We start from the raw sequence: 56,614 nt of genomic DNA, 5'->3' as shown, positions 1-56,614 counted from the left end.
GCCCGGTCCCCGGATGCACGCCGAGGTCCTCAAGTGGTTGGACGACGTCCCGGGACACCGCGCGCGCCTGCGGGACCTGCCTTCGCCGTACGGGGACGGTTCGGCCGGGCCGCGGATCGCGGCGGCCATCGAGCGGCTGCTCTCCCGCGCGCCCCGCTGAGGCGCGCGGGAGGTGGCTCACGAGACGTGTTCGGGGATTTCCTTGCTGCGCAGGGTTTCCGCGATCCGGTCGGTGACCGTGCCCGCCAGCTTGACGCTGGAGTTCCAGCTCGTCACGTCGGGATAGACGTGGGCCGTCGTGGCCAGCAGGAGTGACGTGCCGCCGACCACCATCGGTGGGCGGTCCTCGAGGAAGCCGAGTGGGTAGACCGGTTCCACGAACGGCGCCTTGAACACCCGGACCTCGTCGATGTCCTGTTCGGTGAGATCGCCGAACAGGTCGAGCAGCTGGCGGGTCCACCGCGTCGCGATGTCCCCGGTTTCCCCGCGGTAGAGCTCGGATTCCCGGTCGGTGTAGCGCATGACGTAGACGAGGTGGCGGCCGTCATAGGCCTCCGTGCCCGCCAGCGCGGACATCTCGACGACCCCGTCGAACTCCGTGCCCGACCGCAGGACCGGCGTCCAGTAGTGCCCGGTGAGCGGCCTGCGCAGGAAGAACAGGGCGGTGACCACGCCCTGGTACCGCAGGTTCAGCGCCGGGAGGTGCGGGGTGAGGTCCGCGTCGGCCAGCTGCCGCAGCAGGGGCAGCGAAACCGTGGACACGACCTGGTCGGCCTCGATCACCTCGTCGCCGGGCAGCGTCACGAACGAGCGCTCGCTCGTGCTTCGCAGCCGCTGCACCGGGGCCGAGGTCCGCACCGTGCCGCCGGCCGCTTCGATCGACGCCCTCAGCGCGTCGATGACGGTCTTGTAGCCGCCCCGGGGATAACCACGCGTGGCCACGTTGCTTTCGCGGCCCAGGCGCTGCCACAGGTACAGCGCGGGCACGTCGCCGAAGGCCGCGCCGAACTTGGCGCCGAACATCGGGCCGAGCAGCTGTTCCCAGATGACGTCGCCGTAGAGCCCGCGCAGCCAGTCCTCCGTGCGCAGCGAGTCGAGGTCGGTGCTGCTGCCCCGGCCCAGCCGCCGCAGCAGCACCGAAACCACGCCGAACCGGATCCGGTCGTGCAGGCGCAGCGCGGTGAACCGCAGCAGGTCGAGCGGGGAGTTGAACCGGTGGTGCCTGCCGCCGACGACCATGCCCATCGTGGTCTTGCGCCACTGGACCTGGTCGCGCAGCCCCAGCTCGTCCAGCAGGGCCAGCAGGTGGTCGTCGGTGGGCATGACGCAGTGGTAGAACCGTTCCACCCAGCGGTTTCCCGAGGGGAAGAAGGTGCCGAGGCCGCCGAGCTGGTCGCTGCCTTCCAGCACGGTCACGCGGGTTCCGGCGCGGGCGAGGCGGTGGGCGATCGCGAGGCCGCAGATGCCCCCGCCGATCACCGCGACGTGCGGCGTCGATGTGGTCATCGGTGGTTCACAGCTTTCGGTAGGGAGCGGGGGTGAGCCGGTCGCGTGTCAGCAGCTTCAGGTACTGCATGATCGTGCGCCGCAGTTTCAGTTTGCTGGGCCCCTGTTTGCGGTCGTAGCGCAGTTCCAGCGGGATCTCGGTGATCACCGGGCTGCAGTGGCGCAGCTTGAGCAGCAGCTCCACCATGCACGCGAAACCCTGTTCCTCGATCAGCCGCTCGCCCCAGTGCCCGGAAGCCCGGACCAGCAGGGTCGCCCGGTACGCCCGGAACCCGCTGGTGAAGTCGCGGACCCCGTCGACGCGCAGCGCCCGGTGGAACAGTACCGCCGCGCCGCGTGAGAGCAGCCGCCTGCCCAGCGGCGCGGTCTTGTCGTCGCCGCCCGGCACGAACCGCGAGCAGATCGCGACGTCCGAGCCAGCCTCGATCTCCGCCTGCAGCCGGGGGATCAGCGCCGGGTCGTGGGTGTCGTCGGCGTCCATCACGATCACCACGTCGTCGCGCCCGGCGACCTCCAGCGCCGCGCGCAGCCCGGACAGGACCGCCCGGCCGAGGCCCAGGTTCACCAAATGCCGGACCAGGCGGACGTCGAGGCCTTCGACGCCGGCCTCGGCGGTCGAGGCGGTGCCGTCCGACGAGCCGTCGTCGACCACCCAGACCGTCACCTGTTCGGTCAGCGCGACCTCCGCCAGGCGGCGGAGCAACGGGGGCAGTGACGCCTCCTCGTTGAAGGCGGGAAGCACGACGTGCGCCCGGCCGCGGGTGCGCTGGGCCGACGGTGCCGGCAGGACCGGCTCCGGCCGGGTGCGCACGTCGGCTTCTTCAAGCGTCACCTCTTCGAGTGCCACCTCTTCGCGTCCCACGGAGTCCCCTCATCTTGCTCGGTGTCGGGCTGCGGACAGAATTGTTGTTCCGCGCCGTCAGCTGATATTCGGACAGGTTCTGTGGTTTCTTTAGTCCTGGTACGCGCGGACCGGGGAGCGCAGTGGTCGAGGACGAGCGGTGTGTTCGTGGCAGTCATCAAGAGGGGTTGTTCTTGTTCATCGGATGAGTGAATTTCAGCGGATTTGCCCACAGAGTTTCCAGCTAAAGGCGCCAGATTCATCGAATGGGTGAACTCCATCGAGTGATGGCGAAGTGCCTTGTCAAGCAACGGAAGTGGCGCTCCCTGGCACTTGCCGAGTCGTTGTCGAGAAGGGTGTAGGCGGAATGTGGTTCGGCTGGGCAGGGCTACCGGTGCGGAGACCCGGAAGAGGGCTCCGCGACTCCCTGGTTGCGTACCCACGAAAGGGTGAATCATGGTGACCAGGCTGGGGCCTGCCGTGGTTTCACCGGCACGGCTCAAACGGCGTCCGCTGCGGCTGGCCGCGCGGCTTCCCGGCGATTCCCCGCGGCGAGAACTGCTCTCCAGGGTGAACGCCGTGGTGGTGCTGCTGGCGCTCGGTGACGCCCTCGCGTGGCTCGTCGCCACCCTGCTGACCAAGCCGGGGCCCTGGTGGGCGGCGGCCTCCGCTGTGGCGCTGCTTGGCGCGCGCGCGAGCAGCAGGCTGTACCGGCGTCGGCTGTGGCTTTCGTGGTTCCAAGACCTGCCTCGCTCGGTCGCGGCGACGGCCACGGCGTTCGCGCTGATCACCGGCGGGGCGATGCCGCTGGGCCAGCCGGACGGGCGGGTCGTCGCGGCACAGCACGCGATCCTGCTGTTCGCCGCGCTCGCCGAGTTCACCCGGCTGTGCGTGTTCGCGTTCGGGCGCTGGGCCCGCCGCCGCTTCGGCCGCTGCGACCGGACGATCGTGGTCGGGGCGGGCAAGGTCGGCGCCGACCTCGTCCGCACCATGCTCGAATACCCCGAGTTCGGCCTGCGCCCGGTCGGGTTCGCCGACTTCGAACCCGTGCCGGACGACGCGGCGCTCCCGGTGGAACTGGTCTCCGGTGAGCTGACCGCGGCGATCACCCGGCTCAAGGTGGGCACGGTGATCCTCGCCGGTTCGCCGGAGCGCGACGCCTCGGTGGTCGACGCGGCGATCGCGGCGCACCGGCTCGGCTGCGTCACCCTGGTCGTTCCCCGCCTGTACGAACTCTGCCAGGACGGTCCCGACATCGACCGCCTGCGCAGCTACCCGCTGGTGCGCCTCGGCACCGCGCCGACCACCCGGCCCAGCTGGTGGATCAAGCGGGCCGTGGACTTCGTCGTGGCGGCCAGCGCGCTCCTCGTGCTTCTGCCGGTGATCGCCCTGTGCGCGCTGGCCGTGCTGGCCGAAAGCGGGTTCCCGCTCATTTTCCGCCAGGTCCGTGTCGGGATGGACGGGCGCACCTTCCTGCTCTACAAGATCCGCAGCGTCCGGCAGACCGGCGAGGACGACTCGCAGACGCGGTGGTCGATGGCCGGTGACCGCCGGGTGGGCCCGGTCGGCCGGTTCCTGCGCCGCAGCTCGCTCGACGAGCTGCCCCAGCTGTGGAACATCCTGCGCGGCGACATGTCGATAGTCGGGCCGCGCCCGGAGCGCCCGGTGTTCGTCAGCGAGTTCTCCGCCATCCACGAGTTCTACTGGGCACGCCATCGCGTGCCGACCGGGCTGACTGGGCTCGCCCAGGTGCACGGGCTGCGCGGCGACACCTCGATCGCCGATCGGTCCCGGTACGACAACTACTACATCGCGAACTGGTCGTTGTGGCTGGATCTGAAGATCCTCTTACTGACAGTGGGTGAGCTGCTGTGCCGAAGGCAACGCTGATCGGCCGTAATCGTCGGCTGGGGGCCCGGATCGTGGTCGCCGGGGTGCTGGTGCTGAGTGGCGCCTGCGTGTCGAGCTCCGCGCAGGATTCGCCGCCGCCGAAGCCGCTGGCGCCCTGCGCCTGGTGGTACGGGATCGGCGACAGCCCGTCGGCGGCCGATCTGACGCTGGCGGCCCAGCGCTACGACGTCGTCGTGCTCAACGCCACGGAGACGGCGGCCATGCGACGGCTGCACGAGCTGAACCCGCAGATGAAAGTCCTGGTGTACAAGGATCTTTCCAGCGTCCGCAACTACGCCGGTGCGGTGATCGGCGGCAACGACGCGCCCTACCTGCCCAGCGGCGTCGGGTACTACGCCGCCCAGCGCGAACATCCCCAGTGGTTCGCGCAGGACACCCGGGGCCAGCGCATCGAGTGGCAGGGCTATCCGAAGCACTGGCAGACGGCGGTGTGGGACAAGACCTATCAGCAGGCGTGGGCCACGGCGGTCCTCGGCGAGGTGACCAGGGAGGGCTGGGACGGCGTCCTGGCGGACAACGACTTCAACTCGCTGAGCTTCTACTCTTCCGCGGTGCTGGCGGGAACGGCGGACGCGGCGGCGACGGACCGGGTGCTGCGCGACGGCCTCGACTCGCTGCTCTCGGTGGCCGGGGACGCCTTCCGGGACGTGGGGAAGGTGTTCGTCCCCAACGTTTCCGAGACCCACCTCGTGCCGGGCCGGTGGACCGCGCACTCGCGGTTCGGCGGCGCGATGGAGGAGAACTTCGGCTTCCGCGAGGACGGCGGGACGGGCGGGCTGCTCACCTTCCGTGGCAACGAGTTCAACGAGTTGCGTGCCCAGGCCGCGCTCGGCGAATCCTGGCTGCTGCTCGTGACGCGGACACGTGGTATCCGTGACGAACGCGCCGGGTACGCCAGTGCGGCGCTGCTGGCGGGCCCGCGCACCTGCTGGACCCCGGCCACCACCCCGGACTACCGCAATCCCGAGTGGTCGGCCCTGCAGGCGACCGGGCTGGGCGAAGCGGTCGACGCCGCCACCCGCCAGCCCAACGGCATCTGGACGCGCGAGTTCACCAACGGCTGGGTGGCGGTGAACCCGACCCACGCCGCGGTGCCGCTCACCCCGCCCGCCGGGCTGGTCACCCCGGACGGCAAGCCGTCGGCCCCGGCCGACCTCGCCGCCGCCGACGGTCTCGTGCTCGTCAAACCCAAGACCTGACCCGCAACTCGTCGACAGGTCGTGAAGGCCAGAGTCCAGCTGGTCGGCGATTGCCTGAAGGTCGCCTATACTGCGCTGAACGCACCAAAGGCGACCTTCAGTGCGCTGAACGCACCAAGGGCGACCTTCAGCGGATCTTCGCGCGGAGGAGTTCGTCGTAGAGGGCGAGGTGGTGTTGGGCGCACACGTCGGGGGTGAAGCGCTCGCGGGCGCGGGCGGCGAGCAGGTGGCCGATCCGGGCCGGGGCGGGCTCGGCGAACAGTGCGCGCAGCCGGTCCGCCAGCGCGGGGATGTCGTGCGGGGGAGCCAGGAAAGTCCGGTCTCCCAGCATGTCCGCCACCCCGCCGGTGTCGGTCGCGACCACGGGTTTGCCCGCGGTCATCGCCTCGGCGATCACCAGCGGCTGCTGCTCCATTGTGGACGGAAGGACCAGCGCGTCGCCGGTTTGCAGCAGCTCCGCGACGTCGGTGCGGAAGCCGGTGAACGTCACCCGCCCGGCCAGCGGAGGTGACTCGGCGAGCCGCTCCGCTTCGGCGCGCTGCGGGCCGTCGCCGACCACCGTGAGACGCGCGTCGGGCGGCATGACCCCGGGGATGGCCAGTGCCGCCAGGAGGTTGAGCAGACCTTTGCGCTCCACCAGCAGGCCGACGAAGACCAGGTGCCGCACCGGCCCGGCGGGTGGCCGGGATTCGCCGGGGGCGACGCAGTTGTCGATGTGGGCTATTCGGCTCGGCGGTACGCGCAGCCGGTCGCCGAGGAATCTGCCCATCTCGGCGGCGGGCACGACGGTGCGGTCGGCGATCCTCGCGACCAGCGCGTCACCGGCGAGCACGGCCCGCGTGTAGGCGGAGGGCCCGGACGCGCCGGGTTCGCCGCGCGACCACGGTTCGCCGACGTCGTCCGGCACCCCGTGGTAGGTGTGGACCACGGCGGGCACGCCGCGTTTCAGGCCCGCGCTCACCAGCCCCGCGCGCCGGTCCTGGGCGTGCACCACGTCCGGCCGCCACGCCAGGATCGCCGCCCTCGTCCGCCGCCCGGCCGCCAGATCTCCCTTGCGGGACACGGAAATCTCGTGGTGGTGGCCGTCGAGCAGCCCGGCGTCCCTGGCCGGGACCGGCCCGAACACGCGGAGGTCGACCTCCCCGGCGTCGAGCAGGGTCGCGGCCAGACGCACGGTGACGTCGACCGGGCCGCCGCGATCCTGGGTCAGCAGGTACGCGACGCGCCGCCGGGGCGTCATGCCGTGCGCCCGGACTTGCTGTGCTCGTGGGCGAGCTTGTCCACGAGGGTGACGATCTGGTCCGTCATCCGGGTCCGGTCGAACAGCAGCTCGGCGCGACGGCGCCCGCGGCGGCCCTCGGCGGCGGCGAGTCCGGGGTCGGCCAGCCGGGCCGCCACGGCGTCGGCCAGCGCGGGGAGATTCCCGGCGGGGATCACCGTTCCGGCGTCGCCGACGCTCTGGCGGACCCCGCCGACGTCGAACGCCACGACCGATCGGGCACAGGACATCGCTTCCAGCGGCACCAGCGCCATGCCCTCGGCGCGGGACGGCAGCACCACCACGTCCGCGGCGGTGTAGTACGCGGCCGGATCGTCGCAGTGGCCCTGCCACCGCACGGATCCGTGGCCCGCCATCGGATGGCCGGTTCGCCAGGCCGGGCCCATCGGCCCGTCCCCGACCAGCACGAGTTCCGCCCCCGGCAGCTTTTCGAGCACCGCCGGCCACGCCGAGAGCAGCTGGTCCTGGCCCTTCAGCTCGGCCAGCCTGCCCACGCACACCGCGATCGGGACGTCCGGGTCGAGCCCGAGACGCCGTCGCGCGGCCGCCCGGTCACGGGGCAGGAGGCGTTCGGTGTCGACGCCGTTGCACACGATCTCCGCCGTCGCGCTCACCCCCGCCGCCCGGCCGGTGACGAGCTCGTCGTCACTGACGCAGACGATCAGGTGGGTCCACCGCGAGGCCAGCCGTTCCCAGGTGACGCAGGCACGTCGCAGCGGCCCGCCCGCCACCTCGAACGACCACAGGTGCGGCTGGAAGACCGTCGGCAGCTTGCCGCGCAGCGCGAGCCGCCCGGCCAGCCCGGCCTTCGAACTGTGCAGGTGCACGACATCCGGCGCGAGCCCGGCCAGGATCCGGCGCAGCCGCACGGCCTCGCCGAGGGAACGGCGGCCGGGCTGCCGGGTGACGGCCCAGCCGCGGACGTCGATCCCCAGCTCCTGTGCCCGCTCGGGAAGCCAACCCGAAGGCGGGCAGACGAGGGTGACGGCCCAGCCGCGCGCCTGCTGGGCGAGGGCGAGGTCCAGCGCCACGACGGCCACCCCGGCCTCGACCGGCTGGCTGACATGCACGATCTTCACCGGTCTGCTCCCAGTTCCTCTTGCTGTCGAAGGGTTTTCAGCTCCCCGAGGGCACCCCGCTGGGCCAGCAGCGTGGCTCCGGCGTAACCGAGTACGAGCACGGCGACCTCGGCGAGCGCGCCCGGCAGTGACCCGGTGGCCCCGAAGACGCCCGCCCGATCGAGGGCGACGGCGGGCACCGCGCCCGCGGCGGCCGCGGCGAGCACTTTGACGGCCACCCCGGCCAGTTCCTTCAGCGCGGGCGCGACGGTCAGCCTCGCCAGCGCCCACCAGGTCACCGGCACCAGCACCCAGGCGGCGGCCAGCTGAGCCGCAGCCACCGCCTCCACGCCGAAGCGGGTCAGCAGCACCAGAGACAGCACCAGGACCGTCAGATGCGTGGTCTCGAGCGCCAGGTACAGCCGCACGTGCCCGGTCGCTTTCACCGCCTGGTACCAGATCTGCAGCAGGCAGACGCCGAGGCCGTAGCCCGACAGCAGCACCAGCGGCCCCGCCGCGGGCGCCCAGCGCTCACCGAGCACCACCACCCGGTCGCTGAGCACCGCGAGCGAGACGTACAGGCCGCCGGTGACGACCAGCGCGGCGCGGGTGAACTTGCCGAGCACGGCGGGCAGTTCACCGGACCGCCCGGCCCGGACCATCCTGGTGAAGACCGGAAACGCGACCGCGCCGAGCACGACGGCCACCATGATGTACGGCACCCAGGCGAGCCGGTACGCCAGCGAGTACACCCCGACGGCGTCCGTGCCGAGCACGTGCCCGATGGCCAGGTAGTCGAGGTTGACCAGCAGCGCCGCCACCACGGCCGCCGGGCCCACGACGGCGATCCACCGCACCGCCTCGCGCGCCGCCCCGCGGTGCCAGCGGGGCCGGATGCCCGCGCCGACCAGCGTGCCGAACACCGGTTGCGCGACCGCGGTGCACAGCAGGCCGACCACCAGCGACGTCGGGCCCGCGCCGCTCAGCGCGAGCACCACCGTCACCACGGCTCCCAGCACCGCGCCGCCGCCGTCGGGCAGCATCCGGCGGCGGAAGTCCAGGTCCCGGTGCAGCAGCCCCATCTGCACCCCGCCCGCGGCCGAAAACGGCAGGCTGAGCGCGGCGAGCCGCACCAGCCCGGCCGCGCCGGGGGCACCGAGGGCCGTGCTGATCGGGTCCGCCGCGAGCGCGAGGATCGCGGCCAGCAGCACACCGGCGCCGACGCTCATCGTCAGCACCGTGCCCGCCATCCGCCGCGGATCCTGCTCGGTCCGGCTGATCACGTCGTAGACCCCGATGGACTGCACGACCTGGCCGAGGTTGACCAGCGACACAGCCAGCGCCACGACACCCAGTTCGCCCTCGCTCAGCAGGGCCGCCAGTACGAGCGTGACCAGCATCTGGCTGCTCTTGCTGACCAGGTTGACCACGCCGAGCCACAGCGAGCCGCGGACCGCGCGGGTCCCGAGACCGTTGCTCATCCGGCCACCGTCACGAGCTCGTCCCGCCGCCGCAGCAGGCGCACGGCGAAGACCACGAGCAGGAGCCACGAGACGACCACTGCAACGCCGTCGACGGTGACCGCGGCACGCGTCCCGAACAGTGAGCCGATCGCCGAATCCGCCACGTACAGGTGCGCGAACGGCACGGCGAGCGCGAGCACGGCGAGTCCGGCCGGCGCCCAGCCCCGTTCGTGGCGGTGCCGCCACCACAGCCCGGCCACCGCCGCCATCGCGGGGACGGCGATGAGCACGTCACCCGGCTGGTGCACGACGCAGACCACCACGGCCAGGCAGGTGAGCAGATCGGCGAGCGCCGGTAACGCCAGCCCGTCCAGCCGCCGCGTGAGCAGGACGCCCGAGACGAGCACCCCCGCGAGCACGACCGCCTCCACCGCGGGCGGCACCCAGCCGGTGGTGCGGAACAGCACCGCGGCGACGTCGATCCGTTGCGCCGTCACGGAATCTACCGCGCCGTAGTCGGTTCCCGTGGCGTGCGAAAGGTTCGCGGCGATCACATCGAGGAACGGGCCGACACCGCCGGTGCGCACGACCAGCAGCGCCACCACGGGCAGACTCGCGGCCGCGGCGAGCAGGGTCCCGGTGACCGCGACCCGGCGGGACCCCCTGGCGAACAGCAGTACCGCCAAGGGAAAGCCGTACTGCGGCTTCAACCAGGCGAGCGCGAGCGCCACCGCGGCCAGGCGCGGATGATCGGCCCGGCCCAGGAGCGCCCCGGCCGCCCCGAGCGCGATCAGCGGGTTGACCTGCCCGACGTACAGCTGCGCCTTGCCGACCTGGCTGGTGACCAGCAGCGCGGCGATCACCGTGGTGCCGAGCGCGAGCGGCACGGGCGCGTACCGCCGGACGGCGTGCGCGGCCAGCAGTGAGAGCAGCACCAGCAGCACGAGCGACGTCACGGCGAAGGCCACCGCGCCGACGCGGTAACCGGGCAGCACGAACGGCAGGTGCAGCACGAGGTGGTAGGGCTGGTAGAGGTTGAAGTCCTGGCGGACCGGCCAGTGCGCGAACATCGCCGCGGGGTCGTACGGATCGCCCCCGGCGAGGAACTCCTTGATCGGGAAGTACAACGCGTCGCGGAAGTCCTGCAGTCTTTCCTCTGGCAGGTTGGCCGCACTCGGCAGCGGCACCTGCCACGACGGCGCGAGTGCCCGCCACGCGCTGACCGCGCCGAAGACGCCCGCCAGGAGGGTGACGGCCGGGACGGCGAGCCCGCGGACGCCGTGGTGCTGCCGGATCACGCCAGCACCACCGCCACCAGCGTGGCGGTGTACGGCAGGACACCGACCGCCGCGGTCAGCTCGTCCTGCTTGGTCCGGCCGGCGTGGGTCACCACGATCACGGCGGTCCCGGCGTCCACTTCGGACTGGTCACCGGCCGGGATCCCGGCCGAGAGCTTGGCCGCCTGTTCGGCCAGCGCCGGGGTCGCGGCCAGTACCCTGGCCGTCTTGCCCGCGGCCCGGCAGAGCACCGCGAGCCGGTCGGCCACCGCGGGATCGGCCTCCCGCAGGAGCGTCACTGGGCTGTGCGAACCGGCGGCCGACAGCGCCCGGCGCACGGCCTCCTCGTCGGCCCTGCCACGGCCGGAGCGCAGGCGCAGGATCGCCGCCGCCGCGACTCCGGCGGCGACCGCGGCGGCCAGCGCCAGCCCGATCACCAGCAGCCGGTCCGGGGCGACCTCGATGGTCTCCGCCTGCTTGTCCAGCGTGCGCAGCTTGCCGACCGGGGCGAGCAGGTCGGCGTCGATCATGGACTTCGCGATCGCCAACGCGGCCGCGCCCGCCTGCTGCGCGGAGGCGGCCCGCACCGACAACCGGGCCAGTCCGGAAGCGGGGACCAGCTCGACCGAGACGCGGTTCCCGAGCTCGTCGGGCGAGTAGCCGGACACCGGGGCGGCGGCTTGCAGCACCGACGGGCTCCTGGCGAGCTCGACCAGCGCGGGCAGCGCGAGCGACACGACTTCGCCGTACTGCGGTGCCGGACCTTCGGTCTGCTGGGCCGGTCCGGCGAGCAGGCTGACCCGGCCCTGGTACTCGGCGCCGCGGGTCAGGCCCACGACCAGGACGAGCACGCCGACGAGCACGCCGACGACCAGAGCGACGACCAGGCTTCGGGTGAGTGCCGGGGGGATCCGGCCAAGGAGGGTCTTCATCGTCGTCTTCCTGTCAGCGCGGTGCGGAGGAGCTCGTCGTAGGACTTCATCAACGTGCCGGGGTCGTGCTCGCGGACGGCGGCGGCCGCCTCGTCGCGCGCGGCCGGGTCGAACAGGAAGTGGCGCAGCGCCTCGGTGATCGCCTCCCGGTCACCCCGGGGCACCACCAGGCCACCGCCCCCGGCGAGTGCTTCCGCGACCCCGCCGACGTCGGTCGCGACCACCGGGCGCCCGGCGGCCAGCGATTCGAGCACGGCCAGCGGGAGGCCCTCCCAGTCGCTGGTCAGGACGGTGACGTCCGCCGCGGCGAGCAGGTCCGGCCCGTCGGCGCGGTTGCCGAGGAAGCGCACCCGGTGGCCCAGTCCCAGCGCGTCGCTCCGGCGTTCGAGGTCTTCGCGCAGGCTGCCGTCACCGGCCAGCCACAGCACCGCCTCGGCGTCGAGCGCCGCCCACGCCGTCAGCAGCAGGTCGTGCCGTTTCTGCGGCTCCATCCTGGCCAGGCACAACGCCACCGGCACCCCGGACGTCACACCCAGCTTCGCGCGCACGATCTCGCGGTCCACAGAGGACGGTTGCGGGAAGACCGCGTTGCGGACGACCACCGGGGCCGGGGTGCGCAACCCCGCCTCCCGCAGCCGCTCGGCGGTGGCGGGGGAGACGGCGACGACGGAGTCCGAGGTGCGGCGCAGGATCCTGGCGGCGCCGGGGTAGTCGGCCTCCGCGACCCCGTGGAAGACCGTCACCAGCGGCCTCGCGCGGCCGGGCAGCAGTGCGAGCTTGGCCACCGCGCTGGCGCCGACGTTGTGCGCCAGCACGAGATCCGGCCGGAACCGCCGGACAGCGCGTCCGGTCGCCAGCGCCGCTCGCACGACCCCCGCCTTGCTCCGCCCGGCCCGCGGCACGTCGAACGTCGCGAAACCCTGGGTGAGCAGGGCATCGGCGCGGAACCCGCCGCTGCTCGCGACCGCCGACTCCCAGCCGACGTCCTCGCCGTGGGCGACCATCCCGGCCACGAGCGCCTCCGCGCCGCCGGTGCCCATTTCACTGATCACGTGCAGGACGCGCATCGCCACTTCCCTTCGGCAGGCGGGACCGGACCTCGGCCGCGCAGGCCAGCGCCACCATCGACCACAACGGCAGGTAGTACTGCTCGGACAGGAACGTCGACGCGACCACGACGGCGAGCAGGGACGCCTGCACCGCGACCATCTCCCGGCGGTCCGCGCTCAGCCGGAGGGTGCGCTCGGCGGCGACCGCCGCGGTGGCGAGCACGGCGAGGAACAGCGCGAAGCCGCCCACGCCGAGCTCGGCGGCCACCTCGAGGTACATGTTGTGCGCGACCGGGGTCTGTTCGTCGATCTCCGCGTTGTGCGACGCGGCGGCGTACCCGCCGCGGAACCCGCCCGGCCCGACCCCGAGCAGCGGGTTGTCCGTCAGCATCCGCGCCGCGGCCTGCCAGCGCAGCTCGCGGGTGTCCACATTGGTCGCGGCGATGTAGCTCTTCTCCTGCAACGCCTTCGTCAGCTCCTGCCCGGCCAGCAGGACGGCCAGCAGGCCCAGCGCGGCCAGCACGCCGCAGGCGACGGCCAGCACGCGCACCGGCAGCACCCGCCTCAGCACCAGCCAGCTTACCGCCGCGACGAGCGCCAGCGCGCCCCCGCGCGAGAACGTCGCCGCGGCGCCCGCCGCCAGCACGATCGCGGCGAGCGCGGTGAGGACGCCGAACAGCCGCCGGTGTGGCGACGGGCGAGCCGGGGTCACCACGATCAGCAGGGGGAGGGCGGCGACGAGGAAGTACGCGAGGTCGTTCGGGTCCGCGAGCGGCCCGCTGGCCCGGGTCTCGCCCTCGACGATCAGGCTGTAGAGGGCGCCGGATCCGGCCACCGTGGCGCCGCCGACCGCGGCGATCAGCAGCGCCCTGATCGGCACCTCGGCGGCGGCGACGTCGGCGAGGACCACGGTGATCGCCAGGAACGGCAGCCAGCGCAGGGTGTAGTCCACGGTGAACGGCCCGGCGGCGTGCGCGGCCGCCGAACCGAGCAGTACCACGGCGAACAGGGCGAGGACCGCCTGCACCGGATGCGCGCGGGGGAGCCGCCGCTGCCGGACCCGGACCACGATCCAGGTCAGCGCCAGCAGCATCGGGGCCAGCTTCGCCAGCTGCCCCTGCACGCTGATCAGGTACCCCTCCAGCGGCGCCAGCGCCACGGTCGCGCAGGCGAAGACCTGGAGCAGCGGTGTTCCGGTGCCGGACCGGCGGTGCTTCGCCGTGGCGACCACGAACGTGGCGTCCACGGTCATCTGCCGGACACCAGCCGCCGCGCGTCCCGCTCACGGCGCAGCCCGGCCGCACGCGCCCTGGCGACGTGCTCGCCGGTGCCGACGATGTCGAAGTGCTTCCGCAGCGCGTCCAGCACCCAGCCCAGCCACGCGGTCTTGGCGGCACCCGGCATCGCCATGCCGGGGAAGAACGCCATCCCCGGTGCCTCCGCGCCGCCGAGCACGTCGGTGGGGTGCAGCAGCAGTGACGGCGCGACCCCACGTGCCCGGCACAGCCGCAACGCGGTCAGGAAGTAGCCCCGTGCCAGCCGGGGTGAGACCTGGTAGAGCTGCAGGAGGTAGGAACCGTGGATGGGCGTGCGGAACAACGGCATCGTCGTCACCGGGAGCTCCACCAGCTTGTCGTCCGCGCCGACCAGCCAGCGGTAGGCGCCCACGGGCGCCAGGACCCGGGAGAAACCGCCGAAGAGGTCGTCCCGGCCTTCACCGTCGTTAGTGGACGGTGGCGCGGTGCGGTTGTGGTAGGCGCGGGCGAGCGGCCCGACCCAGGTCGGCAGCGTGCTCGCGTCGTACTCGTACCCGCGCTCGACGAGGACCTCGAGGACGTCCTGGGTGACGCTGTAACCCGGGCCGCGGAAGCCCACCGGCCGGGGCGCGCCCGCCGCGACGATCGCGTCCTCGGTCTTGGCCAGCTCCTCTTCGAGCTGGGCCCGGGAATACCGGTGCAGCCAGGGTTCGTGGCCGAACGAGTGGTTCGCCACCTCATGCCCGGCGGCGGCGATCTCGTTGACGGCCTTCGCGCCGTCCTCCCGCACGACGTCGGCGCCGACGGCGAACACCGTCGTGGTGAGCCGGTGCTCGCCGAAGATCTCCAGCAGCCGGGGGACCGCGGTGGGCAGGAAACTCGGGTACCGCGCCCACTCCCGGTCGCCGTGGGTCTTCAGGTAGGCCCAGAGGTTGTCCAGGTCCAGCGAGACGCTGGCGATCGGCCGGGCGGTCACGCGGCCTCCTCGCGCACCACGACGGACACGACGGGGGCCGGGCGGGTGAGCGAACCCAGTGCCAGCACCCCGAAGACGACGAGACCGAGGCCGAGCACGACCCACCACTGGCGGCCCGCCGTCACCTGGTCGCCCAGCGCGGCGATCCCGGTGACCGAGGCCAGCACGATGGTCGTCGCGTCGGAGGTGGCCACCACCGACGTGGCCGAGCCGCGCTGCAGCCCGGCGGCCATGGCGGCCTGGCCGAGCACGGCGGCGAGCAGCATCAGCCAGGTCAGCGGATTCGGCAGCAGGGACACCAGGTCCTGGTGCGCCAGCGAGCGGCTGGCGATCGCGACGACCGCGAACGAGACCCCCGCCAGCACCGCCGTCGACGTGACCCCTTCGGACCGGCCCGCCCGGAGGGTGAACACGCCGATCACCAGTACCACCCCGGCCAGCACCAGCACGGCTCGCGGCGGCAGGTCCTCGGCGACCGACGGGGCCGACGAACCGGCCAGCAGGATCAGGCCGAAAGCCATCAGCAGCAGGACGGCGACCTCCGCCGCGCGGACCCGCCAGCCGAGCACGAGCACGCCGAACAGCGTCGCGAGCCCGATCGCCGAGGAGGAACCGGCCTGGACCAGGTACAGCGGAAGGGAGGCGCGGGCGAAGAAGGCGAGGAGGAAACCTCCCGCCTGGCCCGCGAAACCGAGCAGGTAGAGCCGGTCGGACGCCAGCCGGGCGAGCAGGCCGAGACCCGCTCCCGCGCGCCGGTCCGCGCGCCGCGCCGCGACGCTCTGGGCCACGATCCCCAACCCGTACAGGATGGCGGACGCGACGAGTTCCCCGTAACCGAGCACGCACGACTCCTCTGAACACCTGTCCGCGCCCCGCCTGGGCCGAGCGCGCTATCCCGTCGGTGGAGCGAAAGCGTACGGGGCCTGGTGCATAAACACTTTAGAAGTACGAGCTAGCGGCAATGGTGACTGAGAGAGACGGAATTGCGGATTTGTTCCACTTTAGGGTGACTTCGGTTTCCTCAAGGACATGCGCGGCTTGCTTCGCTCGGTCTGTCCATGAAGGACGCCTATACACGATGGTGGTTCCGAGTGGAACCGGCGGCGGGTTCTCGGTAGTTTCCCCGTGCTGGAGGGGAACGGGCCACCGGCCGGATCGACCGGCGACCCTTTCCCCGTCGTCTAGTTGAGGAGTTCCAAAGTGCTTAAGAAGATCTGCGTCCTCGCCGCCGGTTCCGCCGCTTGCATGGTGCTGCTCGGCGGGGTCGCCTCGGCGGGCGAGCCGGGTGGCCACGAGGGTCACCACAACGACGGACAGGTCGGGCTGGTCAACTCGAACAACCTCGACGTCCTGCACAACGTCAACGGCACCCTTGGTTTCTGCGACAACGACGTCAACGTGCTCGGCGTCCAGGTGCCGGTCCGCCACTCGGGCAACGGCCTGGGCATCCCGCTGCTGTCGCCGGGCCTTTCGGCCGCAGACAGCGAGCAGGCCACCAACTGCGCCTCCGGCGGCATCGAGAGCGACGGGTCCTCGCAGCACAGCTGAGTCTTCGTCGCTTCGCTGAAGCGGACAAGGGTGGGGTACGGGTCTTTCACCAAGACCGGTGCTCCACCTTTTTCGCGTCGTGCGAGCGGCGTCCGCCGTTCTGTTTCTCCTGGTAGGGAAAGTGCGGCGACACGATGGTGTTACCGAGTGGAATTACCGGCTTGTAAGCTGTAGTTTCTCTTACGTGGCCAAGGTTGCGAGCGCTGAACGTCGCAACTGGACAGTCCACGGCTGAGGATTCCGGTGGAAGTGGGCGCAGTGCCTCACGTCTCTCCGGTTCCGCATTCTCCCTCGTGGCGGCCTTCGGTCCGTCCACAAAGGAGCGGCGGGAATGCACTGAACCGACATTGAGGAGCTATTTGTGCTGAAGAAGACAGGTTTTGTGGTGGCAGCCGCCGCGGCGGGCATGCTGATGATGGGCGGCCTGGCGTCGGCCGGCACCGTTCACCACGGCCACGACTGGGATGGCGACTTCGGTGACTACGCCAACTACGGCCAGGTCGGCCTGGTCAACCTGAACAACACCGACATCGCGCACAACGTCAACGGCACGCTCGGCCTGTGCGGCAACGACGTCAACGTGCTCGGCGTCCAGGTGCCGATCCGCGACTCGCTCAACGGCGTCGGTGTCCCGATCCTTTCGCCGGGCAAGCACGAGGCCGGCAGCTCGCAGCTGTCCAACTGTGCCTCCGGTGGCGTCATCGACGGTGGCTCCAGCCAGCACAACTGACCTTTGTGGTCTGAACAGGACGGATAAGCGCAAGGAGCCTCCGGGATCCGCGCAGCGATGCGTTCGAGGCGGTGGGCAGGTTCGCGAATTCGCGAACCTGCCCACCGCCTTTTTTGCTGCCCCTTTGTTCTCAGGGGGAAGCCAGCTCAGGACACCAGCGCGAGGATCAGCGGGGTCGCGATGAGCGCGCCACAGGCGACGAGGTTGATGCGGCGGTACTTGGGCGAGCAGCGCGACGAACTCGCGCAGGAAAGCGCTGGGGAGGAAGTAGAACGCCGTCGGCGCGCCCGCGACGTTCACCGGGAGCCCCAGCCTGCGCGCGAGCACGGCGGTGCGGAAGACGTGGTAGTTGTTCGTCACCGCCACGGTCCGTCCTCGTGTGCCGTGGCGGGTGATCACCTCCATCGAGAACCGGAGGTTCTGTTCCGTCGTCTCCGCCCGGTCCTCCAGCAGGACGTGCTCGGTGGACAGCCCTTCGCCCACCAGGTAGTCGCGCATGGCGATCGCCTCCGGGACCTCCTCGTCGGGCCCCTGCCCGCCGGAGACGACCAGCACGGGCGCGCTCCCGGCCGCCGTTTCCCGCCGGTACAACCGAAGTCCGCGATCCAGCCTGCTGGCCAGCAGTGGCGGCACGCGGTCGCCCAGCAGCCCGGAGCCGAGCACGATGATGGCGTCCACCCCCGGCCGGCGGCCGAACCTGCTGTACAGGAACGAATACGCCAGCAGGGAGACGAACAGGAAGCCCAGGTAGACCGCGGCCAGCAGCAGGGAAATGACCAGCGCCGAGCCCCAAAGTCCCAGAGGGGCGAAGAACAACACGGTCAGGGTGACCATGCCCAGCCCGGTGAGCAGGGACAGCAGGTTCGGCAACCGGCGGCCCTCCCGGCGCAGCATCAGCACGCCGTTCACGATCAGGGCGACCGGCAACGCCAGCACCACCAGCAGCGCCAGGGCTTCGAGGGCGACGACGAGGTACGGCGCCAGCCCCTGGAAGTCGAACGCGCGCAGGAGCAGCCACAGGCCGGACAGCACGACCGCCGAGCCCAGCCAGACGGCGTTGCTGAGGCGGCGCGGTTCACGCACGACGCCGGCCACGAACACGGCCAGCGCCACGACGGCCAGCGCCAGGAGCACGTACCCAGCGACAGCCATCACGTTCTCCCTCGACCCGCACCCTTGCGTCGCCCAACCTAAAGGGTGCCGAGGCGGGCCCGCCAACCGGCCGGTGGCCAAGCGCCGGAGCGCACCGCAACCCGGAACCGGGCGAACCGCCTCTTCGGGTCGAGAACACGGGATCGGCGAGCGCCGCGCCCGGCGGTTCGTGAAGATCATCGGTGTGCGGGTGTCCACCGTGCCTCGGGGGGTGCGGTGGGCACCCGGTCCCTGACCGGCTTTCAAGCAGGGGAGTCCGGCCAGAACCCCGGCCCCGGGGTCATGATCCGCTTCGGGTCGAAGCGCGCTTTCGCCGCTTGGAACGCAGGCCACGCTTCGCCGTAGTGCGCCACCCACTCGCTCGGCTTCAGCCCCGGTGGGCCGATCGGATAGGTGGTGCCGCCCGCCTGAAGCACGCACTCGTAGAACCTGCGGTTGCGTTGTGCCATCCGGAGGATCGCGCCGGGTTCGGCCGGGTCGGCCGTCAGCAGCAGCGCGAACAGGAAGGCGACCGGCTCGTCCGGCAGCCGCAGCAGCGGGGTGCCGGAGCGGGCGGTGTGGACCGGGTAGAGCAGAATGACCCCGCACGGCGCCAGGTCCACCAGCGTCAGCTCCGCCATGATCCGGCCGACGACTTCGGCGGCGGCCGGGCCGGGCAGGAACACGTTCAGCCAGGGGTGCGGCAACTCCCATTCCTTGATTTCACGCCGGAACGCGACCCCGGGGGCCAGCCGGTCGAGGAACTCCGGGTACGTGGTGTCCTCGATCTCCACCGCGCCCGGTTCGTGGCGCAGCCCGGCGAGGAGCGCGTCGCTGTCCACATCGGACAGTGTGGGGACGAAGGTGGCGACCTCGAGCTTGTACTCGGGCGTCCCGGTCTCGCCGAGCCCGGCGGAGCCCTCGACGTAGTCGAACCGGTCCTCGGCGATGAGCCGGGACTGATCGGCGGTCAAGGCCCCGAGGTCGGTGTAGCGCAGCCGGTAGCAGCGGGACATCGGCAGTGCCGGGATCAGCCGGATCGTCGCGCGGACCAGCACGCCGAGCTGGCCGAAGCCCGCGCGTACGGCGTCGAACAGCTCGCGCTCGTGCTCCCGTGAGCAGGTGACCAGCTCACCGGCGCCGGTGACGACGTCGAGTTCGAGCACCGTGTCCGTCTGCGCGCCGTGGCGGTGGGACATCCCGCCCAAGCCGCCCGCCGAAAGCGTTCCGCCGACCGTGGTCTCCAGATAGTCCGTGAGCACCGGCGGCGTCAGGCCGCGGGCCGTGGTCGCCGCGACGACCGCGCTCCACAGCGCCCCGGCGTCGACGACCACCCGATCCTCGGCGACCAGGTGCACCGTGTTCAGCGAGCGCAGGTCGAGGATGATCCCGCCGTCGACCAGGCCCTGGCCGTTCATCGCGTGCCCGGCCCCGCGCGCCGCGATCGGGAGCCCGTGCGCACCGGCCCACCGGATGGCGGCCACGACGTCCTCGACCGAACCGGGCCGGAGCACCGCGCCCGGCACGCGGCGCACCAGGCGGCCGAAGTCGGTGGCCGCGACCTCCGCGGCCACGCCGGTCAGCAGGGTCCCGCCGCCGAGCGGGATCGATCCGAAGCCGGCCGGTGCGGCCATGCGTCAGTCTCCTTCGTACTGGGAGAGCCCGGCTTTCGCCGATCTCGACGGCCTGGCGCCGGTTTCCCGAGCTTCCGCCTACCTTCCCAGATCGTCGAGCGCCGAGGCGAGCCTGCCGGAGTCTCTCGCGCCGAGGTCCAGACCTTGGGGGCTTCCGGAGGCGGTAGTCGTCCGGCTACCTTGTGTGCTCGGGTGAGGACGGGGAGTCCCGATGGCGGAGCGGCAGTCGTATCGGCAGGTGTGGGCGCGTCGCGAGTACCGGGTGCTGTTCGTGGCGACGCTGGTGTCGGTGGCCGGGGACCAGTTCGCCAGGGTGGGGCTGTCGGTGCTGGTCTACGACCGGACCCGGTCGGCCGGGCTGACCGCGCTGACGTACGCGCTGACCTACCTGCCGGACGTGCTCGCCGGGCCGCTGCTCTCCGGGCTCGCGGACCGGTGGCCGCGGCGGCGGGTGATGATCATCGCGGATCTCACGCGCGCTGTCCTGGTCGCGCTGATGGCGATTCCGGGGATCCCGCTGGCCGTGGTGGCCGGGTTGCTCGTGCTGGTGCAGGCCGCCGGCGCGCCGGGGAACGCGGCGCGGGCGGCGGTGCTGGTGGCCGTCCTGCCCGACGCGGACGAGTACGTGCTGGGCAAGGGCGCGATGGACATGGTGGTGCAGCTGGCGCAGGTGGGCGGGTTCGCCGGCGGCGGCGCGCTGGTCGCCGGGGTCGGCGCCGGGGACGCCCTGGTGGCCGACGCGGCGACGTTCGCGGTCTCCGCGGCGGTGGTGTGGTTCGGGATCGCCCGCCGTCCGGTGCCGGTGGCGGACGGCGTGGTCGCGATGGCGGGGCTGGCCCGCTGGTGGTCCGACGTGTCCGCGGGCACCCGGCTGGTCCTGACCACCCCGCGCCTGCGGGCGCTGGTCGGGCTCGCCTGTGTGGCCGCGTTCTCCGGCACCGTCGAGGGGTTGGCCGCGCCCTACGCGGCCGGACTCGGCTCCGGTGCCGCTGCGGTCGGGTTGCTGCTGGCCGCCAGCCCCGCCGGGGCGGTGCTCGGCATGGCGCTGGTGTCCCGGCTTCCCGCGGCCGTCCGGGACAGGCTGATGGCGCCGCTCGCGCTCGCCGCCTGCCTGCCACTGGTCGTGTGCTTCGTCCGGCCTTCACTCGGGGTGACCGTGGCGCTGTGGGCGATCTCGGGCGCCGCGAGCGCGTATCACCTGCCCGCGTCGGCGGCGTTCGTCCGCGCGGTGCCCGACCATCGCCGCGGCCAGGCTTTCGGGCTCGCCGCGACCGCGTTGAAGACCAGCCAGGGCCTGGGGATCGCCGCGGCCGGGCTGGCGGCGGACCGGGCCCCGGCCGCGGTCGTGGTCGCCGTGGCAGGCGGACTCGGCTCACTCGCCGCGTCGCGCCCCCGTCCGGTGCTGAACCCGGTCAGTGACCCGAGCTCCACTCGTTGCCAGGGAGGAACCATTCGTTGCCCGGCCGGAACCACTCGTTGCCGGGCCGGAACCACTCGTTGCCGCGGGTGTTGCTCCACTCGTTTCCGTGCTCGTTCATGGCGGAAGGCCTTTCTGGCTGGTGTTGCTCCGGGAGGGTGACTGCTGATGAGACTATCGACACTCGGTGACGAGTCGATTACCGTAGTGTTCCCGTTGTCAGGTTGACGCCCAGCAGACGATCGGACACAGCGTGCACGACAGACCCCGGTTCCCCGCCCAGTGGCGGTTGTGGTCGCTGCCGCGGCCGGTGCTCGGGCTCGGGCTCGCCGTGGATCTCGCCGCGGTGACGGTGTCCGTGCTCAGTTCGCTGCGCACGGCCGGGACCCCCACGGAGCGCGGCTGGTTCGCCGTCCTCGCCGGTGCGGCGGTGCTGCACCGGGAGGCCGAGCGCCGCCGCGAGCTCTCCGTCGAGGGCTCGCCGTACACCAACCTGAAGTCGCTGTGGGTCTGCGCCGGGCTGATCCTCCTCCCGTTGTCGCTGGTCGTGGTCCTGATCGTGATCTCGTACGGCTACTGCTGGCTGCGGGTGTACGGGACCGCGATCGCGTACCGCAAGATCTACTCGGCGGCCACCTTCGTGCTCGCCTCCGCCGCGGCTTCGGCGGTCCTGCACACCGGTGGTCTGACGGTCGCGCCCCGGCTGCCGTCCGGGCCGTGGTCGCTGCTGATCGTCGCGGCCGCCGCGCTCTGCTGGTGGCTGGTCAACTACGCGCTGGTCGTCTGCGCGATCCTGCTGTCGGCGCCGAGGCCGACCCCGCGCCAGGCGCTCGGCGAACCGGCCGACCAGCTCGTCGTCGCCGCGGCACTCGGGCTGGGGGTGGCCGCGGCAGCGTTGCTCGTCACCGCGCCGTGGGTGCTGCCGTTCTCGATGATCGCGGTGCTCTGCGTGCACCGCGACCTGCTGCTCCCGCAGTTCCAGCGGCAGGCCCGCACCGACGCGAAGACCGGGCTCGCCACCCCGGTCTACTGGGCCGAGGTCGTCACCGCCGAACTGCGCCGTGCGCGGCTGACCACCGGCAGCGTCGGCGTGCTGTTCCTCGACCTCGACCGGTTCAAGCGGATCAACGACGAGTACGGCCACCCGGCCGGGGACGAGGCACTGCTCGCGCTGGTCACCATGGTCCGGGCGGCGGTGCGTGGCCAGGACCTGGTCGCCCGCTACGGCGGCGACGAGCTCGCCATCGTGCTGCCCGGCACCGGTCGTACCGAACTGCTCGGCGTCGCCGAACGGCTGCGCCGCCGCCTGGCGGCCACCCCGATCGTCCTGACCAGGACCGGCGGTGAGCCGGTGACGGTGACCGTCACCGCGTCCGTCGGCGCCGCGTGTTACCCCGAGGATGGCGTCACGCCCGACCAGCTCTTGCTCGCGGCCGACCGCGCGCTGCTCGGCGCGAAGACCGCCGGGCGCAACCGGACCAGGCTCACCGAGCACTTCCCCGTGCCGCGGATGCCGATGCGCAGCCGTGACGAAACGGATCTCAGCGCGTAAAAGCCTTGTGGCTCAAGCGTTCAGGAGCTCGGCTACTGTCCGATGTGGATCGATCGTCACATCCAGCGCCCGCAGGTTCCCGTCCAGCAGTGACCAGATCGACGTCGTGAGGAACTCGGCGAGCCGGTCGCTGGTAAGCGGGCGGCGTTTGTCGGCCAGCCACCGGTTGACCGTGGCGTCGACGAACCCGACTACGCCGAACGCGATCGACGGCGCGAGGTCGGTGTCCTTGCCGAACCGCTTGAGCACGGCCGAGAACAGCTGTCCAGCCTGGACCGCGATGGCCGTCTTGGTGCCGGTGACCACGGCCGAGGCGCCCGTCGCGGCCTTGGTGTTCGCGCCGAGGAACGCGTGCAGCCGGGGGTGGCGCTCGATCCAGCCGAGGTAGGTGCCGACCGCGCGGCGGATCGCCTCGGTGACGGTCCCGTCCGGCCGCAGGGTCGGGGCCAGTTCCGTCATCAGTGACTCGATGATGCGCTGCCGGATCTGCTCGTCGAGGTCGGCGCGGTCGGTGAAGAACCGGTAGACCACCGGGCGCGGCACGCCCACCCGCTCGGCGATCTGCTTGACGCCGACGCCGGGCCCGTCCTGCTCGATCGCGGCGACCGCGGCGTCGAGCACCTCGAGCCGCCGCTGGGCCTTGTGGGCGTCCCAGCGGGTCGACCGGCCGTCGACGTCGGAGTCCTCGTTCGCCGCGTTGAGCATCGCCTCAGCCTACTTCCCGGAAATTACCCGCTACATCTTGTCACATCAACTTAGGTGATACAGACTGTCACGGTAAACTGCGGACCGAAGGAGAACCTCCCATGACCAAGGTGAACGTCACCGTCTCGCTGCCGAGCACGCCGGAGAAGACCTGGGACACCATGTCGGACCTGGCCCGCTTCGAGGAGTGGCTGACCATCCACCAGCGGTGGAGCGGGGAGCTGCCCGCGGAGATCAAGGCCGGGGCCAAGATCACCGAGGTCGTCTCGGTGATGGGCATGGCCAACAAGATCGAGTGGACGGTCGACGAGTACGACGCGCCGCGTTCGCTCAGCATCAGCGGCCTGGGCATGGCCGGGGTGAAGGTCTCGTTCACGCTGTCGGTCAGTGCCGAGGGCGAGGGCAGCCGGGCCGAGATCGACGCCGAGTTCACCGGCCAGATGATCGTCGGGCCGATCGGCATGGCGGTCGGCAAGAGCACCCGCGGTGAGCTCGACAAATCGGTCGCCAAGCTGGCCGAGCTGGTGGGCTGAGGCGCCATGGCTGCCACCACCTACGAGCTCGGCCTCGGCCTCACCGAAGAGCACACCGCGCTCGCCGACTCGGTGCGCGGGTTCGCCGAGCGGCACCTCGGCGCGGCGGCGCTGCGGGTCGCCGCGGACGCGAAAACCGAGACCCTGCCGCCGTTCTGGGGCGAACTGGCCGCACAAGGCCTGCTCGGCCTGCATATTCCCGCCGAGCACGGCGGCGAGGGCGCCGGGCTGCTGGAACTCGCGGTCGTCCTGGAGGTGCTGGGCCGGGCCGCGCAGCCGGGGCCGCTGCTGCCGACCGTCCTCGCGTCGGCGTTGCTGGTCGCTTCGGACGCCAAGGCGAAGGGCGAGCTGCTGCCGGGCCTCGCCGACGGTTCGCGCACGGCCGCGGTGGGGCTGGCGGGCCCGCTCGAGGCCGAGTACACCGCCGAAGGCGTCACCGTGTCCGGCTCGACCGTCGGGGTGCTGGGCGGGGCGGTCGCGGACCTGCTCGTGCTGCCCGCCCGGATCGGTACGGAGATCCGGTGGGTGGTACTGGACAAGGCGGACCTGAAGATCCGCGAGCGCGACAGTCTCGACGTCGTCCGCCGGTCCGCGCTCGTCGAAGCGACCGGCGTCCTGGTGCCCGAAGGGCGGGTACTCGAGGGGCTCAGCGCCGTCCGGGTCCGCGCGATCGCGGCCGTGCTGCTCGGCGCCGAAGCGGTCGGCGTCGCGTCCTGGTGCACCTCGACCGCCGCCGACTACGCCAAGGTCCGGGTCCAGTTCGGCCGCCCGATCGGCCAGTTCCAGGGTGTCAAGCACAAGTGCGCCACCATGGGCATCGAGCTGGAACGCGCTCGCGCCACGGTGTGGGACGCCGCCCGCGCGCTGGACGCGAAGGACGACACCGCCGAGTTCGCGGCCGCCGTGGCGGCGGTGGTCGCGCCCGACGCCGCGGTCAGCTGCGGCGCGGACTGCGTCCAGGTGCTCGGCGGCATCGGGTTCACCTGGGAACACGACGCGCATCTGTACTACCGGCGCGCGCTCACCCTGCGCGGGCTGCTCGGCCGCAGTACACAGTGGACGGACGTGGTGGCGAGGCACGCGCTGGACGGCGGTTCCCGCGCGGTGCGGATCGATCTGCCCGAGGGCGCCGAGGAGGTGCGCGAGACGGTGCGCGCGGACCTGGCCGGGATCGCGAGCCTCGGCGAGGACGAGCGGCTCGTCGCGCTGGGCGACGGCGGTTGGGTCCAGCCCTACCTGCCCCGCCCCTACGGCCGGGCCGCGGACCCGCTGGACCAGGTCGTCATCGGCGAGGAACTCAAGCTGGCCGGAATCCAGAGCCCGGAGCTCCTGATGGGCGGCTGGGCCGTCCCGCCGATCGTCGCGTTCGGCACGGAGGAACAGAAACAGCGCGTGGTGGTGCCCACCCTGCGCGGCGAAGTCGTCTGGTGCCAGCTGTTCTCCGAGCCCGGCGCCGGTTCGGACCTCGCCTCGCTGTCCACCAAGGCCGAGCGGGTCGACGGCGGGTGGCGGATCAACGGGCAGAAGATCTGGACCACGGTGGCACAGTTCGCCGAGTGGGGGATGCTGATCGCCCGCACCGATGCCAAGGCGCCCAAGCACGAGGGCATCACCTACTTCATCCTGGACATGGCCACGCCGGGGGTGACGGTGCGCCCGCTGCGCGAGGCGACCGGCTCCCAGCTGTTCAACGAGGTCTTCCTCGACGACGTGTTCGTCCCGGACGACTGTGTCGTCGGCACACCGGGGCAGGGGTGGGCGGTCGCCAGGGCGACGCTGTCGAGCGAGCGCGTCGCGCTGGGCCGGGGCAACGCCTCCTATCCGACTCTCGCCGATCTGCTGAAGTTCGCCGGCGGCCGTGAACTCGACGCCACCGCGATCCACCGCGTCGGGGAATTCGTCTGTGAGAACCAGGTGCTCGACCTGCTCGGCGCGCGGACCGTCCTCAAGCAACTGTCCGGAGTGGACGTCTCCGCGACGTCGAGCGTCGGCAAGTTCCTGAGCATGCGGTTCGGCCAGCGGATCGCTGAGTTCTGCTTGGCGGAGCTCGAGGTCGCGGGTGTCGTCGCGGTGCGGGGCGAGCCGAGCGACAAGTGGATGGACCAGGTCGTCGCCTGCCGGGCGATGACGATCTACGGCGGCACCACCGAGGTACAGCTCAACGTGATCGGCGAGCGCATGCTCGGGCTGCCCCGCGACGCGGACCGATAGCCCTCACCCCCTGGTGCGCGTTGTCGCCGGGCCCCGCACCTGAAAGCCCGACGCGAGGGCGGCGAGCGCGTCCTCCATCAACGCCGAGAGCCCGGCGCCGGGGGTCGCGAGCCACCGTTCGTACGCGGCGACGGCGACCCCCAGCGCGGCGTGGGCCAGCGCCTGCGGCAGCAGGTCGTCCACCGGCAGCGCGAGCCGCGCGGCGACGAACTCGGCGACCACCCGGCGCCAGTCGGCGTAGCGCAGCGTGGCGTGGGCCTGCAGCGCGGGGACGGTCAGGATCAGCGTCATCCGGCGGCGGTGCCAGCGCTCCTCGGCCTGGTCGATCCGGTTGAACCCGGCGACCACCGCACGCAGGGCGTCCATCACCGGCAGCTCCGCCGGGCAGCCGGCGAACCGGGCCCGCATCCGGTCGAGCTCGCCGTGGAAATCACCCCAGGGCACGTCGTTCTTCGACGGGAAGTACCGGAAGAACGTCCGGCGCCCGATCCCGGCGGCCGCCGCGATGTCGTCGACCGTCGTCAGCTCGAAGCCCCTGTCCTCGAACAGGCCGAAGGCGACGTGCTCGATCTCCTGACGCGTGGTGGCCGGCCGGCGGCCGCCGCGGGCGGGGGCGTTCGTCTGATCGGGCACTTCCGGCATCCCTTCCTGTCAAACGGCACTCGGTGCCATTACCTTGTCAGAACCGGTTGCACAGCTACCCGAACGGCCAGGACGAAACGTCCGGAAGCACGGTGGGACGGAAGTATTCCGGAGCTAGCGTCGTCGTGGTCGCCCCGACACGAGGAGGACAGCATGTCCGAACAGGCGCAGGAAGTCGACGAGACCCCGGTCGTCGAGGAGTTGCTCGTCGAAGAGGTTTCGATCGACGGCATGTGCGGCGTCTACTAGGCCGCGCCGTGGACCTGGACAAGCACTACCGGCTCAACCCGAGGGTGGCGTTGCGTCCCGAACCGTTCGGGGCGCTCGCCTACCACTTCGGCAACCGCAAGCTTTCGTTCCTCAAGGCACCCGACCTGGTCGAGTTCGTCCGCGAGCTCGGCGGGCACCCGAGCCTGCGGGCCGCGCTCGGCGCGTCCGAACTGTCCGAGACCCGGCGGGCCGGCTACCTCAAGGCCCTGGAATCCCTGGTCGCGACCGACATGATCGTGGAGGGCACATGACGGCGACACTTCCCATCCCCGCACTGGTCGAGCAGTTCAAACACGGCCTCGAAGCACCGATCTGCCTGACCTGGGAGTGGACCTACGCGTGCAATCTCGCGTGTACGCACTGCCTGTCCTCATCCGGGCGGCGCGACCCGGACGAGCTGTCGACCGAGGAGATCAAGACGGTCATCGACGAGCTCGAACGGATGCAGGTCTTCTACGTCAACGTCGGCGGCGGGGAACCGACCGTCCGGCCCGACTTCTGGGAGCTGCTGGACTACGCGGTGGCGCACCACGTCGGCATCAAGTTCTCCACCAACGGGGTGAAGATCACCCCGCAGCGGGCGAAGCAGCTGGCGTCGACCGACTACGTGGACGTGCAGATCTCGCTCGACGGGGCCACCCGTGAGGTGAACGACGCCGTGCGCGGGCCCGGCTCCTACGACCTGGCGACACGCGCGCTGGCCAACCTGGCCGAAGCGGGGATGAAGGACTTCAAGATCTCCGTCGTGATGACCCGGCACAACATCGGCCAGCTCGACGAGTTCAAGCGCATCGCCGACGGTTTCGGCGCGCAGCTGCGCATCACCCGGCTGAGGCCTTCCGGCCGTGGCGCCGACGTCTGGGACGAGCTGCACCCGACGGCCGCGCAGCAGCTGGAGCTCTACGACTGGCTGGTGGCCAACGGCGACAAGATCCTCACCGGCGACTCGTTCTTCCACCTCAACGCGCTCGGCTCGACCTCGCTGCCCGGGCTCAACCTGTGCGGAGCGGGCCGGGTCGTCTGCCTGATCGACCCGGTGGGCGACGTCTACGCCTGCCCGTTCGCCATCCACGACGTGTTCAAGGCGGGCAACGTCCGTGGCCGGGGTTTCGGTGCGGTGTGGCGGGATTCGGAGCTGTTCGCCGACCTGCGCCGCCCGCAGACCGGCGGCGCCTGTACCTCCTGCCCGGCGTTCGACAGCTGCCAGGGCGGCTGCATGGCGGCGAAATTCTTCACCGGGCTCCCGCTGGACGGCCCGGATCCCGAGTGCGTCAAGGGACACGGCGAGCAGGCACTGTCCACACGCGACGGTGCGCTGCCCAAACCGGGCGGGGACCATTCCCGCACGGGCGCCCGGAAGTCGGTGTCGCTCGGCCTGCCGTCGGTCCGGGTGCCGGACCGCGCGTGCGACACGAGCCCGCTGGCCGGGCTGGGCTAGCCGATGGCCAGCCTGATCGGCGACGTCCCGCTCGGCGCCCGGACCGCTCCCAGCCGGGTGCTGTTCGGGCCGCACGAGACCAACCTCGGCCGTGGGCGGGCGTTCTCGGAGCGGCACGTCGCCTACTACCGGCGGCGTGCCGAAGGCGGCGCGGGCGTGGTCGTCACCGAGATCGCCTCCGTGCACGACTCGGACTGGCCCTACGAGCGGGCGCCGCTGGCCGCGGACTGCGGTCATGGCTGGGCTGACGTCGTCACGGCCTGCCGCCCGCTGGGCACGCTCGTGCTCGCCGGGCTCGGGCACGCGGGTTCCCAGGGCTCGTCGGCCTACTCGCAGCAAGCGCTGTGGGCCCCCTCGCGGGTGCCGGACGTCGCGAGCCGGGAGCTGCCGCTGGAGCTGGACGAGGCGCAGATCGGGGCCGTCGTCGCGGGTTTCGCGGCCGCCACCGGGGTCGCCGTCGAGTCCGATGTGGACGGTGTCGAGGTCAACGCCGGGCAGTTCAGCCTGCTGCGGCAGTTCCTGTCCGGCCTGACCAACCAGCGGGGCGACCGCTGGGGCGAGGACAAGGCGACGCTGCTGCGGGAGGTGCTGACCGCCGTGCGGCGTGAGCTCGGGGACCGGGTGCTGGGCCTGAGACTGTCCTGCGACGAGCTGGCGCCCTGGGCGGGGATCACCCCGGACCACGCCGCCGAGCACGTCAAGGGCCTCGCCGGGATGATCGACTACCTGGCCGTCGTGCGCGGTTCGGCGATGGGCACCTCGGCCACCCGGCCGGACCTGCACACCGAACCTGGCTTCACGATCGACCTGTGCCGGGCCATGCGCGCCGTCGCGGGGTTCCCGGTGGTGCTGCAGGGCAGCGTCGTCGACCCGGGACAGGCCCAGTGGGCACTGGACGACGGCGTCGCGGATCTGGTGGAGATGACCCGCGCGCAGATCGCCGACCCGGACCTCGTGGCGAAGGTCCGTGCCGGGACACCGGTGCGGCCGTGCACGCTCGACAACGCGCGCTGCCTGGTCCGGGACAACCGCAACCCGCTGGTCTCCTGCTCGGTCGAGCCGCGCAGCGGTCACGAGACCACCGATCCGCCGATCGAGCCCGCGGTGCCCCACGACGGGCGCGCGCTGGTCGTCGGCGGGGGACCGGCCGGGCTGGAAGCCGCGCGGGTGCTCGCGCTGCGCGGGTATCGCGTCCGGCTCGCCGAGCGGTCCGCCGAACTCGGCGGCGCGCTGCGCCTCGCCGCGCTGGCCGGGGGCCGGGCCCGGCTCGGGACGTTCGCGGACTGGCTGATCGCGCAGGTCGGGCAGCTGGGGGTCGACGTCCACCTGGGCACCGAGGTCACCGGCTTCGCCGACGCCCCCGAGGCCGTGGTGCTGGCGACCGGCAGCAAGCCGGGCCTGCGCGGCTATCGGACGGCCCCTGGTGCCCAAGTCGTGGGCTACCACGAGTTCTACGCCGGCGGCGCGTCCCTTCCGGACGGGCCGGTCGTGGTCTTCGACCCGGTCGGCGGGCCGATCGGCGTCGGCACCGCCGAGCTGGCCGCGGCCGGTGGGCGGCCGGTCGCGCTGCTCACCCAGGACCACGTCGTCGGCACGCTGCTGGCCATCACCGGCGACCTCGCCGACGCGAACCGCCGGGTGCAGCAGGCCGGGGTGACGCCGCACAAGTCCTCGCTGCTGCGCGAGGTCCATTCGGGACACGCGGTGCTGGAGAACCGGTTCACCGGCAAGCGGATCGAGATCGAGTGCGCCCTGCTGATCGACTGCGGCCACCGCCTGCCCGACCACACGCTCGACCATCCCGGAGCGATCCGCGCCGGGGACTGCGTCGCGCCAAGGACCGTCCACGACGCCGTCCTGGAAGGTCGCCGGGCCGCGCTGGCGCTGGCCTCCCGCACCCCGGCGGCGGTGGCGCGATGAGCGGCGGGCGGTACAAGTACCTGTTCAGCCCGCTGCGGCTGGGCCCACTGACCGTGCGTAACCGTATCGTGTTCTCGGCGCACCTCACCAACTACGCCGAGAACGGCCACCCGACCGAGCAGCACGCCGCGTACTACGCCGAACGCGCGGCCGGCGGCGCCGGGCTGATCATCACCGAGGAGCACTCTACCCACCCCACGGACTGGCCGTACGAGAAGCTCATCCACGGGTTCTCCCCATCGGTGATCCCCGGCTACCGGCGGATCACCGACGCCGTGCACGCCCACGACGTCCCGATCCTCGCGCAGCTCAACCACAACGGCGGCCAGGCGTCGAGCATGTACTCCCGGCTGCCGGTGTGGGCGCCGAGCGCGGTCGCGGACCCGATGTTCCGCGAGGTGCCCAAGGCCGTCGACGCCCGCGAGATCGCGGAGATCGTCCACGGGTACGGCCTGGTCGCCGGGCACTGCGCGCTGGGCGGGTTCGACGGCGTTGAGCTGCAGTGCTCGCATTCGTCGATCGTGCGGGGGTTCCTGTCCCCGGCGACGAACGTCCGGACCGACTCCTACGGTGGCCCGCTGGCCCACCGCGCGCGGATCCTGCTGGAGATCGTCGACGTCGTCCGGGAGGCGATCGGCCCGGGGCGCGCGCTGGGCGTGCGCCTCTGCGGGGACGAGCTGATCGAGGGCGGCACGACCATCGACGAGGCCGTCGAGGTCGCGCGGCTGGTCGAGGCGACCGGCAAGGTCGACTACATCAACACCTCCATCGGCGTCGCCACCGCGACGCTGTACATGATCGAGGCGTCGATGCACATCCCGCCGGGCTACGCGATGTTCATCCCCAGCGCGATCCGCGAAAAGGTGAGCCTGCCAGTGGTCGGCGTCGGCCGGTTCAAGGATCCCGTCCAGGCCGAACGGGCGCTCGCCGAGGGACAGTGCGACCTCATCGGGGTGGTCCGCGGCCAGATCGCCGACGCCGATTTCGCCCGCAAGGCCCGGTCCGGCAACGCCACGCACATCCGAAGTTGCCTGTCGTGCAACCAGGAGTGCGTCGGCCGGATGGGGCTCAACCGGTGGCTCGGCTGCATCGAAAACCCGCGCACCGGCAAGGAAAGCACCCCGCTGCCGCTGCCGACGGCCCGGCCGGGACACGTGCTGGTGATCGGCGGCGGGCCCGGTGGGTTGCAGGCCGCGGTGACGGCGGCGAAGCGCGGGCACCGCGTCACGCTCGTCGAACAGGCGGAGCAGACCGGGGGACAGGTGGCGCTGGCCGCGACCGTGCCCAGCCGCGCGGAGTTCCTCGACCTGACCCGCAATCTGCTGGCCGAGTGCGTGCGCCTCGGCGTCGAGGTGCGCACGGGCGTGACCGCCGACCTCGATCTCGTGCGCGCCGAGCGGCCCGACGCGGTCGTGCTGGCGACCGGCGCGAAACCGGACCGGCCTTGGTGGGCCGGGGAACTGGACCGGATCGTCGACGTCCGGCACGTGCTCGACGGCAGTGTCAGTCCGGAAGGGACGGTCGTGGTGGTGGACGATCTCGGCTTCCACCAGGCGACTTCGGTGGCCGAGCTGCTCGCCGACCGCGGCTGCGCGGTCCGGGTGCTGACCTCGGGCATGGTCGTGGGCCAGGATCTCGGCATCACCCTGGACCTGGAGAACTGGAACGTCCGCGCCGACGCCAAGGGCATCGGGCAGGAGACGGATCTCGTTGTAATGGGCGCAGTAACGGGCGCCGTGATGGGGGCCGCCGAGCAGGGGGACGGTGTCGAACTGCGGCTGCTGCGGCACACCACGGGCGAGAATTCGACGCTCCGGGCGGACTGGGTCGTCTGCGCGGTGCACGCCCGGCCCGCCGACGAGCTGTGGCCGGAACTGTCCTCTTCGGACTTCCGGGCGGTCCGGGTCGGCGACTGCCTCACCCCGAGGCGCGCGCACGCGGCCGTGATCGAGGGCCACCGGGCGGGGGCGGCCCTGTGATCGCGGTGATTCCCGTGCGCGGCGGCCTGCCCCCGGCGGGCGGCGACGAGACGGTGGCCGAGGCGGGCGGAGAGGCGATCCTCCTCGGTGAGGACGTCCGCGCAGCGGCCGCGGCGCTGCCGTCCTTGCGCTGTGGCAGGCTCGCCGAGGCCGGTCCTTACGCGCCGGGCGCGTGGGCCGAAGGGCTGGCCGCCGTGCTCCCGGCCGGTGAATCCGTGGTGCTGCCCGCGTCGCCGGACGGCCGTGATCTCGCGCCCCGGCTCGCGTTCGTGCTCGGGTTCCCGCTGCTGGCCGGAGCCGTCGAGGTCACCGGCACCGGGGCGGCGCTGGCGCGGCACGGTTCGCGGGACCTGGTCGTGGCCGAGGTCGACGGACCGTTCGTGGCGACCCTGATTCCCGGCTCCCGCGCCGCCGCGCCGGTGGACGTCGGAGAGCTCACCGAGCTGGTGTGGGTGACGCGGCCCGGCGACGCCGAGGTCGTCGAGGTCCTGCCCCCCGACCCGCGAACAGCCGACCTCGCCGAGGCGCCCCGCATCCTGGTCGCGGGCGCGGGGCTGACCAGGGGCGGCGAACCCGCTGGCAAGGACGCCGTCGCGCTGCTCGAACGGGTCGCGGGGGCGCTGTCGGCGTCGGTCGGCGCGACCAGGGTCGTGACCGACGCCGGGTTCACCGGACACCAGCGGCAGATCGGCACGACCGGGGTGGTGGTGAACCCGAAACTGTACGTCGCGTTCGGGGTTTCCGGGGCCGCCCAGCACGTCGGCGGCCTTGGCGATCCCGAGCACGTGGTCAGCGTGAACCTCGACGCGAGCTGCCCGATGACCGCGCTGGCCGATCTCGGTCTCGTCACCGACGCGACCGCGTTGCTGACCGAACTCGCCCGGCGGCTGGAGGTCACGCATGACTGAGTACGCGGGCCCCGCGGCGGTGCCGGTTCGCGGGGCGGCTGTCCCGGCGACCCGGTTCGACGTGGTGGTCGTCGGCGCGGGCCCCGCCGGATCGGCCGCCGCCCTCGAGCTCGCGCGCGCCGGGCACCGGGTCGCGCTGGTCGAGCGCGGCGCGTTCCCCGGCGCCAAGAACGTCTACGGCGGGGTGGTCTACGGCCGGATCCTCGACGAGCTGGTCCCGCGCTGGTGGGAGGAAGCCCCGGTACAGCGCTGGGTGACCCGGCGCCAGACCATGCTGCTGACCCCGACCCAGGCGCTCACCGTCGACTTCCGGACCGAGGCATGGGGCGAACCGCCCTACAACGGCGCCACCACGCACCGCGCCGAGTTCGACGCCTGGCTGGCGGGCAAGGCCGAGGCCGCGGGGGCCGAGCTGATCACCTCGACCGTGGTCACCGGCCTGCTGCTCGACAGCGCCGGGCGGGTTTCGGGCGTGCGCACCGACCGGCCGGACGGCGACCTGGGTGCGAAGGTGGTCATCGCCTGCGACGGGGTGAACTCGTTCCTGGCCAAACAGGCCGGGATGTACCCGCCGGGCCAGCTCGAGCACACCACGCTCGGAGTGAAGGAAACCCTGGCCCTGCCGAGGGAAACGCTCGAAGAGCGGTTCGGCGTGCGTGGGCGTCACGGTGTCGACATCGAGATGGTCGGCTGCACCCGCGGCATCCCCGGCGGTGGCTTCCTGTACACGAACCTCGACTCGGTCAGCATCGGTGTCGTGCTCGGACTGGAAGGGCTCGGCGAGTCGAAGATCCGGCCGGAGCAGCTCATCGCCGAACTCAAGGCGCATCCCGCGATCGCGCCGCTGGTCCGCGGCGGCGAGCTGACCGAGTACGCCGCGCACCTCATCCCGGAGGGTGGCTACCGGACGATGCCGCGGCTGACCGGGGACGGGATGCTGGTGAGCGGGGACGCGGCGGCGATGTGCCTCGCCGCCGGGATCTGGCTGGAGGGCGTCAACTTCGCCATCGGGTCGGGGATGTACGCCGGGCGCGCCGCCGCCGAAGCACTGTCCACAGGGGACACCACGGCGGCCGGGCTGGCCGGGTACGAGCGGCGGCTTCGCGACTCGTTCGTGCTGGCCGATCACCGCAAGCTCGCCGGTGCGCCGGAGCTGCTGCTCGGCGAGCGGATGCAGACGAAGTACCCGGCGATGGTGTGCGACCTGGTGGAGAATCTGTTCCAGGTGAACAACCCGGCGCCGAAACCGGGTCTGCGCAAGCTTGCGCGCCGCAGCGCCAGACAACACGGGGTGCGGCTGCGTGACCTGGCCAAGGACGCGATCGCCGGTTTCCGGGCCTACGGATAGAGGGGCGGATGGACGACTACACCGAGGTCTCGTTCGAGGACCGGATGTCCACTGTGGACTTCCAGGTCTCGCCGCGCGCGCACATCGTCGTCGACTCGGCCGTCTGCCGGTCCTGCACCACCCAGGAGTGCGTGACCGCCTGCCCGGCGGACCTGTTCGTGCCCACCGCGGACGGCGGGATCCTGTTCAACTACGAGCAGTGCTTCGAATGCGGCACCTGCTACCTGCTGTGCGGCAAACAGGGTGCGATCAGCTGGACCTACCCCGACGGTGGCGACGGCGTCACCTTCCGGCAGGGCTGACCCGTGCCGGTGCTGGTCGTGGTCGCGCTCCGCCTGGCCGACACGCCGGGCGGGCTGAGCGTGGCGGACGAATGCGCGCTGGAGTACGCCCTGCGGCTCGCGGCCGCCAGGGACGGCGAGTGCCTCGCGGTGACCGCCGGGCCGCCCGCCGCCGACGTCGTCCTGCGGACGGCACTCGCGGCGGGGGCGGACCGCGTGCTCAGGATCGCCATGGTGGAGGGTCCGGCCGACGATGGGTCCCGGGCGGCCAGTGCCATCGCGGCGGCGATCGCCGAGCGCGGGCCCGACCTGGTGGTGTGCGGCGACTATTCCGCCGATCGGGGGACCGGCGCGACCCCGGCGTTCCTGGCCGCGGCGATGGGCGCGCGGCAGGTTCTCGGCGTGCTGGAACCGGGGTGGGGGCCAGGGGGCGCACTGCTCGCCGAGCGCAGGCTGGACGGCGGTCGCCGCGAGCGGGTCCGGGCGGAAACCCCGGTCGTCTGCTCGGTCGAACCCGCGGACGTGCGGCTGCGCAGGGCGTCGCTGCCCGCGATGCTGGCCGCGAAGTCAGCGCCTGTTCCGTGTGCGATCCCGGAGTCGTCCACTGTGGACGCCCGGGTGCGGCTGCTGCCGCCGGTGCCGTTCCGGCCTCGCACGCGGCGGGTGCCCGCTCCGGAAGGGGCAGGGCCACGGGAACGGCTGCTCGCGCTCACCGGTGCGCTCGACGAGCACGACCCGCCCCGGCTGGTCCGCCCGGCCGATGCCGGTGCGGCCGCGACGGAACTGCTGAACTACCTGCGCCAGCACGGATATCTGCCGTGACCGCGTCCCACTGGACGGACGTGGCGGACCAGGACACCGTGCTGTTCGTGCCGGTCGGCTCGTACGAGCAGCATGGCCCGCACCTGCCCCTGGACACCGACACCCGGGTGGCCGCGGCGGTCGCGGCGAGCACGGGCGGCCTGGTGGTGCACCCGTTGGCTTACGGCTCGTCCGGGGAGCACGAGGACTTCCCCGGCACGATCTCCATCGGAGAGCACGCGCTGGGCGCGCTGCTCGTCGAGTTCGGCCGCTCGGCCTGCCGGTGGGCGCGTCGTCTCGTGTTCGTCAACGGCCACGGCGGCAACGTGGCCGCGCTCGCCGGAGCGGTCCGGCTGCTGCGGTACGAGGGGCGGGACGTCGCGTGGTTCGCCTGCGCACCGCCCGGGGGCGATGCGCACGCCGGACGCACGGAGACGTCGCTCCTGCTGGCGATCGCGCCCGAGACGGTCGATCTCGCGCGCGCGGAGCCGGGGAACACCCGTCCGCTGGCGGCACTGCTGCCCGCGCTGCGCGAAGGACGCTTGCGCGAGCTGAGCCCCAGCGGCGTGCTCGGCGACCCCGCCGGAGCGACGGCCGAGGAGGGCCGCGCACTGCTCGGCGCGATGGCGACGGGGCTGCGTGCGGCGCTCGCGGCCTGGGAACCCGACGACGGGCGGCTGGCATGACGGACGGCAGGGTCGCGGTGGTCACCGGTGCGGCGCGGGGGATCGGCCTGGCCACGGTCGAGCGGCTGGCGGCGGAGGGCTGGCGGGTGGTCGCCGTGGACGTCTGCGCGGACGATCCGGCGCTGCACTACCCGCTCTCGACCCGCGCGGACCTGGCGGAGCTCGCCGGGAAGTGGCCGGGGCAGGTACTCGAAGCCGTCGCGGACGTCCGGGACGTCGATGCGCTGCACGCGGCCGTGGCGCTGGCGCGGGCGGAGTTCGGCCGGGTCGACGCGGCGGTCGCGGCGGCGGCGGTGATGGCGGGCGGGGTCCCGCTGTGGGAGACCACCGACGAGCAGTGGGACGCGTTGTTCGAGACCGGCGTCCGCGGGGTCGCGAACCTGGCCAGGGCCGCCGTGCCTGTCATGCTGGCCGCGGCCGAGCCCCGGACCGGGCGGTTCGTGGCGCTCGCGTCGGCGGCCGCGCATCGCGGGCTGTGGCGCCTCGCGGCATACAACGCCGCGAAACACGCTGTCGTCGGGCTGGTTCGCGGCCTCGCGGCCGATCTGCGCGGCACCGGGATCGGCGCCGTCGCGGTTTCCCCGGGGTCGACCGACACCGCGATGCTGGCCGCCACGGCGGAGCTCTACGGGCTGGCCGATGTCACCGAGTTCGCCGGGCACCAGCTCGTCGAGCGGATCCTGGACCCGGCGGAGGTCGCGGCGGTGGTGGCCTGGCTCTGTTCCCCCGACGCCGCCGCGATCACCGGGACGGTCGTCCACGCGGACGGCGGGTTCACCGCGTGAGCCCCGCCCCGGACGGGCTGGTCGTGCGCCTCGACCCTGGTGCGCAGTGGCTCGACGAGGAAACCCTGTTCGGCGGCGCGCCTCCCCGGCTGCTCAGGTTCTCGAAGCGGGGACGGGAGCTGCTCGGCGGCGGCGAGTTCACCGTGACCGGCGCGGCCAGCCGGGTGCTCGCGGAGAAGCTGCTCGCGGCCGGCGCGGCTCACCCGGTGCTGCGCCGCGCGAGGCCGAGGCCGGTTTCGGTGGTGATTCCGGTGCACGGCCGCGAGGCGGAGCTGCGGCGGCTGCTGGGCGCCCTCGACGGCACGCTCCCGGACGGGTCCGAGGTGCTCGTCGTCGACGACGGCACGCCGGTGCCCATCGAGCTCGCCGGTGTGACGGTGCTGCGCCACGAGGTGAGCAGGGGACCGGCCGCCGCGCGCAACACTGGCCTGGCCGCGGCCGCCGCGGAGTTCGTGGCGTTCCTGGATTCCGACGTCGTGCCGGTGCCGGGCTGGCTCGACCCGCTGCTGGCGCATTTCGAGGATCCGGCTGTCGCGCTGGCGGCGCCCAGGATCGTCGGCCTGCGCAAGGCGCGCGAAAACCTGCTCGCCCGGTACGAGCACGCGAGGTCCTCACTGGACCTGGGCCCGGACGCGGCGCTGATCGTGCCGAAGACGCGGGTGGCCTATGTGCCCAGCGCGGCGATGGTCGTGCGGGTGTCCGCCGTCGGTGCCGGGTTCGCTGCTGAGCTTCGCGTCGCCGAAGACGTCGACCTGGTCTGCCGCCTGCATGCCTCCGGGCATCGGCTGGTCTACGACCCGTCGTCGCGTGTCGCGCATGAACACCGTGACCGTCCGGTCGCGTGGTTCGCGCGCAAGGCGTTCTATGGCACCGGTGCCGCGCCGCTGGCTCTGCGCCATCCCGGCACCGTGCCGCCGGTCAATCTGCCTGGCTGGGCGGCGGCGGTGTGTGTCTTGCTGGGCGTTCAGCGTCGCTGGAGCGTGCTCGCGGCCGTCGCGCTGATCGCGGTCCGCACGGTTCGGCTGCGGCGATCGTTGTCGATGCTTCGCCGTCCGCTGCGGACCGCGGTCAAGCTCAATGCGATGACGCTGACCGGTGCGGCGTGGCAGAGCGCGGGGGCGCTTAACCGTCACTGGTGGCCGGTGGCGCTGGCTGGGGCTGTGGTCTCTCGCCGGTTCCGGCGGGCGTTGCTGACCACTGCTGTGGCCGAGGGGGTGGCTGACTGGTGGCAGCATCGTGGTGAACTGGATCTTCTGTGCTATGTCGTGTTGCACCGGGTTGACGATCTTGCCTACGGTACTGGGCTGTGGCGGGGGGCTGTTGTGCATTCTACGGTTGCTCCGCTTTTGCCTCGTTTTTTGCCGGTGCGTTCTCGGGATGGTGGGCGGTCCTGATTTCGTGCTGGGTTTCAAACGCGGCTTCGCCGAGGCGTGGGGGATCAGCGCTCCAGTGGTCACGTGCCGCTTCTCTTGGCAGCGCTGACCCCCCACGCAGCGGGTTCCCTTGGCGGGCTTGGGTTTCCGGTCGAGTTGTCTATTGTGGACTTTGGGGGATTTCACCCGATTCAGCGATGACCTCGAACACATGTTCGGGTATTCTGAACCCTATGACCTACTCCACCCACATCGCCGCCATCGGGAACATCCGGGCCGCGATCGCTCGGCTGCAAGCCGACGAAGTCACCGAAATGGCTCGTGCCATCGAGACCGGCGGATCACGACGGTCCGTCACCGCCGACATCGCCCTCGAACTAGCCGTCTCCCAATACCACGCCGGAGCCGACATCACCCGCGCCGTCGCCCTCACCACCCGGCTCCCCTGCACCTTCGCCGCACTGAAGCGTGGTGCCATCGACCTGTACAAGGCATCGAAGGTCGTCGACCCGACCCTCATCCTGTCCGACGACCTCGCAAGCCAGGTCGACGAGGTCATGGCCACCCGACTACTCGGTAAAGACCCCAGCTCCATCCGCGCCGCTGTGAACCGGGTCATCCAGAAACTCGACCCCGACGGCTACCAGGACAGAGCCCGCGCACGAAGACGCGACCGACACATCGCACTCATCCACCAAGACGACACCATGGCCACGTTGACCGCAGACCTGCCCGTCGAACAAGCCAGCGCCATCTACACCTCCCTCGACCGCGCCGCCCGCGCCCTACGCCGCACCGACACCACCCGCACCCTCGAACAACTCCGCGCCGACGTCTTCGCAGACCGGCTGCTCGCCGCACGCGACGGCGACTCTTCCCTCAAAGCCGACATCCACGTGTATGTCGACCTCCTCACCCTGATCGGGTTGAACGACGACCCCGCCGAACTCGCCGGATATGGCGCGATCCCCGCTTGGCTCGCCCGCCAGATCGCGACCGAACCCAACTCCACCTGGAACCGGTTGATCACCGACCCGGACACCGGGCAACTGCTCAGCGTCGGCCGCGACAGGTACCGGCCCCCGGCAGACCTTGACGCGTTCATCCGGGTCCGTGACCGGGAATGCCGGACCAACGGCTGCCACCGACCCGCCCACCACTGCGACACCGACCACTCCATCCCCTGGGCAAGCGACGGCGAAACCTCCCACACCAACCTCACCGGCCAATGCAGAAACCACAACCTCGTCAAAGAAGAACCCGACTGGACCTACACCACCACACCCAACGGCACCTTGACCATCACCACACCCTCCGGCCACACCCACACCAGCCCACCACCCGCCTTCCACGAACCCCTGCACCCCCGCACCCTTCTGACCAAAGTGGAGGTTTCTCCCTTTGGTGAAACGATTGGTTGGTTTCGTGTGACATGGAGTGGGGCAACATGCTGGGCAAGACATGGCGGAAGCATTGGCGTTCCTAGTAACCGCCCGTTTCCGGAAGATTCGCCGATGCTTCCACCCGCCACCGGTACCGCCCAGTTGCTGTCCGTACCGGAAGGGGTGCGGGGTGTTCACTGCGCCGACGTTCGTCGCGTTCACCTGACTGATGACCGGCCTGCTCTCAGCCACCGGGCCCCGCACCGTCACCGGCATATGGGCCGCCGCCGGACTGGCCGGGCGGTTCCATCACGCCCGAGCACACCGGTTCTTCTCCCATGCCCGCTGGAATCCCGACACTCTCGGGCTACTGCTGGCCCGGCTTGTCGTGGCCCGGTTCGTCCCGCCACGGGCAGCGTTGACGATCGTGTTCTGGCAACACGACGGACCGGGCAAAGGCAGTGCCGCTCCTGCCGATCCTCAGTCAGTCACGGCCGAGCAGTGTGAGCCCTTGCGGATTCTGGTGCGCTCGTGATCGTCATGACGGCGGTAAAACAGCTGATTTCCGATTATGCGAAACCACTGTCCGGAAGTGTCGTCGACGACGTCACCTGACTCCGAGGGGGCCGAACCGGGACAACCCGGCGTACACGAACCGCGAAAACGCTCGGACACCCGCTGTCCCACCATCCAGCTCCCGGGCTGTTCGACGACCTGGCAGGATCACCGCCATGGAACGTGTGGTCGGAATCGGTGGATACTTTCTCCGTGCGGCAGATCCGGCGGCACAGAGCACCTGGTATCGAGAGAATCTCGGCCTCGACACCGACGAAAATGGTGCCTGGCAGCAGGAGGCGGGCCTTACCGTTTTCGCGCCGTTCGAGGCTGACACCGACTACTTCGGATCGCGTTCCCAGCACACCATGCTGAACTTTCGGGTCCGTGACCTGGAGGCCATGGTGGCGCAGCTTCGCGAACTCGGGGCCGACGTCGCGGCCGAGACTCAAGACTTCGAGGGCGTCGGCAAATTCGGGTGGGTCACTGATCCGGAGGGCAACCGCGTCGAACTCTGGCAGCCAGCGGACTGAGCCTGCTGCGAACGGAGGCCCGCTGCCGCGTCAAGGCTAACGGGGCGGCCAGGCGGCGGGGTCGAGCAGGCCGAGGGTGTACGCCCTGGCGATCAGGGCTACTCGGTTCGGAACGCCGAGACGGTCCGTGAGCCTGGTCAGGTGGTAGTTGACCCCGTCGGCGGTGAGACCTAGTTCCGCGGCGACTCTGGCCGAGGTCGCGCCGCCCGCTATCAGGCGCAGGACCTCGGCCTCGCGGTCGGTGAGCGCGGGGGCCTCGCCGCCGCGGACCGGGTTCGGCCGCAGCGTCAGCAGGAGACCGACCCAGACGTCGTCGGCGACCGCGTGGACGGTGAGCTCGCCGGAGCCGCCGGGCCAGCGCACGGGGAGCTCGCGGCTGGCGTGGCGGCGGGCTCGGAGGTCCTCGATCACCCTGTCGTAGTCGCGCTGGACCTTCGGGCGCAGGAGGTCGGTGATGTTCCGCTCCCGCAGGCGGCCCGGGGTGCTGCCCAGCAGCCCGGCCAGCGCCGGGTTCACGTCGGTGAGGGTGCCGTCGCTCAGGCAGACCGCCGTCGGCACCGGCGTCCGGTCGAGCAGGGCCGCGAACCTGTTGCGCCAGACGCCGATTTGGCGCCGTGCGTCCAAGATCTCCCGAACATCCGACTCGGCCACCTGGAAAGACTACAAGAAACTGTAGTTTCGTTCGAGCACACTGAGTCAGACGCTGCCACTCTGGACAAAGCAGGTCACCAGGAACCGAAGTGAGGCGTGACAACGATGACAACGGCCAACAGCACCGGCATCGACACGACCGGGATCCCGCATCCCGCGGGACGGGTCCCGTTCGTCGGCGATGTGGCGGGCGGCTCCGGTGACACCCCGATCCAGGACAACATGCGCCTCGCGCGCGAGCTCGGGCCGATCTTCGCGAAACGCTTCTTCGACAACGAGGTCGTCCTCGTCTCCGGTGCGGATCTGGTCGCCGAACTGTCCGACGAGACCCGCTTCGCCAAGCACGTCGCGCCCGCGCTGACCCGCATCCGCGGCATCGCCGGGGACGGCCTGTTCACCGCCTACAACGAAGAGCCGAACTGGCAGAAGGCGCACGACATCCTGCTGCCCGCCTTCGCGCTGCAGTCGATGCGCGGCTACCACCCGACGATGCTCGACGTCGCGAACCGGCTCGTCGCCGCGTGGGACGAGCACACCGGAAGCGGCGAGCCCGTCGACGTGGCCGCCGACATGACCCGGCTGACGCTGGACACGATCGGGCTCGCCGGGTTCGGGTTCGACTTCGAGTCCTTCGACCGGCGCGAGCCGCACCCGTTCGTGCAGGCGCTCGTCCGCGGGCTCGCGCACGCGCAGGCGAAGGGTCGCGAGCTGCCGTGGATCGGCCCGCTGCTCAACCGCGGCGCCGACGAGCGGTTCACCGAGGACGCGAAGCTCATGGCCGGCATCGTCGACGACGTGGTCAAAGCCCGCAAGGAAAGCGGCGACACCTCGACCGACGACCTGCTGGGCCTGATGCTCAACGCGCCGCATCCGGTTTCGGGCGAGAAGCTCGACGAGACCAACATCCGCAACCAGGTGATCACCTTCCTGATCGCCGGGCACGAGACCACTTCGGGCGCGCTCTCGTTCGCGCTGTACTACCTCGCGAAGCACCCGGTCGTGCTCCAGCGGGCACGCGAAGAGGTCGACGCGATGTGGGGCGACCAGCCGGATCCGCAGCCGACGTTCGAGGAGGTCGGCAAGCTGCGGTACGTCCGCCAGGTGCTCAACGAGGCGCTGCGGCTCTGGCCGACCGCGGCCGCGTACTCGCGGGAGGCCACCGAGGACACCGTGCTCGGCGGCCGGTATCCGCTCAAGAAGGGGCAATGGGTAGTCGTGCTGACGCCGTCGCTGCACCGCGATCCGGCGTGGGGCGACAACGTCGAGGCGTTCGATCCGTCCCGGTTCACCGTCGAGCGGGAGAAGGCCAGGCCCGTGCACGCCTTCAAACCGTTCGGCACCGGCGAGCGCGCGTGCATCGGCCGCCAGTTCGCGCTGCACGAGGCGACGCTGCTGCTGGGCATGCTGATCCACCGCTACCGCTTCCTCGACCACGACGACTACCAGCTCAAGGTCAAGGAGACGCTGACCCTCAAGCCCACCGGCTTCGAGCTCGGCCTCGCCCGCCGCGAGGACGCTGACCGCGCGCGTCCTTCCGTTGCGGTCAAAGAGAAAACGACCACTGTGACGGCCGGGCGGGCGAAGCAGGGCACCGCGCTGGCCGTGCTGCACGGGTCCAACCTCGGCACCTGCCGGGCGCTGGCGAAGCAGCTGGCCGACGAGGGCGGCGACCGCGGGTTCACCTCGTCGGCGTCGTCGCTCGACGAGTACGTCGACAAGCTGCCGACGAGCGGCCCGCTCGTGATCGTCGCCGCCTCCTACCACGGCAAGCCGACCGACGACGCCGCGAAATTCGTCGCCTGGCTGGCCGACTCGTCGCCGGACCTGACCGGCGTGAGCTACGCCGTGCTCGGCGTCGGCGACCGCAACTGGGCCGCGACGTACCAGCACATCCCGACACTGATCGACGCCCGGCTCGCCGAGCTGGGCGCCACCCGGCTGGTGGAGCGCTGCGAGGCCGACGCCTCCGGCGACCTCAGCGGCGACAACGAGACCTGGTCCGACACCCTGTGGGCCGGGCTCCTCACGGAGTACGGCGACCCGGACGCGCTGCCGCAGGCCGAGCCCGCGTCGGACCGGCTCTACGACGTCCGCGTCCTCACCGGCGGCGTCACCTCGGCGCTGGACGCGCGCTACGAGGTCGCGCCGATGACCGTGCTGGCCAACTCCGAGCTCGTCGACGTCGACAACCCGCTCGGCCGGTCCAAGCGGCACCTGCGGATCCGGCTGCCCGAAGGCGTCGCGTACCGCACCGGCGACCACCTCACCGTCGTCCCGGACAACCCCGCGGACCTGGTGGCGCGGGTGGCCGCCCGGTTCGGTCTCGACCTGGACGTGGTGGTCGCGGTCAACCCGCGGCAGAAGACGCGGCGCGCGCTGCCCGTCGACCGGCCGCTGACCATCCGGCAGCTGCTGACGCACTTCGTCGAGCTGCAGAACCCCGCGACCGCCGCGCAGGTCGCCGTCCTGGCCGGGTGCAACCCGTGCCCGCCCGAGCGGGCGGTGCTGGACGGGCTGGTCGCGGACCCGGCGAAATTCGCCGAGCACGTCGTCGACCGCGGGCGCAGCGTGCTCGACCTGCTGGAGGAGAACCCGGCCTGCGGGCTGGCGCCCGAGCTGTTCCTGGAGATGCTGTCGCCGATCCAGGCCAGGCACTACTCGATCTCGTCCTCGTCGATGGCGAAGCCGGACGAGATCGAGCTGATCGTCGGCGTGCTGGCCGGCCCGGCCCGCAGCGGCGCCGGGACGTTCCACGGCGTCTCCTCGTACTACCTCGCGGGCCTCGTCGAGGGTGACGAGATCCGCGCGCGGGTCGACCCAGCCCGCGCCGCTTTCCGCGCGCCGGAGCCGGAAGTGCCGGTGATCATGGTCAGCGCGGGCACCGGGCTCGCGCCGTTCCGCGGGTTCATCGGCGACCGCGCGCACCAGGCCGCCGCGGGCGAGAAACTCGGGACCGGGCTGTGCTTCTTCGGCGTCCGCCACCCCGACGTCGACTACCTGCACCGCGCGGAACTCGAAGCCGCGCAGGCGGCGGGCGTGATCTCGATGCGCCCGGCGTTCTCCCGCGCCGCGGTCGACGGCGTTAAGTACGTCCAGGACCGCATCGCGGCCGACGCCGACGACGTCTGGCAGGTGCTGTCGGACGGCGGCCGCGTGTACGTCTGCGGTGACGGTAAGGGCATGGCGCCCGCGGTACGGGCGGCGTTCAAGGGCATCCAGCGCGCCGAAACCGGCGGCGACGAGGCCGCGGCGGCCGCGTGGCTGGACAAGCTGATCGCCGAGGACCGGTACGTCGAGGACGTCTGGGCGGGCTGACGCTCAGGACGTGGCGAAGGCGTTCGCCACGGAAAGGCTGTCCTCGTACACGTGATAGCGGGTGATCAGGCCGTCTTCGACGGTGAGGCGCAGCGCGCACAACGCGGTGTACGGCTTACCGGTCGCCCGCACGGTCTGGCGGAGCTCGACGAACACGACGGCGTCCGGCCCGTCGACGAGCACCTCGGGCCGCGCGGGCTCCCTGGCGTCGGGCCGGTGGAAGGAACCGAGGGCACGGAAGTGGTCGGCGACGTCGGCGCGGGTCGAGCGGGGCCGGATCCAGGGCGTCGCCGGATGCGCTTCGGCCGGCCAGTCCAGCAGCCAGTCGACCTCGTCGGCGAACAACGCGGCTATCCGGTCCGGCTCGCCTTCGCCGACCCGGCGGAGGAACTCGGCGACCGTGGCACGGGTGGGGGTGTCCATGTCTTGGACACTACGAGTGATCCACTGACGTCCTGTGTCAGTGGACCACTCCCCTACTCAGAAGGCGTCCGGAAACTTTTGCAAGGTTGAGTCGAGGGAAAGTCTCCTTCAGTCGCCACCCCAGGCTTGCCGTGTGCCCTGATGGGAGCCTTCACGGCGTTTAACGCTGTCATGGTGGCCTTCAGGGGCACGCATGAAACGGTCATGGCGGTATGAAACGGCGTTCTCAGAACAGCGAGGCCACCGGTGGCGTTTCCCGCGCGCGGCGCACCGGCGCCTGCCCGGACTCACTCGCGGCGAGCTGCGCCTCCTCGAGGCCCTTGGCCGCCAGGCGGTCGGCGAGTTCGTTGTCGGCATGACCGGCGTGGCCCTTGATCCAGTGCCATTCCACTTCGTGCCTGCTGACCGCCGCTTCCAGCTGCTGCCAGAGGTCGACGTTCTTGACCGGCTGCTTGGCCGCGGTGCGCCAGCCGTTCTTCTTCCAGCCCGCCACCCATTTGGTGATGCCGTTGCGCACATAGGTGCTGTCGGTGTACAGCCGCACCACCGACGGCCGCTTCAGGCTGTCCAGCGCGCGGGCCGGCGCGGTGAGCTCCATGCGGTTGTTGGTCGTTTCGCCCGCTTCGCCCCCGCACAGCGTCTTCTCGTGGTCACCGTAGCGCAGCACGGCCCCCCACCCGCCGGGGCCGGGATTGCCCAGGCACGCGCCGTCGGTATGGATGACCACCGTCTGCTCAGCTTCCTGATCCACGCGCAGCACCTTATCCGGCCGGAGGGGCGAACGCCGCCGCGCACCGCGGGGGAAGGGCTGCCATCCTGGGATCATGACTCACTACGCACTCACCCAGGCCGTGCTCGCCGCACAGGACATCGAAGCGAGCTTCCTCGGCACCGCGGGCAAGATCGCCGCCGCGACCGTCATCTTCTTCATCGTCATCGGCCTGATCGTCGGCCTGATCTTGGGCTACTTCATCGGCAAGGCGGTCGGCCGCCGCCAGGGTCCCCGCGACTGACCACCGCTCGGCCCAGGTCGATGAGCTTCGGCGACCGGGTGTCCATAAAGGACTCCTGGGCGCCGGTTCACCGACGCTGGGCGCACTCGCGGGTCTCCAGCTCCTGCAGCGTGAACCCGCCGTCACGGGCGGCGACGAGCCTGGCGCGCAGGATCCTCGCGTCACGCAACGCCGTGTCGACCCCTGTCTCCTGGGCGGACGTGCCGGTGAAGCAGGTGGCGGGATCGGTGAGGCCGAACAGCTTGTGCAGCTTGGGCGACCATGCCGGGGTCAGCGACCGGATCGTGGTGAGCAGCTCCTCGCCACGAAGGTCCCGCAGCCGCTCCCCGTCGGGCACCGTGACGGTCCAGGCGAGGTGGTCGACGTCCTGCTCGCCGACGCCGGGGCGCAGCGCGCGACGACGCTCGGCGTCGAACTCCATCGCGTGGGAAAGGAAAAAGTACCCGCCCGGCGCGAAGATCATCGAGACGCCCTTGCTCATCTCCGCCGGGAGCAGCTGCCGGACCTCGGCCGTCAGCGGCACCCGCCCGCCGACCGTCCCGGTGTGCGACGGGTGCTCCGGACGGACGCGGAAGGGCACGAGCACGTCACCGGTGGCCGAGGTGCCGTCGGCGAAGTACGCGGTCACCGAGCCGTCCCGATCGCGCTCGTGGTGGGTGAGACGCTGGCCGAACCGCACGAACTCGCCCGCGTCGGCGAGCAGGACCTGCCGCAGCGTCCCCGGGCTCACCGCCTTCTCGCCGCCCACCGGGTCCGGCGGCTCGGGGAACGCCGTCGAGCCCAGCTTGTGCAGGCTCTCGGTCCACCGGCTGCCGAGCCGCAGCGGCGCGGCGCAGCTCGCGGTGAACAAGTCAAAGGACTCGGGCGGAAGACATTCGTACAGCGCGCGGCTGCCGCCCGCACTCAAGCCGACGCGGAATCCTTGCGGGAAAACGATTCCCGCCGGGTCCTGTTCGTAGACCGTGACGTCGATTCCGGCCTTGACCAGACCGTGGGCCAGGCACAGTCCCCCGGCGTCCGCGCCGATCACCAGCACGTGGAACGACGATCGCGCCATGGAGCCCCCCTCCTGCCCGGCAGTCCACCATCGATTGGCCCTACTGCTCATAGCCATATTAAGACTATCAATGTAATGCGTCAAACCCATTCGTCCACAAGGGACACCTTGATCCGTTCGACACCCTGGGGGTACGGGCCAACCGCCTATACTGGCGAAAATCGTCGAGATCGGGACAGGGTGCGGATGACGACTCGGAGTGCCCGGCGCTCGCCGCTGGCGATGACGGTCCTGCTCCTGCTGGACCGCCAGCCCCTGCACCCGTACGGCCTGCGCCGCCTCATCCTGCGCTGGCACAAGGACCGCGTCGTCAACGTCTCCCAGCGCAACGCCATCTACCAGGTCATCGAACGGCTCGAACGCAGCGATCTGATCTCGGTCAAGGAAACCGCCCGCGACGAGCACCGGCCGGAGCGCACCGTCTACGAGGTCACGGAGGCCGGCGAGCGGACGGCGCGACGCTGGCTGCTGGAGATGCTCGGCACCCCGGCCAAGGAGTACCCGGAGTTCCCCGCCGCGCTCTCCTTCCTGGACTGCGTGCCGCCGGAGGCCCGGCTGGCCGCGCTCGAACAGCGGCAGTCCGCGCTGCGCGAAGAGATCGTCAGGCTGGACGCGGACCTCACCGCCGCGGTCGCGTCGGCCCACCTCGTCGAGATCGATTACCTGCGCACGATGTGCCAGGCCGAACTCGCCTGGCTCGAGGCGTCACTGACAGACCTCAAGAACGACGGCACGGCTACGTAAACGCGCGTACGCGCGAAGCCGCTCCACGTCGGACGCGACAGCGGGCTGAGCCGTCGACACTGGGTCCATGAGCGACATCGGCAGCGCACTACGCGAAAGCTGGATCCACGGCAGAACGGTCGAACGCGTCGCCTACGCGACCGGCGCCGTGCTTTTCGTCAGCGGCCTGGCGCACGTCGGGGTGCTGCTCGTGACCGGCGCTTCGTGGTCCGGGCCGCTGTCGCTGCGCAAGGCGGCCACGTTCGGGCTGTCCTTCGGGCTGACGCTGGCGTCGGTCGCGTGGGCGACCTCGTTCGTCGAGGTCCGGCCGCGGGCCAGGACGCTGCTGCTCGGGGTGTTCACCGCGGCGTGTGTCGTGGAGGTCGTGCTGGTGAGCCTGCAGGCCTGGCGTGGCGTGCCTTCGCATTTCAACTTCGAGACGGGCTTCGACAACGCGGTGTCCATGACGCTGGCGGGCGGTGGCGGCGTCATCATCGTGACGGCGCTGGGCTTCGCCGGAGCCACGCTGGTGGGGACGGGCGCGACGGCCCCGAGCATGCGGATCGCCGTCCGGTTCGGCTTCCTCGCGCTGCTGATCGCGCTGGGCGCGGGGGCCGCGATGATCGCCACCGGCGTGGTCGAGGCCAGGGGCGGGCAGGCGCAGCTGGCGTACACGACGGCGGGCGCGCTGAAACCGCTGCACGCCGTGGCGATGCACGCGATCCTGGTGCTCCCGGCGCTGGCGTGGCTGCTCGGGTTCACGGCGTGGAGCGAGCGGCGGCGGGTGCTGCTGGTGTGGGTCGCGGCCGCCGCGTACGCCGTCCTGATCGCGGTGACCGGCTTCGAATCCCTCACCGGCGTCTCTCCGCTGGCCGCGTCACCGCTCGCGACCACCACCGCCGCGGTGGCGCTGGCCGTGCTGGCCGCGTCCGGGCTGAGCGCGCTGTCCGCCTTGCCCCGCGGCCGTGGCCGGGCGAAACTCACCCGATGACGCTGGAGATGAAGCTCGAACTGGTCCCGGTCCCGGTCACCGACATCGACCGGGCGAAGGCCTTCTACGTGGACAAGGCAGCCTTCGCCGCCGACCACGACATGACCGTCGGCGAGGGCGTCCGGATCGTGCAGCTGACGCCGCCCGGCTCGGGCTGTTCCGTCCTGCTGTGGTCCGGGCTGCCGGGCATGGACATGGTCCCTGGCTCGCAGCGGGGCTTCCACCTGGTCGTCAAGGACATCCGCGCGGCCCGCGAGGAACTGGCGGGCCGCGGGGTCGAGATGGGCGAGATCGACGACATGGGCGGTGTCCTCTACTCGGCCTTCAGCGACCCCGACGGCAACACCTGGACGTTGCAGCAGATCCCCGGCTAGACACCCCAGTCCGGGCGCAGGGGCATGCCCGCGTCGCCGCCGTCGCCGACCTTGACGCCGAGCACCTGGCTCAGCTCGAGCTCGTGCCGCTCGAAGGCGAGGCGGCACGCGGCCATGTACAGCGCCCACACCCGGCCGCGGCCCTCGCCGGCCTCGCCGACCGCCTCGGTCCAGTTCTCGTCCAGGTTGACGCACCAGCCCGCCAGCGTCTTCGCGTAGTGCTCGCGGAGGTTCTCGACGTGCCGGACCTCGAACCCGTTGTCCTGCATGGCCGACGTGATCTCGCCGACGGCTTCGAGCTCGCCGTCCGGGAAGACGTACCGGTCGATGAACCCGCGTGAGCGGTGGGCCACCCGGGTGTTCGGGTTCGTGATGCAGTGGTTGAGCAGCCTGCCCCGCGGTTTGAGTTTCGAGGACAGGAACCGGAAGTACGCCGGCACCTGCCGGGCGCCGATGTGCTCGGTCAGCCCGATCGACGACACCGCGTCGAAACCCCACTCGGTGACGTCGCGGTAGTCGCTGTGCCGCACCTCGGCCCGGTCGGCGAGCCCCTTGGCGACGATGTCCTTCTGCGCCCACAGTGCCTGCTCGCGCGAGAGCGTCACCCCGATGACCTGCACGCCGTAGTGCTGCGCGGCGTGCGCCACCATGCCGCCCCAGCCGCACCCGACGTCGAGCAGCCGCATCCCTGGCTTGAGCCCGAGCTTGCGGCAGACCAGGTCGAACTTGTTCTCCTGCGCCTGCTCCAGCGTCGCGTCCGCTTCCGGGAACACCGCGCAGGTGTAGGCCATCGACGAGCCGAGGACCAGCTCGTAGAACCGGTTGGACACGTCGTAGTGCCGGGAAATGGCGTTGCTGTCACGGGTGCGGGAGTGGCGCAGGCCGTCGACGTTGCGGCGGAACCGGCCGGGCAGCTCCTCCGGCGGCAGCGGCACCCGGCGCAGGTGCCGGGGACCCAGCTCGCGCAGCAGCCACAACCGGTCCGCGGCGCTGAGCTGGTCGACCTGGGAGACCAGCGCGCGCAACGCCGTGTAGAGGTCGCCGTGCACCTCCAGCGCGCCCGCCACGTACGAGCGGGCCAGGCCGAGATCGCCGGGGGACGACACGAGGTAGCTCAGCGCGAGCGGGGACCGGATCTCGATCTTGACCCCCGCGTCCGCCGGGCCGCTGGAACTGCCGTCGTAGGCGGTGATCGACACCTCGCCGCCCGACCCGAGGACACGGTCGAAGATCTTGCCGACGGAGGGCTCTGTCCTGCTCATGACTCTTCTTTCTGGCTCACGCGGGGGGTCAACGACCCCGGACGCATTTGTCGTACAGATCTAGCAGCCGGGCATTCGGGTCATACAGCCGCTTAACCGCACGGTAGGCCGGACCGTTGTACAAACGCCAGAAGACGTCTTCGGCGTAGAAGCTGTCGGAGTAGAGCGACTTGCGTCCGCCGAGGTCCGAGACGGTCTGTTCGATCAGCCTGTTGTGCACGCCGTCCCGTTCACCGGGCTCCAGCGGCACGGCCGACCAGAACCCGAAGTTGACGTACAGCGCGTCCGGGTCCAGTTCGTAGAGCGGCCACCGGACCTCGCGGGAGGTCTGCTGTACCGGGCAGATCCAGACCGGGCTGATCGGGATCTCCCGCTGGAAGAACGCGAGGAACTCGCCCGCGCGATCCAGCGGCACCTCGATGTCCTGGACGATGGTCTCCTCGGGCGGCAGGCCGCGCAACCGCAGGATCTTGGCGGCCACCCCGAACCGCCGTTCGAGGGCGACGACCTTCCAATAGACCGAAGAGCGCAGCAGACGGCGGCCCAGCAGCCGCCGCGCGAACCGGTTCTGCACGCCGAACGCGCGGGAGCACCAGAACCAGTCGGTGTCCCAGCGCCACAGGTAGTCCCGCGTGGTCAGGTGGTCGGTCTCGCGCTGCTGGATCGAGCGGTAGTAGATGTCGAGCCAGGTGTAGTCACTGGTCGCGGGCGCTTCGTCGACGAACGTGCCCAGCGTGAGGTACAGCTCGTCGGCCCCGAAGACGGTCCCGTCGACGAAGTCGACCTGTTCGCCGTCGCGGGAGCGGGTCCGGCAGGTCTCGCCAAGGTCCTCGAAGTACTCACGCGGGTCGTGGTGGCGGACGTGGCGGAGCTTGACGAACGGCTTGACCGGCTCCAGCCGGATCCGCAACCGCAGCGCGTAACCGAGCGTGCCGTAGGAGTTGGGGAAGGCGTGGAACAGCTCGCCGTGCTCGTTGTCCTGGCGTGCCACGACGACGCGGCCGTCGCCGGTGAGCAGCTCCATCTCCAGCACCGATTCGTGCGGCAGGCCGTTGCGGAACGAGGACGACTCGATGCCGAGCCCGGTGACCGCGCCGCCCAGCGTGATGGTCTTGAGCTGCGGCACGACCAGCGGCATCAGCCCGTGCGCCAGCGTGGCGTCCACCAGCGCCTCGTAGGTGACCATGCCCTCGACCTCGGCGGTCAGCGTCTCGGGGTCGACGTGAAGGACGTGCGTGAACCCGGAGACGTCGAGGCCCGGCGTCTTCGCGGCGGCACGGGAGCGGAACAGGTTGGACGTGCGTTTCGCCAGCCGGACCTGGCCGTGCGCGGGAATCTCGGCCAGCTGACGCCGCAGCGCCGCGACGCGCGCGTCGTGCTCGGGGAAGCCGGAAGCCCCTTCATCGGTCGGCCGTTCGGCCACGCCCTCGGGCTTGCTTGCCATCAAACAATCATCTCGCACCGGGCGGCCGGACGCACCCGCCTTACGGCCGCGTCCGGCTACGTCACAGGACAGCGCTAGACAGCGCCGGACATTGTCGGTTTGTCGATTATCAGCGCCACGGTAAACCGGCTAGGTGCCGAACAGCGCCACCACCTGCGCCTGGACCGCCGGGTTGGCGAGCGTGCCGACGTGGTCGGTGCACGAGGTCCAGTGGTTGTCGGCACCGGCCAGGCGGATCGACACCGAGGGCACGACGGCGAGGTCGCAGGGCGAGGCCCAGGTGCCGTAGACCGTGGGACCCGGGGTCTCGTCGCCGGAGTTGACGCCCAGCACCAGCGGCGAGGTCGGCTGCAGCTGCGGGCAGGCCTGGTCCGCGGTGATCAGCGCGCAGCCGTACGCCAGTAGCGTGCCGTGGTTCGCCCCGGCGATGCTGGCGAAATGCGCCACCTCGGCCGTGCCACCGAGGTTCTTGAGGTAGTAGCGCGAGCTGAGGCTGCCCATCGAGAAGCCGATGAGATCCGCCTTCGACCGGCCGGTCTCGGCCAGCGCGGTGCCGACGAGCCCGGCCAGCTGCCCCGCGGTCACCTCGTTGAGCTGGGTGTTGGAGAAGTCGAGCGAATAGAGCTCGCCCGGCTGGTAACCCGCGTCCAGGAAGGCCTGCCGGAGCACCGAGAACTCGGCAGCCGAACCGCCGTAGCCGTGCACGAACACCACCGGGTCGTGCGCGGGGGCCGCCGAGGCGGAGCCGGGGAACAGGGCCGTCGCCGCCCCGCAGGCCAGCGCGATCGCCACCGGGAACCAGCGTCTCATGAGGGTGCCTCTCGTCTTCGTCGCCGAGATCGTTCCCCTCAGCACAGCGGCTTTCCCGCCGCTCGGCCATCCCCCAGTCGGGGCGAGCCTGAACCGGACGCGTTCGCGATCCGTAAGGAAACAAGAGGGAGGTCTCACAGGCTGGCGGCGTACAAAGAGGGGACGAGACCAGGAACGGTGGTGCCCTTGCGCTTGGCGAACCGCACGAAAGGCCGTCGCTGGGCACTGGTGAGCGCGGTGGCCGCGGTGCTGGTGGCGGTGCCGCTGGTGGTCGCGGCGCTGCCCGCCGGGGCCTCGGCCGACCCCGGGCGGCTGCGCGCGCTGATCGCCGCGTCGGCCCGGCAGCCCTACCAGGGCTACGCCGAGAGCCGGGGGTCGCTCGGGCTGCCCGACCTGCCCAAACTCGCCGACGTCACCAAGCTGTTCACCGGCACCACGCAGCTGCGCGCCTGGTACTCCTCTCCCGACAGTTACCGGGTGGACGTGCTGACCACGAGCGGCGAGCGGGACCTCACCCGCACCGCGGACAGCGAGTACAGCTGGGACTACGGCGCCAACACGCTCACGCAGTTCCTCGGCGAACCGCCCGTCCGGCTGCCCAGAGCCGCGGACCTGCTGCCGCCCGAGCTGGCCAGGCGGCTGCTCGCGGCCGCGCCCGGCGACCGGGTCGACGCCCTGCCCGCGCGCCGGGTGGCCGGGGTCGAGGCCGCCGGGATCCGGCTGACCCCGGCCGATCCGGACACCACGGTCGGCCGGATCGACGTCTGGGCGGATCCGGGTACCGGGGTGGCCGTCCAAGTCGAACTGACCGCGAAAGGACAGACCGCACCCGTGCTCACCACCTCCTTCGAGGAGCTCGCCCAGACCCAGCCCGACGTGCTGGCGGAGCCGCCGCGTCCCGCGCCGGGCAGCGGGTTCGCCGTGGCGAAGGCCCCGGACGTCACCGCCGCGCTGGGCGCGCTCGGCCGGGCGCCGCTGCCGTCGTCGCTGGCCGGGAAGCCGCTGCGGACCACGGCGCTCGGCGGGGTGCAGGGCGCGGGGCTCTACGGCACCGGGCTGGCGTCGTTCGTCGTCCTCGCCATCCCGCGCGATCTCGCGAACGGCGCGAGTGACGCCGCGGCCAAAGGCGGGGCGAGGTCGGTCCAGTTGCCCGGCGGCACCGCTGTCGCGCTGGCGATCCCGCCGCTTTCGCTGATGGTCGTGAACTCGACGGTCTCCCGGCGCTCGTACCTGCTGGCCGGGCTGGTCACCCCGGCCTCACTGGAGACCGCGGGCCGCGCGCTGGCCGTCCTGCGCCGGGGTGGTGGCCGGTGATCGTCACCCGCGAGCTGACCAAACGCTTCGGCTCCACGCTGGCCGTCGACGCGGTGAGTCTCGATGTGCGCGAAGGCGACCGCTACGGCTTCCTCGGCCCGAACGGCTCCGGCAAGACCACCCTCGTGCGGATGCTGCTCGGGCTCGTCTACGCGACGAGCGGGGAGATCGAGGTGCTCGGCAAACCGGTCCCGAAACGGGTGGCGGAGATCCTGCCCGAGGTCGGCGCCCTGGTCGAAAGCCCGGCGGCGTACCCGCACCTGTCCGGCCGCCGGAACCTGACGCTGCTCGACGCCGCCGGGCGCGGCGGCAGGCGGCGCGACCGCGGCCGCCGCGTCGGCGAGGCGCTCGACCAGGTCGGTCTGTCCGGGATCGACAACCGCCCGGTCAAGGCGTACTCGCTGGGCATGCGGCAGCGGCTCGGGATCGCGGGCGCGCTGCTGCGCAAACCGCGGCTGCTGGTGCTCGACGAACCCACCAACGGCCTGGATCCCCAGGGCATCAAGGAGATCCGCGAACTGCTGCTCGCGCTGAACGCGGGCGGCACCACGATCTTCCTGTCCAGCCATCTGCTCGCCGAGGTCGAGCAGTTGTGCACCAGGGTCGGCATCGTCGACCGCGGCAGGCTCGTGCTGGAGGACGACGTCGAAAATCTGCGCGCGCTCACCGGGCGGGTGCTGCTCGACACACCGGACCAGGACGCCGCGGCCGCGGTGCTGGACGGCCAGCTGGAGTCGAGGGACGGCGAGCGGCTGGTCATCCGCCACGAGGACCCGGCGAAACTCAACGCCCTGCTCGTCGAAGCCGGGGTGCGGGTCGTGTCGATCGGCGCCGAGCGGCGTTCACTGGAACAGGTGGTGCTCGAAGTGACGGGTTCCGGTTCGGACCGCTTCGACCGGCGGCCCGCGTGATCGGCGTCGAACTGCGGAAACTCGCGCTGCGGCCCCGGGTGTGGGTCAGCGTGCTGCTGCTGTGCCTGCTGCCCGCGATCGTCGCGGTGTTCCTGGCCACCGCGGACTTCGCGCCGCCGCCGGGCCAGGGCGGCGCGTTCCTGTCCGCGGTGCTGGCCAACGGGTCGCTCTACCCGGCGGCCGCGCTGGCGCTGGTGCTGCCGGTGTTCCTCCCGGTCGCCGTCGCGGTGACGGCTGGCGACGCGATCGCCGGGGAGGCGGCGAGCGGGACGCTGCGCTACCTGCTGGTCCGACCGGTCGGCCGGACGCGACTGCTGACCGGGAAACTGGTGGCGCTGGCCGTGTTCGTGGTGCTGGCGATCGTGGCGGTGGTCATCACCTCGCTGGCCGTGGGCGTCGGCCTGTTCGGTTCCGGCGGCGCGGCGGCCCCGGGCGCCGTCGGCCAGGCGGGCGGGGTGACCTCGCTGTCCGGGGCGTCGCTGAGCTCGACCGCGCTCGGGCTGCGGCTGCTGGGCGCGATCGGCTACATCGTGGTGTCGATGCTCGGGTTCGCGGTGATCGTGCTGTTCCTGTCCACGCTGACCGACTCGGCGCTCGGCGCGGCGCTGGGCGGGCTGGCGGTGCTGATCACCAGCTCGATCCTGGAGACGCTGGACTCCGCCGTGGCGATCAAGCCGTACCTGCCGACGCACTACTGGCTCTCGTGGATCGACTTCTTCCGCGACCCGGTGTTCTGGCACAACATCGACAAGGGCCTGCTCCTGCAGGCGGGCTACCTGGTCGTCTTCTTCGGCGCGGCCTGGGCCAACTTCGGCACCAAAGACATCACCAGCTGACCCCCCTCCCGAAGGTCCCTGAAGGCCACCATGAGGGCGTTAGAGTCCCTCATGGTGGCCTTCAGAGGCAGTCCGCCGTCAGGCGCCTGCGGCGCGCAGGGCGGTGCAGTCGCCGGGGCCGGGGGCGGTGAGCGGGGCGGTGCCGAGGCCGCGCAGGACCAGGCCGGTGACGGCCGCGTCGGTGGGCAGGTCGCCGTGGCCGATCCGGGAATCCGCGCAGACGTCCTGCACCGGCACGTTCACCGCGCCGTCGAGGCGGGCGGTCTCCGGCGGGGTCACCGTCTGGTCGTCGCCGGTCCACACCGACAGCCACGGCAGCCCGGCGGGGATCGGCTGCCGCTCGAGGTCGGCGAGCAGCGGGCTCCCCGGCTCGAGCTGCTG

The 56,614-nt window shown here is 71.6% G+C and carries 52 protein-coding genes and 3 pseudogenes (1 of these 55 cut by a window edge); 32 read left to right on the top strand and 23 right to left on the bottom strand.

The genetic code is table 11. The annotated features are described in order from the left end of the window. On the top strand, window positions 1-160 hold the 3' portion of the coding sequence (wecB, locus tag QMK34_RS18780; protein ID WP_326415387.1) for a non-hydrolyzing UDP-N-acetylglucosamine 2-epimerase. It extends 998 nt beyond the left edge of the window; the window shows 160 of its 1,158 coding nt (coding positions 999-1,158); its start codon lies beyond the left edge, outside the window; its stop codon occupies window positions 158-160. Window positions 161-177: 17 nt separating this feature from the next. Here the strand turns inward: wecB and QMK34_RS18775 are convergent, their stop codons facing one another. Continuing rightward, complete coding sequence (locus QMK34_RS18775) at window positions 178-1,506, bottom strand: NAD(P)/FAD-dependent oxidoreductase (protein WP_326415386.1); 1,329 nt, start codon at window positions 1,504-1,506, stop codon at window positions 178-180. Between the two features lie 7 nt (window positions 1,507-1,513). Next, the gene (locus tag QMK34_RS18770) at window positions 1,514-2,368 is read right to left on the bottom strand and encodes a glycosyltransferase (RefSeq protein WP_326415385.1); all 855 of its coding nucleotides are present in this window, start codon (window positions 2,366-2,368) and stop codon (window positions 1,514-1,516) included. Window positions 2,369-2,803: 435 nt separating this feature from the next. Here QMK34_RS18770 and QMK34_RS18765 point away from each other — a divergent pair, with 435 nt between their 5' ends. Together QMK34_RS18765 and QMK34_RS18760 are read left to right on the top strand one after the other, a co-directional pair. Further along, a complete protein-coding gene (locus tag QMK34_RS18765) occupies window positions 2,804-4,237 on the top strand; it encodes a sugar transferase (RefSeq protein WP_326415384.1) in 1,434 nt (477 codons plus the stop codon). Beyond that, window positions 4,219-5,457, top strand: coding sequence for a putative glycoside hydrolase family 15 protein (locus QMK34_RS18760; protein WP_326415383.1), 1,239 nt, complete (start codon window positions 4,219-4,221; stop codon window positions 5,455-5,457). The genes QMK34_RS18765 and QMK34_RS18760 overlap by 19 nt, the downstream gene beginning before the upstream one ends. A 127-nt stretch (window positions 5,458-5,584) precedes the next feature. On the opposite strand, the gene QMK34_RS18755 is transcribed toward QMK34_RS18760, so the two are convergent. Genes QMK34_RS18755 through QMK34_RS18715 form a run of 9 tightly spaced genes read right to left on the bottom strand, consistent with a single transcriptional unit; the run spans window position 5,585 to window position 15,589 of the window. After that, window positions 5,585-6,697: a glycosyltransferase family 4 protein gene (locus QMK34_RS18755; RefSeq protein WP_326415382.1), complete on the bottom strand. Its 1,113-nt coding sequence runs from the start codon at window positions 6,695-6,697 to the stop codon at window positions 5,585-5,587. Then, a complete protein-coding gene (locus QMK34_RS18750; protein ID WP_326415381.1) occupies window positions 6,694-7,815 on the bottom strand; it encodes a glycosyltransferase in 1,122 nt (373 codons plus the stop codon). The genes QMK34_RS18755 and QMK34_RS18750 overlap by 4 nt, the downstream gene beginning before the upstream one ends. After that, the gene (locus tag QMK34_RS18745; RefSeq protein ID WP_326415380.1) at window positions 7,812-9,275 is read right to left on the bottom strand and encodes an oligosaccharide flippase family protein; all 1,464 of its coding nucleotides are present in this window, start codon (window positions 9,273-9,275) and stop codon (window positions 7,812-7,814) included. Before QMK34_RS18745 ends, QMK34_RS18750 begins: the two co-directional genes overlap by 4 nt. Then, window positions 9,272-10,555, bottom strand: a complete 1,284-nt coding sequence (locus QMK34_RS18740; protein WP_326415379.1) for a glycosyltransferase 87 family protein — start codon at window positions 10,553-10,555, stop codon at window positions 9,272-9,274. Before QMK34_RS18740 ends, QMK34_RS18745 begins: the two co-directional genes overlap by 4 nt. Next, the gene (locus QMK34_RS18735) at window positions 10,552-11,466 is read right to left on the bottom strand and encodes a hypothetical protein (RefSeq protein ID WP_326415378.1); all 915 of its coding nucleotides are present in this window, start codon (window positions 11,464-11,466) and stop codon (window positions 10,552-10,554) included. The genes QMK34_RS18740 and QMK34_RS18735 overlap by 4 nt, the downstream gene beginning before the upstream one ends. Continuing rightward, a complete protein-coding gene (locus QMK34_RS18730) occupies window positions 11,463-12,533 on the bottom strand; it encodes a glycosyltransferase (RefSeq protein ID WP_326415376.1) in 1,071 nt (356 codons plus the stop codon). Before QMK34_RS18730 ends, QMK34_RS18735 begins: the two co-directional genes overlap by 4 nt. Beyond that, window positions 12,508-13,767, bottom strand: a complete 1,260-nt coding sequence (locus QMK34_RS18725; RefSeq protein ID WP_326415374.1) for an O-antigen ligase family protein — start codon at window positions 13,765-13,767, stop codon at window positions 12,508-12,510. The genes QMK34_RS18730 and QMK34_RS18725 overlap by 26 nt, the downstream gene beginning before the upstream one ends. Next, a complete protein-coding gene (locus tag QMK34_RS18720) occupies window positions 13,764-14,747 on the bottom strand; it encodes a polysaccharide deacetylase family protein (protein ID WP_326415373.1) in 984 nt (327 codons plus the stop codon). Before QMK34_RS18720 ends, QMK34_RS18725 begins: the two co-directional genes overlap by 4 nt. Then, on the bottom strand, window positions 14,744-15,589 hold the full coding sequence (locus QMK34_RS18715) for a hypothetical protein (protein WP_326415372.1): 846 nt from the start codon (window positions 15,587-15,589) through the stop codon (window positions 14,744-14,746). The genes QMK34_RS18720 and QMK34_RS18715 overlap by 4 nt, the downstream gene beginning before the upstream one ends. A 358-nt stretch (window positions 15,590-15,947) precedes the next feature. On the opposite strand from QMK34_RS18715, the gene QMK34_RS18710 reads away from it, so the two are divergent. Beyond that, window positions 15,948-16,295, top strand: a complete 348-nt coding sequence (locus tag QMK34_RS18710) for a hypothetical protein (RefSeq protein ID WP_326415371.1) — start codon at window positions 15,948-15,950, stop codon at window positions 16,293-16,295. A 361-nt stretch (window positions 16,296-16,656) separates the two neighbouring features. Continuing rightward, window positions 16,657-17,025, top strand: a complete 369-nt coding sequence (locus QMK34_RS18705) for a hypothetical protein (RefSeq protein WP_326415409.1) — start codon at window positions 16,657-16,659, stop codon at window positions 17,023-17,025. A 297-nt stretch (window positions 17,026-17,322) separates the two neighbouring features. Here QMK34_RS18705 and QMK34_RS18700 read toward each other — a convergent pair. Beyond that, window positions 17,323-17,859: pseudogene (locus QMK34_RS18700) on the bottom strand (YdcF family protein); the annotation flags it as partial. Between the two features lie 560 nt (window positions 17,860-18,419). Then, window positions 18,420-19,790, bottom strand: a complete 1,371-nt coding sequence (locus tag QMK34_RS18695) for an FAD-binding protein (RefSeq protein WP_326415370.1) — start codon at window positions 19,788-19,790, stop codon at window positions 18,420-18,422. A 211-nt stretch (window positions 19,791-20,001) separates the two neighbouring features. On the opposite strand from QMK34_RS18695, the gene QMK34_RS18690 reads away from it, so the two are divergent. Further along, window positions 20,002-21,369 (top strand): MFS transporter, encoded by a 1,368-nt coding sequence (locus tag QMK34_RS18690; protein ID WP_326415368.1) that lies wholly within the window; start codon window positions 20,002-20,004, stop codon window positions 21,367-21,369. A gap of 91 nt (window positions 21,370-21,460) precedes the next feature. After that, the gene (locus QMK34_RS18685; protein ID WP_326415366.1) at window positions 21,461-22,759 is read left to right on the top strand and encodes a GGDEF domain-containing protein; all 1,299 of its coding nucleotides are present in this window, start codon (window positions 21,461-21,463) and stop codon (window positions 22,757-22,759) included. Between the two features lie 12 nt (window positions 22,760-22,771). Here the strand turns inward: QMK34_RS18685 and QMK34_RS18680 are convergent, their stop codons facing one another. Next, window positions 22,772-23,464, bottom strand: a complete 693-nt coding sequence (locus tag QMK34_RS18680) for a TetR/AcrR family transcriptional regulator (protein ID WP_326415364.1) — start codon at window positions 23,462-23,464, stop codon at window positions 22,772-22,774. Window positions 23,465-23,565: 101 nt separating this feature from the next. Here QMK34_RS18680 and QMK34_RS18675 point away from each other — a divergent pair, with 101 nt between their 5' ends. Beyond that, window positions 23,566-23,997 (top strand): type II toxin-antitoxin system Rv0910 family toxin, encoded by a 432-nt coding sequence (locus QMK34_RS18675; protein WP_326415362.1) that lies wholly within the window; start codon window positions 23,566-23,568, stop codon window positions 23,995-23,997. 6 nt (window positions 23,998-24,003) lie between these two features. Further along, on the top strand, window positions 24,004-26,208 hold the full coding sequence (locus QMK34_RS18670) for an acyl-CoA dehydrogenase (RefSeq protein WP_326415360.1): 2,205 nt from the start codon (window positions 24,004-24,006) through the stop codon (window positions 26,206-26,208). A gap of 3 nt (window positions 26,209-26,211) precedes the next feature. On the opposite strand, the gene mftR is transcribed toward QMK34_RS18670, so the two are convergent. Next, window positions 26,212-26,841 carry a mycofactocin system transcriptional regulator gene (gene mftR, locus QMK34_RS18665; protein ID WP_326415358.1) on the bottom strand — a complete coding sequence of 210 codons (630 nt, stop codon included), beginning with the start codon at window positions 26,839-26,841 and terminating at the stop codon, window positions 26,212-26,214. 162 nt (window positions 26,842-27,003) lie between these two features. On the opposite strand from mftR, the gene mftA reads away from it, so the two are divergent. The 15 genes and pseudogenes from mftA (at window position 27,004) to QMK34_RS18595 (ending at window position 41,109) form a co-directional block, all read left to right on the top strand. Beyond that, on the top strand, window positions 27,004-27,099 hold the full coding sequence (mftA, locus tag QMK34_RS18660; protein WP_326415356.1) for a mycofactocin precursor MftA: 96 nt from the start codon (window positions 27,004-27,006) through the stop codon (window positions 27,097-27,099). An 8-nt stretch (window positions 27,100-27,107) separates the two neighbouring features. Further along, a complete protein-coding gene (mftB, locus tag QMK34_RS18655; RefSeq protein WP_326415354.1) occupies window positions 27,108-27,371 on the top strand; it encodes a mycofactocin biosynthesis chaperone MftB in 264 nt (87 codons plus the stop codon). Beyond that, entirely contained in the window at window positions 27,368-28,558 is a 1,191-nt protein-coding gene (gene mftC / locus QMK34_RS18650; protein WP_326415352.1) for a mycofactocin radical SAM maturase, read from the top strand. The genes mftB and mftC overlap by 4 nt, the downstream gene beginning before the upstream one ends. A 3-nt stretch (window positions 28,559-28,561) precedes the next feature. After that, entirely contained in the window at window positions 28,562-30,478 is a 1,917-nt protein-coding gene (locus tag QMK34_RS18645) for a mycofactocin system FadH/OYE family oxidoreductase 1 (RefSeq protein ID WP_326415350.1), read from the top strand. Beyond that, window positions 30,475-32,457, top strand: coding sequence for a mycofactocin system FadH/OYE family oxidoreductase 2 (locus QMK34_RS18640; protein WP_326415348.1), 1,983 nt, complete (start codon window positions 30,475-30,477; stop codon window positions 32,455-32,457). The genes QMK34_RS18645 and QMK34_RS18640 overlap by 4 nt, the downstream gene beginning before the upstream one ends. Beyond that, complete coding sequence (locus QMK34_RS18635) at window positions 32,454-33,365, top strand: mycofactocin-associated electron transfer flavoprotein alpha subunit (protein WP_326415346.1); 912 nt, start codon at window positions 32,454-32,456, stop codon at window positions 33,363-33,365. Before QMK34_RS18640 ends, QMK34_RS18635 begins: the two co-directional genes overlap by 4 nt. After that, the gene (locus QMK34_RS18630) at window positions 33,358-34,713 is read left to right on the top strand and encodes an FAD-dependent oxidoreductase (RefSeq protein WP_326415344.1); all 1,356 of its coding nucleotides are present in this window, start codon (window positions 33,358-33,360) and stop codon (window positions 34,711-34,713) included. The genes QMK34_RS18635 and QMK34_RS18630 overlap by 8 nt, the downstream gene beginning before the upstream one ends. Before the next feature lie 8 nt (window positions 34,714-34,721). Next, window positions 34,722-35,015 carry a ferredoxin family protein gene (locus tag QMK34_RS18625; RefSeq protein ID WP_326415342.1) on the top strand — a complete coding sequence of 98 codons (294 nt, stop codon included), beginning with the start codon at window positions 34,722-34,724 and terminating at the stop codon, window positions 35,013-35,015. Window positions 35,016-35,018: 3 nt separating this feature from the next. Beyond that, window positions 35,019-35,816, top strand: coding sequence for a mycofactocin-associated electron transfer flavoprotein beta subunit (locus tag QMK34_RS18620; RefSeq protein WP_326415340.1), 798 nt, complete (start codon window positions 35,019-35,021; stop codon window positions 35,814-35,816). Beyond that, window positions 35,813-36,481, top strand: coding sequence for a mycofactocin biosynthesis peptidyl-dipeptidase MftE (gene mftE / locus QMK34_RS18615; protein WP_326415338.1), 669 nt, complete (start codon window positions 35,813-35,815; stop codon window positions 36,479-36,481). The genes QMK34_RS18620 and mftE overlap by 4 nt, the downstream gene beginning before the upstream one ends. After that, window positions 36,478-37,266, top strand: a complete 789-nt coding sequence (locus QMK34_RS18610; protein WP_326415337.1) for a mycofactocin-coupled SDR family oxidoreductase — start codon at window positions 36,478-36,480, stop codon at window positions 37,264-37,266. The genes mftE and QMK34_RS18610 overlap by 4 nt, the downstream gene beginning before the upstream one ends. Further along, window positions 37,263-38,660, top strand: a complete 1,398-nt coding sequence (mftF, locus tag QMK34_RS18605) for a mycofactocin biosynthesis glycosyltransferase MftF (RefSeq protein ID WP_326415336.1) — start codon at window positions 37,263-37,265, stop codon at window positions 38,658-38,660. The genes QMK34_RS18610 and mftF overlap by 4 nt, the downstream gene beginning before the upstream one ends. A gap of 176 nt (window positions 38,661-38,836) precedes the next feature. Then, window positions 38,837-39,745 (top strand): annotated as a pseudogene (locus tag QMK34_RS47865) (DUF222 domain-containing protein); the annotation flags it as partial. A 505-nt stretch (window positions 39,746-40,250) separates the two neighbouring features. After that, window positions 40,251-40,556, top strand: a complete 306-nt coding sequence (locus QMK34_RS47860; RefSeq protein ID WP_442785174.1) for a transposase — start codon at window positions 40,251-40,253, stop codon at window positions 40,554-40,556. A gap of 196 nt (window positions 40,557-40,752) precedes the next feature. Beyond that, on the top strand, window positions 40,753-41,109 hold the full coding sequence (locus QMK34_RS18595; RefSeq protein WP_326415334.1) for a VOC family protein: 357 nt from the start codon (window positions 40,753-40,755) through the stop codon (window positions 41,107-41,109). A 36-nt stretch (window positions 41,110-41,145) separates the two neighbouring features. Here QMK34_RS18595 and QMK34_RS18590 read toward each other — a convergent pair whose 3' ends face one another. Continuing rightward, window positions 41,146-41,760: a LuxR C-terminal-related transcriptional regulator gene (locus QMK34_RS18590; RefSeq protein ID WP_326415332.1), complete on the bottom strand. Its 615-nt coding sequence runs from the start codon at window positions 41,758-41,760 to the stop codon at window positions 41,146-41,148. 105 nt (window positions 41,761-41,865) lie between these two features. On the opposite strand from QMK34_RS18590, the gene QMK34_RS18585 reads away from it, so the two are divergent. Beyond that, window positions 41,866-45,075: a bifunctional cytochrome P450/NADPH--P450 reductase gene (locus QMK34_RS18585; protein WP_326415330.1), complete on the top strand. Its 3,210-nt coding sequence runs from the start codon at window positions 41,866-41,868 to the stop codon at window positions 45,073-45,075. Window positions 45,076-45,078: 3 nt separating this feature from the next. Here the strand turns inward: QMK34_RS18585 and QMK34_RS18580 are convergent, their stop codons facing one another. Both QMK34_RS18580 and rnhA read right to left on the bottom strand, forming a co-directional pair. After that, entirely contained in the window at window positions 45,079-45,498 is a 420-nt protein-coding gene (locus QMK34_RS18580) for a nuclear transport factor 2 family protein (RefSeq protein WP_326415329.1), read from the bottom strand. Between the two features lie 226 nt (window positions 45,499-45,724). After that, window positions 45,725-46,249, bottom strand: coding sequence for a ribonuclease HI (rnhA, locus tag QMK34_RS18575; protein WP_326415328.1), 525 nt, complete (start codon window positions 46,247-46,249; stop codon window positions 45,725-45,727). 73 nt (window positions 46,250-46,322) lie between these two features. Between rnhA and QMK34_RS18570 the strand changes: the two genes are divergently transcribed. Beyond that, the gene (locus QMK34_RS18570; protein ID WP_326415326.1) at window positions 46,323-46,511 is read left to right on the top strand and encodes a hypothetical protein; all 189 of its coding nucleotides are present in this window, start codon (window positions 46,323-46,325) and stop codon (window positions 46,509-46,511) included. A gap of 67 nt (window positions 46,512-46,578) precedes the next feature. Here QMK34_RS18570 and QMK34_RS18565 read toward each other — a convergent pair whose 3' ends face one another. Beyond that, window positions 46,579-47,568, bottom strand: a complete 990-nt coding sequence (locus QMK34_RS18565) for an FAD-dependent oxidoreductase (RefSeq protein ID WP_326415324.1) — start codon at window positions 47,566-47,568, stop codon at window positions 46,579-46,581. A 186-nt stretch (window positions 47,569-47,754) separates the two neighbouring features. Here QMK34_RS18565 and QMK34_RS18560 point away from each other — a divergent pair, with 186 nt between their 5' ends. From QMK34_RS18560 to QMK34_RS18550, 3 genes are all read left to right on the top strand, one after another. Next, window positions 47,755-48,312, top strand: a complete 558-nt coding sequence (locus tag QMK34_RS18560) for a PadR family transcriptional regulator (protein ID WP_326415322.1) — start codon at window positions 47,755-47,757, stop codon at window positions 48,310-48,312. A gap of 67 nt (window positions 48,313-48,379) precedes the next feature. Next, entirely contained in the window at window positions 48,380-49,282 is a 903-nt protein-coding gene (locus tag QMK34_RS18555; protein WP_326415321.1) for a hypothetical protein, read from the top strand. Then, the gene (locus QMK34_RS18550) at window positions 49,279-49,656 is read left to right on the top strand and encodes a VOC family protein (protein ID WP_326415319.1); all 378 of its coding nucleotides are present in this window, start codon (window positions 49,279-49,281) and stop codon (window positions 49,654-49,656) included. The genes QMK34_RS18555 and QMK34_RS18550 overlap by 4 nt, the downstream gene beginning before the upstream one ends. Here QMK34_RS18550 and QMK34_RS18545 read toward each other — a convergent pair. From QMK34_RS18545 to QMK34_RS18535, 3 genes are all read right to left on the bottom strand, one after another. After that, a complete protein-coding gene (locus QMK34_RS18545; RefSeq protein ID WP_326415317.1) occupies window positions 49,653-50,918 on the bottom strand; it encodes a cyclopropane-fatty-acyl-phospholipid synthase family protein in 1,266 nt (421 codons plus the stop codon). The genes QMK34_RS18550 and QMK34_RS18545 overlap by 4 nt on opposite strands. A 28-nt stretch (window positions 50,919-50,946) precedes the next feature. Beyond that, window positions 50,947-52,362, bottom strand: coding sequence for an FAD-binding oxidoreductase (locus QMK34_RS18540; protein WP_326415316.1), 1,416 nt, complete (start codon window positions 52,360-52,362; stop codon window positions 50,947-50,949). A gap of 129 nt (window positions 52,363-52,491) precedes the next feature. After that, entirely contained in the window at window positions 52,492-53,172 is a 681-nt protein-coding gene (locus QMK34_RS18535) for an esterase/lipase family protein (protein WP_326415315.1), read from the bottom strand. 180 nt (window positions 53,173-53,352) lie between these two features. On the opposite strand from QMK34_RS18535, the gene QMK34_RS18530 reads away from it, so the two are divergent. Genes QMK34_RS18530 through QMK34_RS18520 form a run of 3 tightly spaced genes read left to right on the top strand, consistent with a single transcriptional unit; the run spans window position 53,353 to window position 56,233 of the window. Further along, on the top strand, window positions 53,353-54,486 hold the full coding sequence (locus tag QMK34_RS18530) for a hypothetical protein (RefSeq protein WP_326415314.1): 1,134 nt from the start codon (window positions 53,353-53,355) through the stop codon (window positions 54,484-54,486). Then, entirely contained in the window at window positions 54,483-55,397 is a 915-nt protein-coding gene (locus tag QMK34_RS18525; protein ID WP_326415313.1) for an ABC transporter ATP-binding protein, read from the top strand. The genes QMK34_RS18530 and QMK34_RS18525 overlap by 4 nt, the downstream gene beginning before the upstream one ends. After that, complete coding sequence (locus tag QMK34_RS18520; protein ID WP_326415312.1) at window positions 55,394-56,233, top strand: ABC transporter permease; 840 nt, start codon at window positions 55,394-55,396, stop codon at window positions 56,231-56,233. Before QMK34_RS18525 ends, QMK34_RS18520 begins: the two co-directional genes overlap by 4 nt. A gap of 78 nt (window positions 56,234-56,311) precedes the next feature. Here the strand turns inward: QMK34_RS18520 and QMK34_RS18515 are convergent. Then, window positions 56,312-56,614: pseudogene (locus QMK34_RS18515) on the bottom strand (lipase); the annotation flags it as partial.

Origin of the sequence: Amycolatopsis sp. H20-H5, assembly GCF_035828755.1 — a bacterium.
Taxonomy (GTDB): Bacteria; Actinomycetota; Actinomycetes; order Mycobacteriales; family Pseudonocardiaceae; genus Amycolatopsis.
The sequence above is the reverse complement of the archived record's forward strand: the minus strand, read 5'-3'. Positions and strand labels throughout refer to the sequence as shown.

Excerpts from the sequence above, each read along its gene's own strand:
- QMK34_RS18580 (WP_326415329.1), bottom strand. The coding sequence starts at position 45,498 with ATGGACACCCCCACCCGTGCCACGGTCGCCGAGTTCCTCCGCCGGGTC.
- QMK34_RS47860 (WP_442785174.1), top strand. The coding sequence starts at position 40,251 with ATGACCGGCCTGCTCTCAGCCACCGGGCCCCGCACCGTCACCGGCATA.
- QMK34_RS18730 (WP_326415376.1), bottom strand. The coding sequence starts at position 12,533 with ATGCGCGTCCTGCACGTGATCAGTGAAATGGGCACCGGCGGCGCGGAG.
- QMK34_RS18775 (WP_326415386.1), bottom strand. The coding sequence starts at position 1,506 with ATGACCACATCGACGCCGCACGTCGCGGTGATCGGCGGGGGCATCTGC.
- QMK34_RS18670 (WP_326415360.1), top strand. The coding sequence starts at position 24,004 with ATGGCTGCCACCACCTACGAGCTCGGCCTCGGCCTCACCGAAGAGCAC.
- QMK34_RS18560 (WP_326415322.1), top strand. The coding sequence starts at position 47,755 with ATGACGACTCGGAGTGCCCGGCGCTCGCCGCTGGCGATGACGGTCCTG.
- QMK34_RS18680 (WP_326415364.1), bottom strand. The coding sequence starts at position 23,464 with ATGCTCAACGCGGCGAACGAGGACTCCGACGTCGACGGCCGGTCGACC.
- QMK34_RS18550 (WP_326415319.1), top strand. The coding sequence starts at position 49,279 with ATGACGCTGGAGATGAAGCTCGAACTGGTCCCGGTCCCGGTCACCGAC.
- QMK34_RS18625 (WP_326415342.1), top strand. The coding sequence starts at position 34,722 with ATGGACGACTACACCGAGGTCTCGTTCGAGGACCGGATGTCCACTGTG.
- QMK34_RS18595 (WP_326415334.1), top strand. The coding sequence starts at position 40,753 with ATGGAACGTGTGGTCGGAATCGGTGGATACTTTCTCCGTGCGGCAGAT.
- QMK34_RS18755 (WP_326415382.1), bottom strand. The coding sequence starts at position 6,697 with ATGACGCCCCGGCGGCGCGTCGCGTACCTGCTGACCCAGGATCGCGGC.
- QMK34_RS18695 (WP_326415370.1), bottom strand. The coding sequence starts at position 19,790 with ATGGCCGCACCGGCCGGCTTCGGATCGATCCCGCTCGGCGGCGGGACC.
- QMK34_RS18690 (WP_326415368.1), top strand. The coding sequence starts at position 20,002 with ATGGCGGAGCGGCAGTCGTATCGGCAGGTGTGGGCGCGTCGCGAGTAC.
- QMK34_RS18735 (WP_326415378.1), bottom strand. The coding sequence starts at position 11,466 with ATGAAGACCCTCCTTGGCCGGATCCCCCCGGCACTCACCCGAAGCCTG.
- QMK34_RS18640 (WP_326415348.1), top strand. The coding sequence starts at position 30,475 with ATGAGCGGCGGGCGGTACAAGTACCTGTTCAGCCCGCTGCGGCTGGGC.
- mftA (WP_326415356.1), top strand. The coding sequence starts at position 27,004 with ATGTCCGAACAGGCGCAGGAAGTCGACGAGACCCCGGTCGTCGAGGAG.
- QMK34_RS18540 (WP_326415316.1), bottom strand. The coding sequence starts at position 52,362 with ATGGCAAGCAAGCCCGAGGGCGTGGCCGAACGGCCGACCGATGAAGGG.
- mftC (WP_326415352.1), top strand. The coding sequence starts at position 27,368 with ATGACGGCGACACTTCCCATCCCCGCACTGGTCGAGCAGTTCAAACAC.
- QMK34_RS18565 (WP_326415324.1), bottom strand. The coding sequence starts at position 47,568 with ATGGCGCGATCGTCGTTCCACGTGCTGGTGATCGGCGCGGACGCCGGG.
- QMK34_RS18555 (WP_326415321.1), top strand. The coding sequence starts at position 48,380 with ATGAGCGACATCGGCAGCGCACTACGCGAAAGCTGGATCCACGGCAGA.
- QMK34_RS18630 (WP_326415344.1), top strand. The coding sequence starts at position 33,358 with ATGACTGAGTACGCGGGCCCCGCGGCGGTGCCGGTTCGCGGGGCGGCT.
- QMK34_RS18645 (WP_326415350.1), top strand. The coding sequence starts at position 28,562 with ATGGCCAGCCTGATCGGCGACGTCCCGCTCGGCGCCCGGACCGCTCCC.
- QMK34_RS18725 (WP_326415374.1), bottom strand. The coding sequence starts at position 13,767 with ATGACCGTGGACGCCACGTTCGTGGTCGCCACGGCGAAGCACCGCCGG.
- QMK34_RS18745 (WP_326415380.1), bottom strand. The coding sequence starts at position 9,275 with ATGAGCAACGGTCTCGGGACCCGCGCGGTCCGCGGCTCGCTGTGGCTC.
- QMK34_RS18610 (WP_326415337.1), top strand. The coding sequence starts at position 36,478 with ATGACGGACGGCAGGGTCGCGGTGGTCACCGGTGCGGCGCGGGGGATC.
- QMK34_RS18545 (WP_326415317.1), bottom strand. The coding sequence starts at position 50,918 with ATGAGCAGGACAGAGCCCTCCGTCGGCAAGATCTTCGACCGTGTCCTC.
- QMK34_RS18675 (WP_326415362.1), top strand. The coding sequence starts at position 23,566 with ATGACCAAGGTGAACGTCACCGTCTCGCTGCCGAGCACGCCGGAGAAG.
- QMK34_RS18535 (WP_326415315.1), bottom strand. The coding sequence starts at position 53,172 with ATGAGACGCTGGTTCCCGGTGGCGATCGCGCTGGCCTGCGGGGCGGCG.
- QMK34_RS18585 (WP_326415330.1), top strand. The coding sequence starts at position 41,866 with ATGACAACGGCCAACAGCACCGGCATCGACACGACCGGGATCCCGCAT.
- QMK34_RS18765 (WP_326415384.1), top strand. The coding sequence starts at position 2,804 with ATGGTGACCAGGCTGGGGCCTGCCGTGGTTTCACCGGCACGGCTCAAA.
- QMK34_RS18570 (WP_326415326.1), top strand. The coding sequence starts at position 46,323 with ATGACTCACTACGCACTCACCCAGGCCGTGCTCGCCGCACAGGACATC.